The sequence below is a fragment of the Sagittula sp. S175 genome, from assembly GCF_049800975.1.
Taxonomy (GTDB): domain Bacteria; phylum Pseudomonadota; class Alphaproteobacteria; order Rhodobacterales; family Rhodobacteraceae; genus Sagittula.
In genome coordinates, this window is the sequence record NZ_JBNAGB010000025.1 from 1 (window position 1) to 55751 (window position 55751).

A 55751-nucleotide genomic window follows, 5' to 3' on the forward strand; every position below is an offset into this window, starting at 1 on the left:
TGTCGGCCGCGTTTGCCGGTCGGCGCAGCATCCCAGATCATCTCGGGATCGAACCAGATTGTCAGCGAGCCTCGACGCTTGAGCGCTTCATTATAGGCTGGCCAGTTCCTGGTCTTGTAGGTCGGGGGTGTGGGTCTGCTCATGTCGTCCAGCTACCACGCTGGATTCACGACATGAATCCCTCACAGGATTTGTGCAACAGAGCCGCACAGGGGGGAAAAGTCCGGCGCCGGCCAGTCCAGCCCCGCCGGTTTCACCAGGCTCGCCACCCTCCCTGCGGTCTGGCGAAACAGCAGCTTGTACAGGACCTTGCCGCGTTTCGGGAGCTTGTTGCGCAAAACCCTGCCGGGCAATGGACAGGCAGAATTGTACCGAAGCATCGGAGAACACCGTCGGACATCCGGGTCGACCGTCATGCGCCGCGCCGATCTTGTCTTTGTCGACCCAGATGGCAAAGACCCAGCTTGCGCAGCAACGCGTAGTAGTTTGACAAGTTCGTCGCACAATAGCGGGCGCGACCCGGCTTGCTCATGCGTCCCGTCAAACCACATCGATTAGTTATGCGAATGCTTCAACGGCCGAAATCTGCAACAGCGCAGTGGCGGAGACGAAGGGATTCGAACCCTCGAGACGGTTTCCCGCCTACTCCCTTAGCAGGGGAGCGCCTTCGACCACTCGGCCACGTCTCCGCTGATCCGTCTAACGGTCTAGCCCAAAGGAAACAAGGGTCTTTTGAAAACTTTGTGACGGCCTCTGCGGACACTCGCGACTCGTCGGTTTTTCTTGGAAATTTCGGCAACATATCAGGAAGATGGGGAGGTTTTGGCGAAAAATAGGTGCAATGCCCGATTCCAAAAATCCGGGAAACCTGCGCCCTCCCCGGCGTGCCAGCGTGCCGCCGACAGCACACCGGATCCTGAGCACGAAATGGAGCGAAAGCATTTTCGTGACAGTTGATACCATCTTTACCTCCTCCTCATCCTTAACAGGCTGCTGAAAAAAGGCCGCCGTGAGGAACGGTTTCCCTCTATGCAGATGCTTGGTGGGGTTGGATCATGGTCAGGCAGTTCTGATGGCGCCTTTCCCCGTCAGGCAGCAAGCAGTTTCGGCAGCCTGGCGAAGTTGCACGCGGCCATCGCCAGCGTGAACCGCGCGCGCACGCGCTCGATGCCGCGACACATGGTCTGCGCCATGCCACCGACGGTCTTGGCCCAGCCGGATGGCTCCTCGATCTTCTTTCGGCATCGCCGGGATTTGGCATAGCCGGGATGTCGGGTGGTCCTGCCCTCGATGGCGGAGTGTCGGGACTTCTGGGCGAAGTGTTGCGTGACCACCATCTCGCGCAGCTCGGCGACGAAATCGGCGCTGTCGTAGCCGCAGCAGCTGCCAAGGTCAGGCACCGGGGCGATCCCGGAGAGTGGCGATGCAGCATGTAGATGGCAGCGCGCCGCTCGGCGTGGCCGTCCGCCCGCGTCAGGTCGGCCTGGACGATCAGGCCGGAACGGTTCTCCATCAGGCAGGGCTTCGCCAGTTCGATGCTGCCAAAGCAACGCTTTTGCGGTCGCATCTCACCCATGAAATACAGCATGGCACCGGGCAACCTCTTGAACAGCTGGGCCTCGGGATCGGTCATCGACGGGTGGGTCGCATTCGAGCGTCGTTCGCCGCGGACGTCGACTTCGGCGTTGCGGCTGCGGTGCGTGGGGCGGGTCATCGGGTCGGGCTCGGCAGTGGACTGGTCAGAGGCGGATGTGGGCGGCGCATTGGTATCTGGTGGGTCGCCCGGATCGCCGTCCCCGTGGACATCGCCTTTTCCGTCGGCTGGAAACTCTTCATCGGCGCCCAGGCCTTCACCAGCGTGCCATCGACCGGGAGATACTCGTCAAATAGCAGCGGCGCCACCTTTCGATGGGCAGGATGGCGGCCATGATCTTGCGGCACATGTCCCTTGTCAGCAGCCGGTCACGCTTCTTCGTGAACACCGTCGGGATCCAGACGGCGTCGTCGATGCCCAAGCCTACAAACCAAAGGAACAGTAGGTTGTAGTCCATCTGTTCCTTCAACTGCCGCTCGGATCGGATGGAGTAGAGGATTTGCAATGGGCGGACTAGGATCACCAAGGGGATCGACCAACTGGCGGACGCACGCGAGGCGGCGTCGAGGACCAATGCACAGCGGCGTGGGCCCTGTACCATACCGCGGATCGGCCCTGCAATTGCAGGCGCGACCGCGGAGTTCGCACCGGACCTCGATACGTTCGCCAAAGGGCGCAGCCTCGCAGCCTCCTATTGGAAGCGAGCCCCCGGCGTGACGCCCGGCCTGATGTTGAAACAGCGAAGAATGTTTTCGAAGACGCGTCCGGGCGAACGAATGCCAGCTACAACAATCGCCGCCCTGATCGTGCTGTTGCAACGCCTGCCCCCCGGAGCAGTCTGTTTAGCGGCTCAATCTGTGCAGTGTCCGCCAGCTTGGGAACAGGAGTGCTCATTCCGGCTGACATATCTCGTTCCGCACGATGGCCTGCAGGGTACGCACCACCAGTCCCAGCACCAGCGACACCAGGACCGCAAGCAATACCAGCCCAAACCCCTCGTGCAGGGCCGATCCGGTCAGAGCAGCATAACGCAATGTGGCCAGCGTCAGGGCTGCGACAGGAAAGCTAAGCGCCCAGAAGGACAATGCGAATGGTATCCGGGCAAAACCCGGCGCTTGCACCACCACGAAGGCAGCAAACCAGACCGCGACATAGTACAGGATCCGCGCCAATGCGTCCAGTTGCCCACCGTTCAACTGCATCCATGCCAGAAAGCCAACGGCGGGCGGTGCGATCAGGATCACCAGGGTCGGCAGCAGCCGCGCCGGCAATGGATCGTGAAAGATCAACCGGTTGACCACCAAGGTCAGAAGCACCAACCAGAAGATGACGCCCACTGCGAAGAACATCCAAGATACTTCGACGAAACCCAGCGGAATACCTGCGACCGGGACAATGACGTTGCCCACCGCCGGGATGAACCATGCGGGCGAAATATGCATGGGCTGAAACGGTCTCCGCCCGATCCAGCCCGAGATCACCGCCAAAGTCAGTATCCCCTGCAAGGCTGTTCCCACTGCCCAGATCACCCCGGCGAGGACCGGTGACTCGGCTTGGGCAGCTGTTGCGATCAGCAGCAGCGAGATGGACACCGCAGGAAAGAAAGCCAGCCTGACCGGGTGATGCCATTCGGCCTTGACCGCCTGTGGATGCGCGACGGACCTCATCAGATAAACCACGGAAATTGCGACAAAATCCAGAATTGTGACAACAAGCGCTACGCGGCTGGCAATGTGCCCTACTGCAAAGCGCGTCTCGGCCAGATGCAACGCAAGGGTCAAACCCGCCAATCCCATGACTGTGGCAAAGAAGGTTACCGGAAAGTGCGCAAGGCGCGGCTCTGCGTCTGGCGCTGCGGCGTGCGGATGCGGCGTGGCGATGTCGGTCATAGAGGCTCTCCCGGCAAAGATATATCGCACATTCTGAATATCAAAAAAATTTCTAGCGTTGATATGGATCAATCCTGTGCATCCGCCCCACGAACAGGACGGTTTCTTTACGTTTTTTCGGCAAATTCCCCGCAGAACGAGGGACCGGATTGGCCACAGCGACCGAATTGCCGATCGACACGACCGCCACTGCCACGCAGATGGCGCAGGAGATGTTCGGCAATGGCATAACCTTGGTTTCGGCCAGCTATACCGGGGCCACCGGGGCCTCGGGCATCTATTCCGGCGGCGATGCCATCGCACCGGGGATCACGCCCTCGGACACCGGCGTAGTGCTCTCCACCGGCAAGGTGGTGGACCTGACCAATTCGTCGGGCACAGGTGACACCAACACCCGCGCAGACCTGTCCACCAACAACGCCACGGCGGGCGATGCGCAACTGACCGCCGTTTCGGGCATGCAGACCTACGACGCCGCCGTGCTGACCGCCGACTTCATCCCTGTGGGCAGCACGCTGACCATGCAGCTGGTATTCTCCTCGGACGAATACCTCGAATACGTCGGCGGCGGCTTCAACGATGCGGTGGGGGTCTGGGTCAACGGCGTGCAGGCCACGCTGACCATCGGCTCGGGCGAGATATCGATCGACACGATCAACCCCACCACAAACAAGAACCTCTACGTCGATAACGCCGCCACCGCCGACACCTACAACACAGAAATGGATGGCTTCACCGTCACACTCACGCTGAAGGCGCCTGTCAATCCCGGCGTCGTCAACACGATCAAGATCGGCATCGCCGATGGCGGCGACCAGTTCTACGATTCGAACCTGCTCATTGCCGGGAACTCGGTGCAGACCCAGCTGATCGCGGGCGACGACACGATCTCCATGCACCAGGGGCAGGACCCGACCGAATACGACCTGCTGGCCAACGACACCTCGCCCGCGGGCACGCTGAGCATCATCGAGATCAACAACCAGCCCGTCACCGCCGGGCAGCAGATCACGCTGAACACCGGCGAAGTGCTGGAACTCACCCCCACGGGCTTTGTCCTGATTAGCCCCGGCGCCAGCCCCGCCGACCATTTCTTTACCTACACGGTCATGGACGGCGCCGGGAACACCGATGTCGGCATTGTGCAGCTGACCACCACGCCCTGTTTTGCTGCCGGGACGCGCATCCTGACACCGCGCGGCGAGCGTGCGGTGGAAACCCTGCGCCCCGGCGACCTGGTGGTGACGCTCGACCACGGACCGCGTCCCCTGCTCTGGGTCGGGCAATCCGCCCGCAGCTGGCGAGGCCGCGATTCCCCCGTCGAAATCGCGCCCGGCACCCTTGGCGCCCTGCGCCCCACCCGGCTGTCCCCCCTGCACCGCGTCATGCTGCGTGACGCGCGGGCCGAGCTGCTTTTTGCCGCCCCCGGCGGCGAGGTGCTGCTGCGCGCCCGCGACCTGGTGAATCAGACCACCATCACCCGCCACGACCGTGGCGGCACGGTGCTCTACGTCCACCTCATGCTCGCCACGCATGAAATCCTCATCGCCAACGGCATCCTCACCGAAAGCTTCCAGCCTGGCCCGCAGGCACAGGCCAGCTTTGACCCCGCCGCCCGCGCGGCGCTCTCGCGGCTGATGCACCGCCCAGCCCTGCGCCACATGCCCGCCGCCCGGCCCACGCTGAGACCGCACGAGGCCGCGCTCTTGACCACAAACGCAAAAGAGCCGCGCCAGCCAATGCCCGCGCGGCCCCATGTCTGAAATCCCCTGAAATCCTCAGGTGTTGAACAGGAAGTGCAGAACATCGCCGTCCTGCACGATATAACCCTTGCCCTCGGCGCGCATCTTGCCCGCTTCCTTGGCCGGTCCCTCGCCGCCCAGACGCACGTAATCGTCATAGGCAATGGTCTCGGCCCGGATGAAGCCACGCTCGAAATCGCCGTGGATCACACCCGCCGCCTGCGGTGCCGCCGTGCCCTTGCGGATCGTCCAGGCGCGCGCTTCCTTCGGCCCGACCGTGAAATAGGTCTGCAAGCCCAGCAGCGCGTAACCGGCCTTGATGAGACGGTCGAGACCCGCCTCCTCAAGCCCCAGTTCGCCAAGGAATTCAGCCGCTTCCTCTGCATCCAGCTGCGAAATCTCTTCCTCGATCTTGGCCGAGATCACCACCGCCGAATTGCCCTGCGCCGCCGCCATCTCGAACACGCGCGCGGACAGCGCGTTGCCCTCGGCGGCCTCGCCCTCGTCCACGTTGCAGACATAGAGGATCGGTTTCGAGGTCAGCAGTTGCAGCATCTTCCACTGCTTGAGGTCGTCCTCGGCCACCTCGACCACGCGCGCGGGCTTGCCGTCTTCCAGCGCCGCCAGCGCCGCCTTCATCAGGCGCTCCTGCTGCACCGCTTCCTTGTCGCCACCGCGCACCTTGCGCACAATGTTCTGAAGCCGCTTTTCCAGCGATTCCATATCGGCGATAATAAGCTCGGTCTCGATGGTCTCGGCGTCCGCCACCGGATCGACACGGCCATCGACGTGGGTCACGTCATCATCTTCGAAGCAACGCAGCACATGGGCAATGGCGTCCGTCTCGCGGATGTTCGCGAGGAACTGGTTGCCAAGGCCCTCGCCCTTCGACGCGCCCTTCACCAGCCCGGCGATGTCGACAAAGGTCATGCGCGTCGGGATGATCTGCTTGGACCCGGCGATTTCCGCCAGCTTGTCCAGCCGCGCGTCCGGCACGCCCACGTCGCCCACGTTCGGCTCGATCGTGCAGAACGGAAAGTTCGCCGCCTGCGCCGCGGCGGTCTTCGTCAAAGCGTTGAACAGCGTCGACTTGCCCACGTTGGGCAGGCCCACGATTCCCATCCGAAATCCCATCGCGCACGCTCCTTGGTCACCGGCCTCATTTCAGGTTGCGGGCCTTCTAGGCACAGGCTCGCGCAAACACAAGCAAAGGCTTGACGATGCCGTTCGACCACAAATACGTTGACATCAACAAACCGGGAGCCGCGCGATGAAACTTAATCTTTATCTCACATTCGACGGCACCGCCGCCGAAGCCATGACTTTTTACCAATCCGTGTTGGGCGGAGACCTGACAATCCTGCGGTTCGGCGAGATGCCCGACAACTCGATGGTGCCCGAAGGCGCCGGTGATCGCGTCGCCAATGCCCAGTTGACGCTGGAGAATCTGACTCTCATGGCGTCCGACACCATGGGTGACAACAACATGGGGCATGTCTTTCAGGGTCACCATGGTTTCGACCTCCAGGTCGCGCTCGACGACGTCGACAAAGGGCGCGCGATCTTCGACGCTCTCTCCGAGGGTGGCGAAGTCCTGATGCCTTATGCTCCGACCTTCTGGGCAAAGAGCTTCGGCACGTTCCGGGACCGTTTCGGTGTTCCGTGGATGGTTAACGTGGACTGACGAAAAAGGGCGCCGCAGGGCGCCCTTAACATGTCCGCCTTAGCCAAAGCGGTTCGGAGCCGGATCCGGTTTCTTGGCGAACCAGACGATCAACACGATGAAGCCGATCAGCGGGACAAAGACCAGAAGATACCACCAGCCGGATTTGTTGATGTCATGCAACCGGCGAACCGCGACCGAGATGCCCGGCACCAGACAGCCCAGCGACACGATGGTGGAGAGGATCGGAAAGCCGATAACAGCGTCGATGGCCATGCCCACGATGTAGGCGATGATGTAGGCGAGGATCGCCTTCCAGTATTCGCCACGGTTCGAGCGCCCCTCGAAGTTGATGTAATTTTTGAAGAAACGGTTGACCGCTTCCTGAATGCTGACGTCTTCGTTGTAGTTGCCGCGCGCGGCCTGTCCCATTGTGGCGTCCATAATTGAACTCCTTGAAATATCCGTGTGACCATATGTGTTTAAGCACCAGACCCCGGAGGGCCTAGGCGACAGTTAATCATTAAGTACCCTGTACGATCAACGTATTAATCTGTGCTTATGGGTCAGGTTTACCCCGCCTCAGCCGCTGTGACCCACCGCTTGGAAAATCCGGACGCCCCGTCCCCAGAACCGCGCCATCAGCAGCCCGGCGGCAACCGTCAACCCCAGAACCAGCCCGAGCCAGACCCCGGCGGCCCCCATCCCGAAGGTGAAACCGATCACCAGTGCGGCAGGCATCCCCACGCCCCAGTAGGCCAAGGTCGCCATCCACATGGGCCAGTTGGTGTCATGCAGACCGCGCAGCAGCCCAAGGTGAATGACCTGCAGGGCGTCCATCAATTGAAACAAGGCCGCCAACAGCAACAGCACCCGCCCGACCTCGATGATCGCCTCCCGTTGCGGTTCGTCCGGTGCGATGAACGCGCCGAGCAGCAACTCCGGCACAAGCAGGAAGGCGAGGATCGACAGGCAGGCCACCGCCGTGCCCAGCGCCACAACCACCCGCGCACCACGGAACATATGCGCCTCGTCCCCACGCCCGAGCGCATTGCCCACCCGCACCGTGGCCGCGTTGGAGAAGCCCATCTGCAACATGAATGTGGCCGACGATATCTGCAGCACGACACCATGCGCCGCCAAGGGAATCGTCCCAAGCCAACCCATGAAGACCGAAGCCCCTGCAAACAATGACACTTCGGCCAAGGTCGTCAGACCAATCGGCAGGCCAAGTTGTAAGACCCGTCCGAACATCTCCCGATCCATGCGCCAGAACCGCGCAAAGAGCGTGTGCTGCGGAAGCTTGCGCATCGCGTAGGCTGTGATCAGCCCCAGCGACAGCAGCTGCACCAGCAGCGAGGCAAGGGCCGCACCACGAATCCCCATCTCCGGCAGCCCGAGCGCGCCGAAGACCAGCAAGTAGTTAAGGCCCGCATTCACCACAGCCGCGACCACCGTCACCCACAGGGCGACTCGTGTCAGTTCCAGCCCTGCAAGGTAGTTCTTCATCACCACCACCCCGAGCGCCGGGAACATCCCCCAGCCGACGATGCGCAAATATTCCTGAGCCATTTCTGCGGTTGAGGCTTCTTGCCCCATGGCCAGCAGGACCGGCTCTGCGAACCAGAACAATGGCAGCACAGCGGCTGCAAAAATCGCGGACCACCAGAGAGCCATCCGAGTTGCCCGACGGATCGCGACCTCGTCCTCGCGGGCGGCGAAGGTCGCGACCATAGGCAGGATCGCCCAGGCAAACCCCGATCCAAAGAGGAACAGAGTGAAGAAGAACGACGTCGCCAGCACCAGCGCCGCCAGTTCCGGCACACCGTACCAACCCACGATGATGGTGTCGGTCAGGCCGATGGCGAATTGCGCAAGATGGCCACCGACAAGCGGCAAGCCAAGACGCAGAACCGCGCGCAGGTGGTCGGGATATGTCATCACGGGGAAAGTCATGCTGCAGGATTAGGCATTCCGTTAACCCGCCACAACCCCGCGTCTTTCCGCCGACCACAACAACCCTGACGTGCAAATGGATCAGCACCGTGTTACGCTCGCCGCATGAAGATTTCACACAGACATTAACGCTTTATGGCCCAACCGATCGACACCACTTCGTTCTTCGCGGACACGCGGGCCTTCCTGTCGGAGCTGGCCGCACACAACACGCGTGACTGGTTCGCCGCCGAAAAGACACGCTACGACATGCAGTTGAAGCGGCCCGCCGAGCGCTTGATGACCGATGTCGCGCGGTGGCTGGCCGACAGCACCGGCGTCATGCCGGGTCGCAAACTGTTCCGACCGCACCGCGACGTGAGGTTCTCGGAGGACAAGACCCCGTACCACACCCATCTCCACATGCTGTGGTCGCTGCCCGATGGCCGCGCCTGGATGCTGGGGATCTCGCCCACATATGCCACGGCCGGAGCGGGGATCATGACCTTCACCGCGCGCCAGACCGACGTTTTCCGGGCCGAGGTGGACGGCCCTGAGGGCAATATCCTCGCGACACTTCTGGACGGCTGGCGCATCGATCCGCCCGCCCTGAAGCGCGTCCCGGCACCGTGGCCGCCAGATCACCCGCGCGAAAACCTGTTGCGCCGGAAGGGGTTGGTCGTCTGGGCCGACGATCTGGACGACGCCCTGAGCACCGACCCAGACGCCACGCTGCGCGACGTCTTCACCCGCGCGCAGCCTGTGATGGACTGGCTGGCACGGGTGGTCTGAGGCTCAGTCCGCCGTCACGCCGGACGCCTCTGCCGGGTGCGTCAGCCGCTTGTCAGGATGCAACGCCGTGCCGAGGATATGCTCGGAGCGATGGATCACGTGGCTGGCGCCGCCGACGATCAGCGGGTCGAGCTTGGCCACCAGCCGGTGATCCTTGTCCGGGTAGTCGATGGTCGACAGGAAGTGCCGCATACAGTTCAAACGGGCGCGCTTCTTGTCATTCGACTTGACGATGGTCCAAGGCGCGTCGGCGGTGTCCGTGTAGAAGAACATCGCCTCTTTCGCCTCGGTGTAGTCGTCCCACTTGTTCAGGCTGGCCTTGTCGATGGGCGACAGCTTCCACTGCTTCAGCGGATCGGTTTCACGGCTGCCGAAGCGCGCACGCTGCTCGTCCTGCGTGACCGAGAACCAGTACTTGTACAGCCGGATGCCCGACCGCACCAACATCCGTTCGAGATCCGGCGTCTGGCGCATGAATTCGAGATAATCGTTCGGCTCGCAAAAGCCCATCACCCGCTCGACGCCCGCACGGTTGTACCACGAACGGTCATAAAGGACGATCTCACCCGATGTCGGCAAGTGCTGGATATACCGTTGAAAATACCACTGGCCGCGCTCTTCGTCCGTGGGTTTGTTCAGGGCGACGACACGCGCATGGCGGGGATTCAGGTGCTCGGTGAAGCGTTTGATCGTGCCGCCCTTCCCGGCGGCATCGCGCCCCTCGAACAGCAGAACGAACTTCTGCCCGGTCTCCAGCCCCCACAGCTGCACCTTCAGCAGCTCAGCCTGCAACTTCGCCTTTTCCCGCTCGTAAGAGGCGCGCGTCAGCTTCTTGGTATAGGGGTATTCGCCAGTCTCGAAGGCATGGCGGATCTGGTCCGGCGTGGGGCTTGGATGGCGCGCGCGGGGAGGCTGCACAGGCGCGGTCGCGGCGGCGGGCTCGGCTGTAGACTCCGGCGCGGCTTCGAGCTGGTCGATGGACACCTCGGCAACCTCGTTCGGTGCGAGTGCAGGCGCATCAACGACGACTTCGGCGGGGATGGACTGATCTTTCATGGGGCCTCCTGTGCGGTATCGACAGGGAGTAGATCACGGTTCTGCGGAGCGCGCCTTGAGGTGTGTCAACGAACTGTCACATTAACCGGGATGACCGGAAGATTGCCGAGGCTGCCCCTCGCGAACCCTTCGTCAAAAACAATTTCAGGTTGAAAATTGTACCATACACATTCCATGCACAAACTATGCACAAACCATGCATACGATTTGCGCACGCGCGGCAAAGGTTAACGCCCCTTCGCCGCCGGAACGCGCCCCGCAATCGGGGCGCGCCGCTCTCGTCACACGTCGATCAGGACGTCGCGCCAGGAATGTTTGGGCGCGTAGCCCAGCAACCTCTTGGCCTTCTGATTGCAATAGAAGGTTTCGTTGCCCTGCATGTCGCGCTTCACCGGAACGTCCTGATAGAACCGCTCGCGCACCTCGGCGTTGGACAGCGCAACCGACAGGTCGTCATTTGAGACGTTGAACACCTCGTAGCCCAGCCCGTCGGTTTTCAGGCAACAGTCCACCATCTGCCCAAGATCACGCACGTCGATATAGGCAAAGATGTTGCGCCGTCGCAGCGCCGGATCGGCAACATAGGCCGGGAAGTTGGTGGCGTACTCATGCGGTTCGATCACGTTGTTGATCCGCAGACCGTAGATGTCCGCCCCCCAGCGCGCATGGAACGACCGCCCCGTCGCCTCGTTGCAGACCTTGGACATGGCGTAGGCGTCCTCGGGAACCGCGGGATGGTCCTCGTCCACCGGGACGTATTCGGGCTGGCGATGCCCGTCCGCGAAACAGACGCCATAGGTGGTTTCCGACGAGGCAAAGATCACCTTGCGGATGCCTGCCTTCAGCGCCGCTTCCATGATGTTGTACGTGCTGACGGTGTTGATCCGAAAGGTTTCGGTGTCCGGTTTTATCAGGATGCGCGGCACGGCGGCGAAATGCACCACGGCGTCGAATTGCGGCAGTCCCGTCCCCGGCTCCAGCTCTTCGAAATTCGCATAGCTCTGCATGGCGCTGAAAACCTGCCCCGCGTCGGTCAGATCGACGATCAGGTTGTCGACCCCCTCCGCTTCGAGCGGCACCAGATCGAGGTTCAGCACCTGATGCCCCTGCGCCACCAGGTAGGGCACCACGTGCCGCCCGGCCTTGCCCGCGCCTCCGGTGAACAGAATACGCATGTGAGTCCTCCCTTTACTTTCCATGCCAAGCAATGTCGGAGCCATTGATTTTCCCGGCCCGTTCCGGCAACAGACCTAGAACGTCTGACGGAGAGAACCATGACCCGTATCGAATCCAAGTTCGCCCAACTTCGCGCCGAAGGAAAGAAAGCCTTTGTCGCCTACATCATGGCGGGCGATCCGGACGTGGCGACATCGCTCGAGGTGATGAAGGGTCTGCCCGCCGCCGGCGTCGACGTGATCGAGCTGGGCCTGCCCTTTACCGATCCCATGGCCGATGGCGAGACCATCCAGCTGGCCGGCCAGCGCGCGCTCGAAGCCGGGATGACCCTGCAAAAGACGCTCGACATGATCGCGGCCTTCCGCGAGACGGACAACGAGACGCCGATCGTGCTGATGGGCTACTACAACCCGATCTACAATCGCGGCGTCGATACCTTCCTCGCGGATGCGAAGACTGCGGGCATCGATGGGCTGATCATCGTCGACCTGCCCCCCGAAGAAGACGAGGAGCTGTGCATCCCGGCGCAGAAGGCGGGCCTGAACTTCATCCGCCTTGCCACGCCGACCACTGACGACAAGCGCCTGCCGACGGTCATGCAGAACACCTCCGGCTTTGTGTATTACGTTTCGATCACCGGCATCACCGGCGCTGCCGCCGCGCAGGCCGCCGACGTGGGCCCCGAGGTCGCGCGCCTGAAGGCCGCCACCGACCTGCCGATCATCGTGGGCTTTGGCGTGCGCACGCCGGAAACCGCCCGCGACATCGCCGCCGTGGCCGATGGCACGGTGGTGGGCTCTGCCATTGTCTCGCAGATCGCGGCGGGCAAGCCCGTCCCCGAGATCCTTGGCTTCGTCAAATCGCTGGCGGACGGCGCCCACAGCGCTTGAAATCAGTTAGGGTTCTGCACAAAGGCCGGTCCGCCACGACCGGCCTTTGCCATGCCCGATAGCGCAGCGCTGCGCGTCCGGCTCAGGTCTGGTCCCCATCCAGCCTGCGCACCAGAAGCCGCGCCATGGTGGCCGCAAGTTCCTCGCGCCGCACCGGTTTGCTCACATGGGCGTCGATCCCCTGCGCAAGGTAACCGGTCACCTGATGCGTCATGGCATTGGCAGTCAGGGCGACGATAGGCACCGGCGCCAGCGTCCTGTCGCGCTCTGCCTCGCGGATGATGCGCGCGGCAGTCAGACCGTCCATGACCGGCATGTTCACGTCCATCAATATCATGTCGATCTCCCCACTTGCATGGCGCTGCACGGCCAGTTCTCCGGTCTCGACCATCTCCAGCCCCAGCCCGTAAGGCTTCAGCAACAGACGCAGGACTTGCTGGTTGGTCACGCTGTCCTCGGCGACCAGTATGTTCCACGGTCGCGCCCTCAGGATCGCCTCGGCCTCGAATCCGCTGGTACGTTCCCGCTGTCGAGCGTCGGTCGAGGCAGTGCGCAATGCCACGCTCGCTCGGAACACTGACCCGCCGCCGGGTGCATCCTCATACACCAGATCGCCGCCCAGCAACCGGCAGAAACGCCTCGAGATCACCAGCCCCAGGCCCGTCCCCCCATAGCGCCGCGTGATCGAGCTGTCGCCTTGGGTGAAGCTCTGGAACAGGCGCGGCTGGTGGTCGGGCGGCACCCCTGGACCGGTATCGCGCACCTCGATGTCCAGCATGTCGCCGCGCGGTCGCACGCTGGCACTGACGCGCCCCGCCTCTGTGAACTTGAAGGCATTGGCCAGAAGGTTGCAGATCACCTGCCGCAATCGGGTGGGATCGCTTACGATCATCGCCGGGCCCTCTGGGTCAATCCAAAGGTCGAACGCCAGTCCCCGCTGGACGGCAACATCAACGAAAAGCGCCCGTACATCCGCCAGCATCGCGGGCAGATCAAAGGCCCGCAACTCCACGTCCATCTTTCCTGCTTCGATCTTGGACAGGTCCAGCATGTCGTTGAGCAGATCCAGCAGGACATGCCCCGAAGACAGGATCACGCCCGCCATCTCGCATTGTTCCGTTGACAGGCCGCTTTCCCGCAACCCTGTGGCCATGCCCAGGATCGCATTCATCGGTGTGCGGATCTCGTGGCTGATGACGGCAAGGAAAGCACTCTTGGCCCGATTGGCTTCCTCTGCCTGAAGCTTCGCGCGCTCCAGTTCCTCTGTGCGGCGGGCGACCTCGCTTTCCAGTCGATCCGCCTGCCGCCGGAGTGCCTCGTTGGCCGCCCACAAGGCGCGGCTCTTTTCCTCCAGCAGGGCCTCTGCCTCTTCGCGCGCCCGCACCGCCCGCGCATACCGCCTACGCGAGACGCTGTCTTCGGGAACCGCTGGCGCGCCCTCCTCCATGGTCAACCGTCCAGGGCCACGTCAAACACCGCCTCACGGGCCGACACCCGCTGCACGCCCACTGTCACCGGCTGCCCGAAATGCCGCGCACAGGCGTGGATCAGCCCCTCGCAGAAATCCACCAGCGGCCGCTCCGACACGTACCGCATCCGCAACCGCCCGGCCCCAAGCCACTCCGTCTCGAACCGCGGCAGTTCCGCGTCGGGGTACAGCTTGCGCACCTCCACATGCACCTCCCCCTCGATCGCATCCAGCATCTCCAACACGTCCCGCTTGCCCTCGAAGAACTGCGGATACAACACCTCGAACCGCCCCAGCATCCAGCCACCGAACGCCTTCTGCAACGCCGCCACGCTCGTCCCCGTCCGCTCCGACAAGGCCCCCACGATCGCCATCAACTCCGAGCACGGATAATTCCCCACCCGGCTGTACGCGCCCCCGGACGCCAACTCCAACCCGTCCAGCACCTCGTCCAGCACCGCCTCCCCCACGACACCCTCCGCCATGGTCAGCAACTCCGTGAACACCACGCCTTTCATGCACGTCCTCCGACACACCCCCACCCCTCTTACCCGCAACCCGTGAACGACCCCTTTAAATCCCTTGCGCGCCCCACCCCGCATTGGTAACAACTCCTTACCAATTCCGCAGCCGGAGGCCCCCATGCCCGTCATCACCAACATCGACGACCTCAAGCGCATCCACCGCCGCCGCGTCCCCAAGATGTTCTACGACTACTGCGAATCCGGCTCCTGGTCCGAACAGACCTTCCGCGAGAACACCTCCGACTTCGACAAGATCTACCTCCGCCAGCGCGTCGCCATCGACATGGCCAACCGCTCCACGCGCACCCAGCTCATCGGCCAGGACGTCGCCATGCCCGTGGCCCTCGCCCCCGTCGGCCTCACCGGCATGCAATCCGCCGATGGCGAGATCAAAGCCGCAAAGGCAGCCGAGAAATTCGGCGTCCCCTACTGCCTCTCCACCATGTCCATCTGCTCGATCGAGGACGTGGCCGCCAACACCTCCAAACCTTTCTGGATGCAGGTCTACACCCTGAAGGACGACGACTACATGCAGCGCCTCTTTGCCCGCGCAAAGGACGCGAAATGCTCCGCCGCCGTCATCACCGTCGACCTGCAACTCCTCGGCCAACGCCACAAGGACCTGAAAAACGGCCTCTCCGCCCCGCCCAAATTCACCGTGAAATCCGTCGCCAACATGGCGACCAAAGTCCGCTGGGGCCTCGAGATGCTCCAGACCAAACGCCACTTCTTCGGCAACATCGTCGGCCACGCCCACGGCGTCACCGACCCCCGCTCCCTCACAACCTGGACGAACGAAAGCTTCGACCAATCCCTCAACTGGGACCGCATCCGCGAATTCCGCAGGATGTGGGACGGCCCCCTCATCATCAAGGGCATCATCGACCCCCGCGACGCTCTCGAGGCCTGTAACGTCGGCGCCGACGCCATCGTGGTCTCCAACCACGGAGGCCGCCAGCTCGACGGCGCCCTCTCCTCCATCCGCGCCTTGGAGCCGATCATGGACGCCGTCGGCGACAAGATCGAAGTCCACCTCGACAGCGGCATCCGCTCCGGCCAGGACGTGCTCAAAGCCGTCGCCATGGGCGCCAAGGGGGCTTGGATCGGCCGCGCCTACATCTACGGACTGGGCGCCATGGGCGAAGCCGGCGTCACCCGCGCCCTCGAAGTCATCCACAAGGAACTGGACATGTCCATGGCCCTCTGCGGCCACCGTGACGTGAACACGGTGGACCGGGATATTTTGATGGTGCCGAAGGGGTTTAGTGGGGAGTGGGGGTGATTCATGAACGCCCTCACAGACGGCGAAACCGGCAGGTTACGGCGACTCGGATACATCATTTTGAGCGAAAAAATACTTCGTGACTCGAGTGCACTGCTTGAACTTGCGATGCGACTTGGCAGGCCAAAGCCGTCAAGGTACGGAAAGCTCATAGATACTTTACACCCTACCGTCCCAGACTGCGCCGCTCCTAAATCACTGAGCGCGCGTCATGGACTGAATTCTCTACCTTTTCACACCGACGGCGCTCACTTTACAACTCCACCGCGTTATGTAATTCTGCGATTTGATGGCAACACATTGAATGTAGCCCCCACCCTGCTTCTGGATACAAATAGGTTCAATCTAGACTCTGACGAACGGCTCAAAATTTCGTCAGGTATTTTTCAAGTGAAGAATGGAAAGCATTCGTTCTACACAAAAATTACAGACGAGTCAGCAGAATGTTTTCGATGGGATGAAGAGTGCATGCGCCCCATTGACGAGCACGCCACAGACGCAAAGTCCACACTTACGAAACAGATAAATTCAACAAACGCAATTCGCATATTATGGTCACCTGACAAAACACTCATATTTGATAATTGGCGATTTCTTCACGCGCGGGCGAGCATTGAAGCGCATCATGACAGCAGAGCATTGACAAGGATAGCAATTTCATGATGGGACCAACGACACCCGCCCTCGATCCAAACGCACTGTATGCAAAATCCCAAGTATACATCAAGCGTGCGCTTATCAGACACTCCCAGAGTGAGGATGAAGAATATCAGTTGTGGGCGTCTCTATCACTCGAACTGCTAGGTAAATCAGCCCTAGCTACGATCCACCGGTCTTTGGTTTCAGATCCCACACATTTTGAATCATTATTTGCCGCGGTAGGCTTGAAAGCCTCAACCGACATAAAGACGATTACCGCCAAAACCCTTTTCCAAAGACTGCAAAAGATAATTCCCGCATTTGATGAGAAGGTTGAAAAATTTTGCAATCAAGTTTCATTTCGAAGAAACTCCGAACTGCACTCCGGAGAATCGCCATTTGCCGCGATCCAAAAAGGCAAATGGGAAGCCGAATTCTGGTACTCGGTAGAAGTCGTCCTACTGCACATGGGTAAGACGTTGGAGGATTGGCTAGGCACACACGATGCCAAAACGCCCGCCGAAATACTTGAGAAAGCAAGACACGCGAAGACCGACGCCATCGCCACCAGAATACAGCGCCGCAAAGATGAATTTTCCTTGAGAAAACGCAAGGATCAAGAATCGGCAATCGAAGAATCGCACGGACTAAGCGCCTGGGATTTTAAAAAGTTGTTACACAGGTACGAACAAGTTTGGGAACAACCGTGTCCGTCGTGTTCTGCCGATGCATTTATCGGGGGAAACCTAGTAGAAGAGGAAATCCTTGATCAGTACGGAGATGAATGGAGCGCTTGGGAAGCGGTCCATCAGTACTTCGTTGCCGAAGAGTTCGAGTGTAGGGTTTGCGGGCTGCAACTCGAAGGATATGACGAAATCAGTCTTGCAGGTATCGAAACGAGCCATGTTGAGTCGGCTGAGAGAGAGCTTGAATACGAGCCAGATTATGGAAATGACTGACTCATCACTCCTGTAGAAGGCCGTAGGCTGCGTGCTTCACATGCACCAACAACACTCGACGCCCGCGCAAATCTGCATCCGTGTTTCGTGCACCACCCACCTGTAAGCTGCCCGCCATTTGTGCGTGAAGCAAGCCGTAAGGTGCGTGCTCCGCACGCACCATCCCCCATACAAACCGCACGGCATCGGTGCGTGAAACCACGCACCCTACATCGCCCCCCCACCACTCGCCCAAACCTGACTCGGGGCCTCCCCCATCCACCAACCCAATTCCCCGGCCAACCCACCACCCTGCCCCCCCCTCACCACCCCCCCAAACCCACCGCCCGCACCCCTCACCCCTCTTCAACCTTTTCCCCTATTAACGTATTGAAAACACGACTCAGGTTTCGCCGCGAAACCTGTCGAGCTTTCACCCGGGGCCCCACCCCCCGAAATCCCCCAGGTTTCGCCGCGAAACCTCTTGTCTTTCCCCCCGATCCATCCTAAAGGCACGCCTTCATGCGGGGTGACAGCCTTGGAGGCACCCCCTTAATCATATGGAGAATCAACATGGCTGGTGAGATCCCTGATCTTCAGGCAATCGAACGGACGGGGACAGGCAAGGGCGCCGCTCGTCAGGCACGCCGCGACGGCATGGTGCCGGGCATCGTCTTCGGTGGCGAAAAAGAGCCGCTCCCGATCAATATGCCCTTCAACGTCCTCTTCAAGAAACTGAAGGACGGCCGCTTCAAGTCCACCCTGTGGAACCTGCAAGTCGAAGGCCACGAAGACGTCCGCGTCATCTGCCGCGACGTCCAGCGCGACATCGTCAAGGACCTGCCGACGCACATCGACTTCATGCGCCTGCGCCGCACCTCCCGGGTGAACCTGTTCATTCCGGTCGAGTTCATCAACCACGAAGCGGCCCCCGGCATCAAGAAGGGCGGCGTCCTGACCGTCGTTCGCGCCGAAGTCGAACTGAACGTGCTGGCCGGTGAGATTCCGGACCACATCACCGTCGACCTCTCCGGCCTCAAGATCGGTGACATCGTTCACATCAACGACGTCACCCTGCCGGAAGGCGTGAAGCCGACCGTGGACCGTAACTTTGTCATCGCCAACATCTCGGCCCCGTCGGGTCTGGCAGCATCGGCTGACGACGAAGAAGAAGAGGCAGCGGAGGCGTAATCCTCCCCTCTTTGAGCGTTACGAAGGCCCTCGCTCACGCGGGGGCCTTTTCCGTTTGGCGCGGGTGCCGTAGAAGGGTCGCGCGCGAACGGAGGGTGACATGCAGATATTCGTGGGCCTCGGCAATCCCGGCAGCAAATATGCCGGCAACCGGCACAACATCGGCTTCATGGCCCTCGACCGCATCGCCGAGGATCACGGTTTCGGCCCGTGGAAGGCGCGGTTCCAGGGGCAGTGCGCCGAGGGGCGGTTGGGTGGCGACAAGGTGCTGCTGCTGAAGCCCGAAACCTTCATGAACCTTTCCGGCCAGTCCGTCGGCGAGGCCATGCGTTTCTACAAGCTCGAGCCCGGCGACGTGACGGTTTTCCACGACGAACTGGACCTTGCGCCCGGCAAATGCCGCGTGAAGATGGGCGGCGGTCATGCCGGCCACAACGGACTGCGCTCGATCCACGCGCATATCGGCGAGGCCTACCGGCGCATCCGACTAGGCATCGGTCATCCGGGCCGCAAGGAATTGGTTGCGGCCTACGTGCTGCATGATTTTCACAAGGCCGATCAGGAGTGGCTGGACGATCTGCTGCGCGGATTGTCCGACGGCGCTCCGGCCCTGGCCGACGGCGACCAGTCCGGATTCCAGAACGCCGTTGCACTGCGCACCGCTCCACCGCGGTCATCCAAAACGCAGAAACCGGAGACTGTCGCCCCGCAAGCAGAGCCAGAGCTCGATGAGCGCAGTCCGATGCAACGCCTTGCGGACAAATTTCGCTGATGCTGCGCCGAATTGCATATGTGCTGGCGGCGCTGGCTGTCGGGATCGCCGCTATTGCGGCCTGGAAGCACGAGGACATCACCCGGCTGATGGCGGTCAACTCGTTGTTCGCCGAGGACAGGATTGTCAGCAACTTCAGTCACATGGACACGTTGTTCCACAGCGTTCCCATGCCAATGGACGCGAAACCCACGCCCCTGCCCGAGGGCGCTCAGATGGACCTGCCCGAGGGGTGGGAAGACTGGCTCCAGAGACGGGCGATCACGGGCATCGTCGTCTTGAAGCGCGGGCAGCGCGTCCATGAAAGCTATCATCTTGGAACCGGTCAAGAGGATGAACGCATCTCCTGGTCCATGGCCAAGTCCTATTTGTCTGGCCTTTTCGGCATTCTCGTCGCCGAAGGTCATGTGGACAACATCGACCGCCAAGTGACCGACTACGTGCCGTCGTTGAAGGGATCAGCCTACGACGGTGCCACGATCCGCAATGTGCTGCAGATGAGTTCAGGAGTGTCCTTCGACGAGGACTATCTCGACTTTTGGAGCGACATCAACAAGATGGGCCGTGTTTTGGCACTCGGCGGCTCGATGGATGCTTTTGCCGCAAACCTCGACGAGCGCGAGCGGGAACCTGGCGTCGAATGGCAGTATGTCTCGATCGACACGCATGTTCTGGGGATGGTTGCGCGCGCGGCGACGGGGCGGTCTCTGCCGGATCTGCTTGCGGAAAAGATTTTGCGGCCCTTGGGGACATATGGGACTCCGTACTATTTGTCAGATGGTTACGGTGTGGCCTTCGCCCTGGGCGGATTGAACCTGACGACACGGGACTACGCCCGCATGGGTGAGATGTTTCGCAATGACGGGGCGTTCCTGGGACGTCAGATCGTGCCTGCAGCCTGGGTTCGTGAAAGCACGCAGCCCTCGGCGCGCACAGCTCCGGGCAAGCTGCAATACGGCTATCAATGGTGGATCCCTGCGGACGGCCATGACGGGGAATTCATGGCGCGTGGGGTCTACGGGCAGTATGTTTATGTTGTCCGTCAAAGTGGAACAGTCGTCGCCATCAATGCCGCTGACAGGAACTTTCGCGAGGCCGGCGCCTTTGACGATGCCCTGAACATGATGCGCTTGATTGCCGGGAAGTGAGGACTGAGAGATGCAAAAAGAGCCGCAAATCAACGTGCTGGGAGAGCCTCTTCAGCCCTGCTCGACCGATCCCCTGACTGGTTTCTTTCGGGATGGTTCCTGCAACACCTGCGCCGAAGATCATGGCAGCCATACCGTCTGTGCCGTCATGACTGCGGAGTTCCTGGCCTATTCGAAATACGTCGGGAACGATCTCTCCACTCCGATGCCCGCTTACAGCTTCCCCGGATTAAAACCGGGCGATCATTGGTGCCTGTGTGCGGGGCGGTTCTTGCAGGCGCATGACGAGGGATGCGCTCCATTGGTCAACTTGCATGCGACGCACCAAAGCGCGCTGGATATTGTTCCGCTGGATGTGCTCAACCTTTACCAGACCAGCTAGGACTGCACAAAAGCCACCCATAATAGCCTCGACGGCTGATCTGGCTGACTGAAATTGCACAAAGCAAATCAATCCACCGTGTTATCCACAGATCAGGCCGCCTTTGTGTCGCCCTGTAGCGGTTGCTCCAGAAGATCCTCGATAAACACGCTCAGAAGCTGCGCGCGACCGGAGACTCCGGCCTTTCGATAGATGGCATTTGTTTGTGCCTTTACAGTGCCTTCTGATGTTTTCCTCAACACTCCGATCTCGGCCGTAGACAGCCCCTTGATCGAGAACATGGCGACATCGCGCTCGGCCGGACTGAGCCCCCATTCGGTAAAACGCTCTTCGATAACCTCCATGAAGGCCCCGGAAGCCAGGCGCAGACGCGATTCCGCATCCTGCTGCCGTCGCATAGCCTGCAGCATCAACGCAGCACTGCCGAGAACACCCAGCAAAAGTCCCGCAATCGCACCGATCTGGATGAGTTCCATCACGGTCCAGGAAACCGGGGTATATTGGATGCCCAACACCGAGGCCAGCACGTCAAGCAAAAGAAAACCGCCGCAGACCAGCTGCAGCAGCATCAGCAAGGCAAAGACAAACGGGAACTTCACTGGAGATGGTGTGCCTTTTCATGAACCCCTGAACGGAGGGTGAGGGTCAGTCTCGGTCTTTTCGATCATGAGACGAAGGCTCCGGGCCGTCCCTGTTGTCGCGCTCGGGCTTCTCGTCCGGGGGTGAAGATCGGTCTTTGTCTACTGATTTTTCCGGCTTTTCGGAGCGCTCCGCATGAGCTTGCCTGTCAGTCCGCTCGTCGGATCGGGCAACGTTGCGATCCTCACGACCCGGGGCAAGATCAGGCGCTGCTTTGCCATCATCTCCACCTCTCGACGTGGAGTAATCTCGCAGGATGGCACCCGTCGAGGGGTTGAGGACGACTTCACGCTCCACCCCACCGCGTGCAGCAGTGATACGCAAACGCCCCAGAAAGGTACGCTGAACCTCGATCCGGGAAAAGTTCTGTTGCTGCAGCTGATCCACAACCTGCTCAAGCGCGGTCTGCGCCGTTGCGGACTGCGCTGCTATTGAAAGCATGGTCGAGATCGCGAGAAAAACTTTCCGCACCGGCATTCCCCCTCTTTGCATCCGATGATCCGAAGGTCTCCGGCCTCAAGAGACACTACCACATCATGACTGGATTAGCACGGTGGTGCGCCGCAAACACTGTCGGACACCCGAAAGCTTGCCGCACGCGGAGCAGGTTTTGGGGACATTCACTTCGCGTCTCCAGGTCCCGACATGCGCACCACCGTACCTGTGCCAAGACTTGGTCGAAACTTTCAGTCCCCGCAATAAACTTTAGGGGAAAGGCCCTAAACTGAGGTTTAGGGCCTTTCTTTTCAGTATCTTATCACATCTCAAACCCGAGGTGTTTCGCCACGGTGAAGATGTCCTTGTCGCCGCGACCACACATGTTCATGCAGATGATGTGGTCCTTGGGCAGGTCCGGCGCGATCTTCATCACGTGAGCGAGCGCGTGCGAGGGCTCCAGCGCGGGGATGATTCCCTCGGTCTCGCAGCACAGCTGGAACGCTTCGAGCGCTTCCTTGTCGGTGATCGCCACGTATTGCGCGCGACCGACCTCGTGCAGCCAGGAATGTTCCGGTCCGATGCCGGGGTAATCGAGACCTGCGGAAATCGAGAACCCTTCGAGGATCTGCCCGTCGTCGTCCTGCAACAGGTAGGTGCGGTTGCCATGCAGCACGCCGGGACGCCCGCCGGTCAGCGAGGCGCAATGCTCCATCTTCTCGTTCACGCCCTTGCCGCCGGCCTCGACGCCGATGATGTTGACCTCCGGGTCGTCGAGGAACGGGTAGAACAGGCCCATGGCGTTGGAGCCACCGCCGATGGCGGCGATGATGGTGTCGGGCAGACGGCCCTCCTGCTCCATCATCTGCTCCTTGGCTTCCTTGCCGATGATCGACTGGAAATCGCGGACCATGGCCGGGTACGGGTGCGGGCCCGCTACCGTGCCGATGCAGTAGAAGGTGTCGCGCACGTTGGTCACCCAGTCGCGCAGCGCATCGTTCATGGCGTCCTTCAACGTGCCACGGCCAGAGGTCACGGGGACCACCTCGGCGCCCAGCAGCTTCATCCGGAAGACGTTGGGCTGCTGACGTTCGACGTCGTGCGCGCCCATGTAGACCACGCATTTCAGGCCGAACTTGGCGCAGACCGTCGCCGTCGCCACGCCGTGCTGGCCCGCGCCGGTCTCGGCGATGATGCGGGTCTTGCCCATGCGGCGGGCAAGGATGATCTGGCCCAGCACGTTGTTGATCTTGTGCGCGCCGGTGTGGTTCAGCTCGTCGCGCTTGAGGTAGATCTTGGCCCCGCCCAGACGTTCGGTCAGGCGCTCGGCGTAATACAGCGGCGAGGGACGGCCGACGTAATGCTTCCACAGCCAGTCCATCTCGGCCCAGAAAGTCTCGTCCGTCTTGGCCTTCTCGTATTCCTCTTCGAGCGAGAGGATGAGCGGCATCAGGGTTTCGGACACGAAGCGCCCGCCGAAGATGCCGAAACGACCCTTTTCATCGGGTCCGGTCATGAAGCTGTTCACGAGATCGTCCATTGCGCCTCTCCCTTTTCGTATCGGCCTTGCATAGGCCAGAAGCCCCGCCAAAGACCAGAGTGAATCAGGCCGCAGCCCGCTCCAGCGCCGGGTAGCGCAGGCCCAGCGTCACGCCGCGCGCCACGAAACTGATCAGCAGCGCCGCCCAGAGGCCATGGTTCCCCATCACAGGGATCAGCAGGTAGGCCGAGGCCGCATAGGCCAGGAAGGACAGTGCCATCATGTTGCGCATGTCATGGGTGCGCGTGGCCCCGATGAAGATGCCATCCAGCATCCAGGCCGCCAGCCCCACGACCGGCGCGGCCACCAGCCAGGGCAGGAACTGCCGCGCCATGGCCCGCACCTCGGGATCGGTGGCCATGAGGTCGATGATCCAGCCCCCCGCCAGGGCAAAGCCCAGCGCGAACAGCACGTTGCACGCCAGCCCCCAGCCACTGGTCAGCACGGCGGCGCGTCGCAACTGGCCCGAGGCGCGCGCGCCCAGCGCCTGCCCCACCAGCGCCTCGGCGGCAAAGGCAAAGCCGTCGAGGGCATAGGAGATGATGCCGAGGAACTGCAACAACACCTGGTTGGCGGCCAGCGTCACGGCACCGAACTGCCCGCCCATCAGCAGGAAGGAGGTGAAGATCGCCTGCAACATCAGCGAGCGCAGCATGATGTCGGTGTTCACCACGGCCATGTGCTTCAGCCGGACACGGTCGAAGACACGCGGCCAGTCGCGCCAGTCCGGCACGCGGAAGGCCGCCCGACACAGGAACAGCCCCATCAAAAGGCCGGACCATTCGGCGATGAAGGTGGCGATGGCGACACCGCTGACGCCCCAGCCGAGGCCCAGCACGAACAGCAGGTCCAGCCCGACGTTCACCCCGTTCATCCAGAGCTGCAGGATCAGCACATGCCGGGTGCGCTCTTGCGCGATGAGCCAGCCGTTGATGCCGTAGATGGCGATGGCGGCGGGGGCGGACCAGATGCGGATCTGCATGTAATCGCGCGCCAGACCCTCGACCACGGGACCGGAGGGCGACAGCGCAAAGGCGGCGGCAAACAGCAGCGATTGCAGCGCGATCAGCGCCAGCCCCCCGACAAAGCCGATCATCAGCGAGCGCGTCAGCAGCGCCGCCACCTCGGATCGGTCGCGCTGCCCCACGGCCTGCGCCGTCAGCCCGGCGGTGCCCATGCGCAGGAAGCCGAAGATCCAGTAGACCGAGGTCAGCACGATGGCACCGACGCCCACGGCGGCGATGGGCTCGGCCTCGGGGATCTGACCCACGACACCGGTATCGACGGCACCAAGGATCGGAATGGTCACATTGGCGAGAAGGATGGGAAAGGCGATCTTGAGCACCCGGGCGTGGGTGATCGGGGAATGTCCGGGCGCGTCCATGAAAATACCTTGCCTGCTCTTGAGCACAGATGAAGCCCGGCGCGCGGAAAGGTCAAGGAGGGGGCGCTGCCCCCGTCCCTACGGGACTCCCCCGAGGGTATTTGGAAAACCAAAGAAGCAGAAAGGCGCGCGTTGTGCTCTTCTTGGTCCAAATACCTCCGGGGGTGAGGCCACAGGCCGAGGGGGCAGCGCCCCCTTTGCCGCAGGCATTCAGCGCGCGCTTAGCGCGCGTCGGTCGGGCCGCGTCAGCGGGCCGAAACCTCCTTGACGTGGTGAGTCAACCGTTCTCGTCCCGGGGCATCAGAAAATGCGCCGTGGCTTGGGCAAAGGGTTTGTCGCGGTTGTCCTGCCAGGCTTCCGCCCGGACCGAGGCGTAGCGCCGCCCGGAGCGGGTGACGAAGGCGCGGGCATAGGCGTCGCGCGGCAGGCCCGACCGCAGGTAGTCGACGGTGAAGTCGATGGTCTTTGGCAGGCGCGGCAGTTTCCCGGCGGCCATTTCCTGCGCGTCGAGCTTGCCGGATTCGATGTCGGGCCAGAGCCAGGTCCAGTTGAGGGTAATCATCGCGGTGATTTCCAGGAAGGCCGCCGTGCAGCCGCCGTGGATCGCGGGCAGGAAAGGGTTGCCGATCAGCTCTTCGTGGAAGGGCAGCACGGCGGTCAGTTCATCGCCGCGCCGGTCGAACTGCACGCCGAGCCACTGGATGTAAGGAACGCCATGCACCAGCGCAGACAGCGCGGCGTCGCGGCGTTGTTTCACCACCTGGACGGGTTCGGGGGCCTTGCGCGCCATTCAGATGCCCTCCTTTGGTCCGGCGATCGTGTCGCGGTTGCCGGCCTCGACGGTGAAGGCGCCGGTGGCGGTGGCCACGGGGCGGTCGTCGTCGTCATCCAGCGCCGTGGCGCGGACAAAGGCGACGGAGCGCGTGATATGGTAACACTCGGCGCGGGCGCGGATGGTCTGGCCGGGGGTGGCGGGGCGCATGTAGTCGATGCGCAGGTTGATGGTTGCGGTGCCTGCGGGGGCGCGCGGATGGCTCATGACGGCGGCGCCGCCGCAGGTGTCCATGAGCGCCGAGACCGCGCCGCCGTGGATCACGCCGGTCTCGGGGTCGCCGATGAACCGGGTGTCATAGGGCATTTCGATCACGGCAACGCCGTCTCCGATCTCGGTGATCTTCATGCCCAGGGCGCGGGAATGCGGGATGGTTTCAATGAACTGCTTGGCGATGCGGCTCTTGTCGGCGGTCATGGTCTGTCCTGCTGCGATATGTGCAAACGGTGACATGCACGGAACGCGGGGTCAATTGACGCGGGGGCTGTTGTCCTTCGCGACGCGGCGGCATAGCTTGTCGCCGGGGACGAGAGCGAGGCGAAACGATGGAAGATGTGCGTCTGAGCTTCAAGGAGATGTGTGCGAAGTTCGATGTGACTCCGCGCACCTTGAGGTATTACGAGTATATCGAGCTGCTCACCCCCGAAAAGGAGGGCCGCTCGCGGTTCTATGGCCCGCGCGAAGTGGCGCGGATGACCCTGATCCTGCGTGGCCGCAAGTTCGGCTTCCAGCTGGAAGACATCCGGCAGTGGCTGCTGATCTACGAGAAGGAAGGCACTGCGGCGCAGATGCGGGCCTGGATCCAGATGGCAGACCGGCAGCTGGCCGAACTGGCGGAGCAGAAACAGCAGCTGGAGGACGCCATGGGCGAACTCAAAGCGCTTCGGGACGATACGGCGGCCTCGCTCGAATCGTGACCTGAACAGTACCTTCACAGTAACCAAAGCGGTTTGAGGATCGTTGACGGCAGGGTCTGGAATACCCTACCCGGCGCCCCCTGACCGTTTGTAACAAAATTCCAACAACCGACGGGTGGCCTTGCGGGAAGTTACGTAAGTTGCGAAGTGACGTAGCGTAGGAGTTACGTCAACGATTTTTCCCATTGTAGGAAGGGATCGGAGTTCGCACTTCCCGCGTCATCCTTGTGACACCAAAGGAAATGCGACGATGACAGAAGACCGATTGATGACGATCCGGGAGATGTGTGACGCCTACGAGGTGACCCCGCGCACCTTGCGTTTCTACGAACAGAAAGAGCTGCTTTCCCCCATCCGCGAGGGCCAGAAGCGTCTGTACACGAAACGCGAACGCGCCCGCCTCGTGCTGATCCTGCGCGGCAAGCGCTTTGGGTTCAGCCTGGAGGACATTCGCCAGCTCCTTGACCTGTATGCCGTGGGCGACCAGCAGCGCAGCCAGCTGGAAAAGGCCTACGAGATTGCCGAAACGCGCATGGCGGAGATGATCCGGCAGCGTGAGGAACTGGATGCCGCCATCGGCGAGCTGAAGGACCAGATGGAATGGGGCGCGAAGATGATCGCCTCGATGGAGAACAAGGCCGCGGCGGAATAACCACGCCGCGGACCTGACCGGGACGAGGGACCGGGAACGTTAACGGGAGAGAGAGCCATGCCGAGCTACACCGCACCTGTCAAAGACCAGATGTTCGTGCTGAATGACCTGCTGAAAGTGGGCGAAGCGGACATTCCGGGCTACGAGGACCTTGACCGCGAGACGCTGGAAGCGATCCTCGAGGAGTCGGGCAAGGTGGCCCGCGACGTGACCGCGCCGCTGAACGTGGTGGGCGACACCGAGGGCTGCGTGCTGGAAAACGGCGTGGTCCGTACTCCGAAGGGCTTCAAGGAAGCCTTCGATGCCGTGCGTGAAGGCGGCTGGACGGCGCTCGACTGCGACCCGGAATATGGCGGCCAGGGCCTGCCGTATGTGGTGGCGACCGCCGTGGGCGAGCAGTTCTCGGCAGCGAACATGGCGTTCAACATGTACCAGGGCCTGACCCACGGTGCCTACAGCGCCATCCATGCCCATGGCACGGACGACCAGAAACAGACCTACCTGCCGAAGATGGTCACATGCGAGTGGACCGGCACCATGAATCTGACGGAGCCGCATTGCGGCACCGACCTGGGCCTCATGCGCACCAAGGCCGAACCGCAGGCGGATGGCAGCTACAAGGTGACGGGTCAGAAGATCTTCATCTCGGCCGGCGATCACGACATGTCGGAGAACGTCATTCACCTCGTGCTGGCCAAGATCCCCGGCGGGCCCGAGGGCATCAAGGGCGTGTCGCTGTTCATCGTGCCGAAGTTCATCGTCGAGGACGGTCAGCCCGGCGCGCGCAACGCGGTCTCGGTCGGCAAGATCGAGGAGAAGATGGGCATCCATGGCAACTCGACCTGCGTCATGAACTATGACGGGGCGACCGGCTACCTGCTGGGCGAGGAACACAAGGGTATGCGCGCCATGTTCACCATGATGAACGAGGCGCGTCTGGGCGTGGGCCTGCAAGGCTACGCGCAGTCCGAAGTGGCCTACCAGAACGCGCTGGCCTATGCGAAAGACCGCCTGCAAGGTCGCGACGTGACCGGGGCCAAGAACCCCGACGGCCCCGCCGATCCGCTGATCGTGCACCCGGATATCCGCCGCAACCTGATGGATCAGAAGTCCTTCAACGAGGGCGCGCGGGCCTTTACCTACTGGGGCGCACAGATGATCGACCGCGCGCATCGCAACGACGATGCCAAGGCGATGGGGCTGATTTCGCTGCTGACCCCGGTCATCAAGGGCTTCCTGACCGACAAGGGTTTCGAGATGGCGACCGCCGCGCAGCAGGTCTACGGCGGCCACGGCTATATCGAGGAATGGGGCATGTCGCAGTTCGCCCGCGATGCCCGGATCGCCATGATCTACGAAGGCGCGAACGGCGTGCAGGCGCTGGACCTCGTGGGCCGCAAGCTGGCGCAGGACGGCGGCAAGCATGTGATGGCCTTCTTCGCCATGGTGACGGACTTCATAAAGGAGACCAAGGGCCGCTCCGACGCCTTTGACGCGGGTTTCCGTGAGCCGTTGAAGGCCGCGTCGAAGGATTTGCAGGCGGCGGGCATGTTTTTCATGCAGAACGGCATGAAAAACCCGAACGCGGCGCTGTCGGGGTCCTATGACTTCATGCACCTCTTCGGCCATGTCTGCCTTGGCCTGATGTGGGCAAAGATGGCGGTGGCCGCCGAGGACCGCCTTGCGGCGGGCGACGGCGATGCCGAGTTCCTGAACGCCAAGCTGGCGACGGGGCGCTACTACATGGCGCGGCAATTGCCGATGACCGCGACGCACCTGAAGCGCATCGAGAGCGGCGCCGATCCGGTCATGGCTCTGGACGCGGACCACTTCTGAGGGAATGGTGGGACGGTGGGTTACAGACCCACCCTACCCCGCCGCTCTTCCGACAGGGCGGTCATCCGCCCTGCGCCGAGGAGGTCCGTTATGCCTAAACGCTTTCGTCTGACGCGACGTTTTCCTGTGGCCATGACCGAGGATGGCTATCGTGGCCTCAAGCGCTTCGCCCATGAGGCGGGCTTGGACGAGGGCGAGGCCCTGTCCTTTCTGTTCGAACATTTCGACAGCGTGACCGATGCCGAAGCCTTGGGCCACCGGCTTCGGCTGTTCAATGCCGATCTGGACGAACGCAAGCGATGAGGGAGAAGGAAGCCCAATGAGCTGGATGACCGACGAACACGCCATGTTGGCCGAAATGACGCGCAAGTTCATCGAGACGGAATGGCAGCCGCTCTATGGCAAATGGCGCAAACAAGGCCAGATGGACCCGGAGACCTGGCAGCAGGCGGGGGAACTGGGCCTGTTGTGCCCCTCGGTGCCGGAGGAATTCGGCGGCGCAGGCGGCGATTTCGGCCACGAGGCGGTGATCCTGATGGAGGCATCGCGGGCGAACCTGGCGTCCTGGGGGCATGGCATCCACTCGGGGATCGTGGCGCATTATATTCTCGCCTATGGCACAGAGGAGCAGAAGGCCCGCTGGCTGCCAAAGATGGTGACGGGCGAACTGGTGGGCGCGTTGGCAATGACCGAACCTTCCGGCGGGTCCGACGTTCAGCGGTTGAAGACACGCGCCGTGAAGGAAGGCAATGCCTACAGGTTGTCCGGACAAAAGACCTTTATCACCAACGGGCAACACGCAAACCTGATCGTGGTGGCGGCCAAGACCGATCCGTCGCTCGGGTCCAAGGGCGTGTCGCTGATGGTGGTGGAGACCGAGGGGGCAGAGGGTTTTACACGCGGGCGCAATCTGGAGAAGATCGGCTGTCACGCGGCGGATACGTCGGAACTGTTCTTCGACAACGTGGAACTCCCGCCAGAGAACTTGCTGGGCGGCGAAGAAGGCCAGGGATTTTACCAGATGATGAAGCAGCTGCCTCAGGAACGGCTGATCATCGGATGCGGCGCGGTGGGCGCGATGGAAGGCGCGGTGGAACGCACCATTGCCTACTGCAAGGAACGCGAAGCCTTTGGCGGACCGCTGACCCAGTTTCAGAACACGCGGTTCAAACTGGCGGAATGCCAGACCAAGACCACCGTGGCGCGCGCCTTCCTAGACACCTGCATGGTAGAACACCTGCGCGGCGAGCTGACGGTGGCAAAGGCCGCCATGGCGAAGTACTGGCTGTCGGACACGCAGGGCGAAGTGCTGGACGAATGCGTGCAACTGCATGGTGGCTATGGGTTCATGCAGGAATACGCCGTGGCCGAGATGTGGGCGGACGCCCGCGTGCAGCGCATCTATGGCGGAACCAACGAGATCATGAAGGAACTGATCGCGCGCGATTTCTGACGGGGACGCGCGCGGCGAGGGCGCAAGTTGAGTATTTGCAAAAGCAGAGAAACAGGAAGGTCGCATTTCGGACCCCAAACCGGGGCTGCGCGCGACCTTCCTGCCGTTGCCCGGCCCTTCGGCTAGGATCGGGGCTTCTCCGCTTACGGTCATCGGCTCTCCAGCCTGTACCGTGATGTCACGATAGCGGGATTGACCTTAATCCCCCGTTACCTTCGTTGTGCCTTTGTGCTTCTTTGCTTTGAAAATACCTCCACGGGGGTCCGGGGGTGTGAAACCCCCGGTCCCGCACCGGACAACAAACGCGACGGGAGGACGGCGCGATGACCATGAAACTCTACTGCTTCGGTGAATCGGGGCATTCCTACAAGGCGGCCTTGGCATTGGAGCTGGCGGGGCTGGACTGGGAGGCGGTGAAAGTCGACTTCTTCAACGGCGAGACGCGCAGTCCGGAGTACAGGACGCAGGTCAACGAAATGGGGGAATGCCCGGTTCTGGTGGATGGCGATATTCGGCTCAGCCAGTCGGGCGTGATCCAGCACTATCTGGCGGACACCTACGGGCATTTCGGCGGCACCACGCCGGAGGAAAAGCGCGAAGTGTTGCGCTGGGTTCTGTGGGACAACCACAAGCTGTCGTCCTTTGTCGGCATGACGCGCTTCCTGATGAACTTCGTCCCCGAGGACAAGCGACCCGCCGAGGTGATCGCTTTCAACCAGGGGCGGCTAAAGGGTGCCTATGCGGTGCTTGACAAGCATCTGGACGGGCGCGACTGGATCGTGGGCGATGCCGTCACGAACGCCGACCTGACCTGTTGCGGCTACTTGTTCTACCCGGAGGAATTCGGGTTCGATCGCAAGCAGTGGCCGAATATCGACCGCTGGCTGTCGAACATCCAGGGTTTGAAGGGCTGGAAGGCGCCGTATGACCTGATGCCGGGCAGCCCGGCGGATCGGGCCTGACAGGGGCGCGGACGGGAGGGTTGGAAACGCCCGTTTTCCGGGTACAACTGGTCTCCGAGACGACTATCGAGGGGGTCATTTCGGAATGCTGTCCCGTTTCGCACTTGGTGCGATCCATGTCTACCAGCGTTGGCTGTCGCCGCACAAAGGCTGGCGCTGCGCCTATTCCGTTCAGCATGGCGGCACCGGGTGTTCCGGTTATGCCAAGCATGCCATTCGCGATGCGGGTCTGTTCGGCGCCTTGCCCGACATCCGGCAGCGGTTGCAGGATTGCAAGGCAGCGGCGATGGACCTGCGGGCCCAGCGGGAGGGTGACTCCGGCGAGGGTGCGGCGGCGCGGCGGCGACGGGCGCAGAAGCGCAACCGGTGGTACGATTGGTGTGATCCCGGCTGCTGCAGTTGCGGGCCATTGGACTGCGGCAGGGGCGGTGGCGACTGTGATGGCTGCGGCGGGTGCGATTGCAGTCCGTGACGCGTCTCCCCTGCCCTTTGAAATTTCGTGACGGAACGTCGTTGACCTGAAACGCCGCCACGTCATCCTTGAACCAGACCCCGTCCCGCGGCCAAGACTTGGGCAAGCGCGGGAGACGCGGACCAGAATGATCGAGAGGAACACCCCATGACCGAAGCCTATATCTACGACGCCCTGCGCACGCCGCGCGGCAAGGGCCGCAAGGACGGCGCGCTGCACGAGGTGACCAGCCTGCGGCTGTCGGCGCAGGTGCTGAACGCCGTGAAGGAGCGCAACGGGCTGGACGGCCACGCAGTCGAGGACGTGATCTGGGGCAACGTCACGCAGGTGATGGAACAGGGTGGCTGCCTGGCACGCTCGGCGGTGCTGGCGTCGGAGCTGGATGAATCCATTCCGGGTCTGGCGATCAACCGCTTCTGCGCCTCGGGCATGGAGGCGGTGAACCTGGCGGCCAATCAGGTGAAGGGCGGTGCGGGCATGGCCTATATCGCCGGTGGCGTCGAGATGATGGGCCGCGTGGCCATGGGCTCGGACGGGGCGGCGATTGCCTTGGACCCGTCGCTGGCCATGGAGAAGTATTTCGTCCCGCAGGGAATCTCGGCGGATATTATCGCGACGGAATACGGCTTCTCGCGCGATGATGCCGATGCGCTTGCGGTGGAATCGCAGCGCCGCGCGGCGGAGGCCTGGGCGGACAAGCGCTTCGAGAAGTCGGTCATTACCGTGCGCGATATCAACGGCTTGCCGATCCTCGATCATGACGAGTACATGCGTCCGGGCACCGACATGCAGACCTTGGGTGCGCTGAAGGCGTCGTTCAAGGACATGGGCGAGACGATGCCGGGCTTCGATGCCATCGCGTTGATGAAGTACCCGCATCTGGAGCGCATCAACCACATTCACCACGCGGGAAATTCCTCGGGGATCGTGGATGGCTCGGCTGCCGTGCTGATCGGCAACAAGGAGTTCGGCGAGAAATACGGGCTGAAGCCGCGGGCGCGCATTCGCGCGACCTGCAAGATCGGCACCGATCCGACCATCATGCTGACTGGACCGGTGCCTGCGACGGAGAAGATCCTGCGCGATGCGGGGATGAGCATTTCCGATATCGACCTCTTCGAGGTGAACGAGGCTTTTGCGAGCGTCGTTCTGCGGTTCATGCAGGCGTTCGACGTGGATTCGTCCAAGGTGAACGTGAACGGCGGATCCATTGCCATGGGGCACCCGCTGGGCGCGACGGGCGCGATTATCATCGGCACGCTGCTGGACGAGCTGGAGCGGTCTGGCAAGGGCACGGGTCTGGCGACATTGTGCATCGCGTCGGGCATGGGCGCTGCCACGATTATAGAGCGGGTCTGAGCATGACGGGCAGCGCCGACCTTGCGCGCGAAATCGCCACGCAATCGCTAAACGCGACCGGCCTTGCGCTGGCGCACGGCGATCACGCGGGGTTTGCGCGCTACGTCGGCCTGCCCTACTCGCTAGGCACCGAGGATGGCGCCACGATGATGGACACTCCCGAGGCCGTGCGAAACGTCTTTGACCGCGCGGTGGACAGTTACGCGACCTTCGGGATCACACGGCTGGACCGCACGGTTTCCGCGGCGCGTTTCATCGACCCTGACACCATTGCGGCGAGCCATATGACACAGCCCGTTTGCGGGACCGAGCCTTTGGATGTCCCTTATCCCAACCATGTCATCCTGCGTCGGCAGGCCAGTGACTGGAAGGTTGCGCATGGACAGCACGTCGTCGGCCACATGCAAGGCCATTCCCGCGTGATCCTCGGGGCGGCCATGCGCGACGCGCCGGACGACATGATCGATATCCTGCGCGACGTGGTGCACAGGTTCGGCAATGCCCAGCTGGAAGGCGATTTCAACGCCCTGCGGCGCTGTGTGAACCTGCCGTTCTTCCTGCATGGTCGCAACACGACCGAGATGGTCGAGACCGAGGTGCAGCTGCGCGCCGGGTTCGACCAGCGCATGACGCGCTTCAAGGTGCGCGGCATCAGTGATGTGGTGCGGCTGGTCAAGTCGGTCGCCCTTCTGGGACCGGGCCGGATGCACGGTGTCGTGCGCACGCATATCCTCAACGGTTCCACACTCGTGGTGCCGTCCTATACGACCGCGGTGACGCTGCTGTGTGGACCGGACGCCATCTGGCGCCTGTGTTCTGCCTGCAACCCGCACCGGCTTAATGAATTGCCCCACCGCCATACCTGAGGCATCGCCCGTCGCGCCGGGGACGCCCGGCGCACCGCCAACAGAAAGGACATCCCGAGATGCCCAAGATCGACCTCGACACGTTGCCGGAGCAGACCGGTTCAAGCTACCCTGCCCCGCATGACGCCGCCATGAAGGGCCGCAGTTCCCGACGGCTGGCCGTCGCGGGCGGGCTGACGCAGTTCGGCGCGAACCTCGTTCGGCTGGCACCGGGAGCGATGTCCTCGCTGCGCCACTGGCACGAGAAACAGGACGAGTTCGTCATGGTCACCGAAGGCACACTGGTGCTGGTGGAAGACGACGGCGAGACCGAGCTGCAAGCAGGCGACTGCGCCGCTTTCCCCGCTGGCAATCCGAACGGGCACCATCTTGTAAACCGCTCTGACGCAGACGGGGTGTTCCTGGTGATCGGCACCCATACGGAGACCGAGACCGGCTGGTATTCCGACCTCGACATGAAGATCGAGGTCAATCGCGGACAGATGACCTTCCTGCGCCGCGACGGATCGGCCCTGGACGGCACGCCCGCCGCGGCACAACCGCTCGAAGAACTCTTCGAAGCGATCAGTGCGAAGCTGACGCAGGCGTTGATCGGCGGCGAATACGAGTCGTACCGCGCTGTCTTTCATTCGCCGGCCAGTGTCTTTCCACGGCATGGCGACGGCTACATGCTGACCACCGAAGCTGAATTCCGCGAAGACTTCGATCTTTACCTTGCGGCGACGCGCGACAGTGGCATCGATCAGATCATCCGCAAGATCGTGCGCGTCACAGAGCTCGAACCGGACGCTTTCGTGGTCGAGGCGGAAGTGCATTTCCTCAAGGACGGTGCCGCGCTGGTCACGCCCTTCATCACCACCTTCCGGCTGGAGCGCCGCGCGGGCGAGTGGCGCATTGCGCGCATCATCAGCTCGCTGGGCCATATCACCTGGACCCGCGGCGAGGCCGGGATCGGCCAGGACATGAAATTCGAACTGGATTGAGGCGCGCGTGAACGCCGCCAACGAACGAGAGACGGAGAGAGAGATGACCGATTTTACCATGGACAAGGGCGCCGACGGCGTCGCCGTGATCACCTGGGACGTGCCCGGCAAGTCGATGAACGTTCTCAGCCTCGAAGGGCTGGAAGAGCTGGACCAACTGGTCACGGATGCCCTGGCAGACGAGGCGGTGAAGGGGATCGTCATCACCTCGGGCAAGGACAGTTTTGCCGGAGGGATGGATCTCAACATCATCGCCAAGATGAAGGACATGGCGGGCGATGACCCGGCGCGCGGGCTGTTCGACGGCGTGATGCGGATGCACGGCGTCTTGCGCAAGATCGAACGCGCCAACATGGACGCCAAGACCAACAAGGGTGGCAAGCCCATCGCCGCCGCCCTGCCCGGCACCGCGCTTGGCATCGGTCTGGAACTGCCGCTCTCGACGCATCGCATCTTTGCCGCCGACAACCCCAAGGCCAAGATCGGCCTGCCCGAGATCATGGTCGGCATCTTCCCCGGCGCAGGCGGCACTACGCGTCTCGTGCGCAAGATGGGCGCCATGATCGCCTCGCCCTTCCTGCTGGAGGGCAAGCTGTCCGACCCGAAGAAGGCCAAGGCTGCCGGGATCATCGACGAAGTGGTCGAGGACCCGCTGGCCGCCGCCAAGGACTGGGTCCTGAACGCCAAGGACGCCGACATCCTGAAGCCCTGGGATGCCAAGGGCTACAAGATGCCCGGCGGCGCGCCCTATCATCCGGCGGGATTCATGACCTTTGTCGGTGCTTCCGCGATGGTCAACGGCAAGACCAAGGGCGTTTACCCGGCGGCCAAGGCATTGCTGTCGGCCGTCTACGAAGGCGCGCTGGTGCCCTTCGACACCGCGCTGAAGATCGAGGCGCGCTGGTTCACCAACGTCCTGATGAACCCTTCGTCGGGCAACATGATCCGGTCGCTCTTCATCAACAAGGAAGCGCTGGAAAAGGGCGCCGTGCGTCCCGCAGACGTGCCGGACCAGCGGGTGAAGAAGATCGGCGTGCTGGGGGCTGGCATGATGGGCGCGGGCATCGCGCTGGTCAGCGCTCAGGCGGGCATCGAGGTGGTGCTGATCGACCAGAAACAGGAGGCCGCCGATCGCGGCAAGGCCTATACCGCCGACTACATGGACAAAGGGATTGCCCGCAAAAAGGCCACGCCCGAGAAGAAGGAAGAGGTTCTGTCGCGTATCACGGCGACCACCTCCTATGACTCGCTGGCCGATGCGGACCTGATCGTCGAAGCGGTCTTCGAGGATCCAAAGATCAAGGCCGAGGTGACCAAGGCCGTGGACGCGGTGACCAATGCGGACTGCATCTTTGCCACCAACACCTCGACCCTGCCGATTTCCGAGCTGGCCAAGGCATCGAAGAACCCCGAGCAGTTCATCGGCATCCACTTCTTCTCGCCGGTCGAGAAGATGATGCTGGTGGAGATCATCAAGGGCAAGGAAACCGGAGATCGCGCGGTGGCGAAGGCGCTGGATTTCACCCGCCAGATCCGCAAGACGCCGATCGTCGTGAACGACGCGCGCTTCTTCTACGCCAACCGCTGCATCATCCCCTACATCAACGAAGGCATTCGGATGGTGAAGGAGGGCGTGGCCCCTGCCCTGATCGAGAATGCCGCCAAGATGGTGGGCATGCCGCTGGGTCCGCTGCAACTGGTGGACGAGACGTCCATCGACCTCGGCGCCAAGATCGCCCGCGCGACCAAGGCCGGGATGGGAGATGCCTACCCGGATGGCGAGGTCGACGAGGTGATCTTCTGGATGGAGGCGCAGGGTCGGCTGGGGCGCAAGGCCAAGGCGGGCTTTTACGACTACGACGACAAGGGCAAGCGCAGTGGTCTGTCGTCAGAGGTCGCGGCGCAATACCCGCAGGCCGATGAACAGCCCTCGCTGATCGAAGTCCAGCACCGCCTGTTGTTCGTCCAGTGCCTCGAAGCCGTGCGCGCACTGGAGGAAGGCGTACTGATGGACATCCGCGAAGGTGACGTGGGCGCCATCCTCGGCTGGGGCTTTGCACCATGGTCCGGTGGTCCGCTCAGCTGGCTGGACATGATCGGTGCACCCTATGCCGCCGAGCGTTGCGACCAGCTTGAGGCGGCGCATGGCCCGCGCTTTCACTGCCCGGACCTGCTGCGCGACATGGCAGACAAGGACCAGAGCTTCTACGGGCGTTTCGGTCAGCAGGCTGACGCGGCCTGACATGGCAAACATGGATTGCAAGGGCCCCTTCGGGGGCCTTTGTCATGCCAGCTGACGATGCGCCGGGATGCCTGACGGCATGGCCAGCCGATCCTCCCGGGCTTTGGAAATGAACAAAGAAGCACCGGAACGCGGTCAGCAACACATGCACCGCCAGCGATCTCAACAATTTTCGTTACTCAGATCTTTGGGACGAACGCCCTCTTCAGGCAGGGATTATTGCTGCCGGTTTTCGACCCAACCTTATGTTTTCATGTCATATTTCAGTTTACCCCATGGTATCCATGTTCGACCTCTCCCCGCGGCAAGCCATGGCTCTCGAAGAGGAGCGACGTTTCCCTGAAACTCGGAACCGTTTGTTAAGACAGCGTGCGTATTCCTGCTTGGCGTCAGACGTGTCTCCCTTGTGCAGACACCGTGCCACGAAGGATGCAGTTCGCGATGCCAGACATATGTTTTCACGCTCTAGGACCGACGCGCGCCCGATCAGGTGAAGATCCGCTCGTCTCGTTCCTTTTGAATGCCCGAAAATCCCCGGTCACCGTTTCCGCCCGAGACGTCTCGCGACTGGATTCCCACCGGCTGCAACTCCTGCTCGTGGCACAGAAACAATGGCTGGTGGACGACGTGAATTTCGAAGTCACAGACATGTCACCGGTTTTTCGTGAAGGGCTCGAACGGCTTGGGCTCTCATCCGATCATTTCGACAGGGAGATGCCCCAATGACGACCAAGGTCCTGGCGATCGACGATTCCCGAACCATCCGCAATCTCTTGCGGGTTTCTCTGGAAGGCGCGGGATTTGAATTCCACTCCGCCTGCGACGGGCAGGAAGGAGTCGACATCTTTCCGGATGTCGACCCTGATGTTGTGATTACCGATATCAACATGCCGAAAATGGACGGTTTCGGCGTCATCGACACCCTGCGCAGCGGGCCGAACCGGACCAATGTCCCGATCCTCGTGCTGACAACCGAAAGTTCGGACGACCTGAAAGCCCGCGCACGCAATGCCGGGGCAACGGGCTGGATTGTGAAACCATTCGATGACGCGTCGCTGGTCTCTGTGCTGCGGCGTCTTACGGGGCATGTGGGCTGATGAGCGGCAATTCGATCAGAGATACCTTTTTCGAGGAATGCGAAGAGCTCCTCGAAGCCCTCGTAGAGGGTTTGGCCGGCCTCGAAGAGACGCCGGAAGACATGGAAGTGATCAACGCGGTGTTCCGCGCGGTCCACTCGATAAAAGGCGGAGCCGGGGCCTTTGGCCTCGACCGCCTGGTGGGTTTCGCCCACGCATTCGAGACGGTCATGGACAAGGTCCGCGACAAGGAACTGCAGATCGACGAGAAACTGATGTCGCTGTTCCACCGATCGGGTGACCAGCTATCGGATCTGGTCGCTGCGGCGCGGGACGACAGCCACCTCGACGAAGAGGCCGAAAGCGAGTTGATGAAGGAGCTTGAAAGCTACCTCGGCGGCGAGTCCGCTGCGGAGGAGTTCAGCTTCGACGCGCTGACGCTCGATTTCGAAGGACCGGCTGTAGATGTCCCCGCCGAGGCCACATCGGGTGGGGAGCGGACGTTCACCATCAAGTTCAAGCCAGCGCGGTCTCTTTACGAAAACGGCCATGAGCCGCTTTTGATCTTCGATGCGCTTGCCGAACTTGGGACTCTGTCGGTCTGGGCCGACCTCGGCAAACTGCCGGAATTCGATGCCTTCGATCCCAACGACGCCGTCATCGCGTGGACCCTCCAATTGGTGACCTCGGAAACCGAGACCACGCTGCATGAAGTGTTCGAATTCGTCGAAGGTCTCTGCGACCTCGATGTCAGCGTGGACGAAGCGGCAACGAATGATCCAATCGTGCCGGAAGTCTCTGCTCCGAAAGTCCGCGAAGTCGCAGTAATCCACGCAGATCACGACTCCGACGATGATCTGGATGACGAGCCATCGCCAGCTTCGACTGCGAAAGCACCTTCTTCGGCTGCGGCTGCTGCGAGCAAGGAAGCACGCGGCCCAAAGCCGACGCTGCGGGTGGATTTGGACCGGGTAGACAGGTTGATCAACACCGTCGGTGAGTTGATCATCAACCAAGCCATGATCTCGCAGCGTATCGAAGAACTTGATCTGCCGACGGTTGCACACCTGACGAACGAGCTGGAAGCTTACAAGCTCTTGGCGCGCGACATCCAGGAAGGTGTCATGGCAATTCGCGCTCAGCCGGTGAAACCGCTATTTCAGCGCATGTCGCGTATCGTTCGAGAAGCCTCTGATGCGACCGGCAAGAAAGCGAAACTGGTCACGGTCGGCGACTCGACCGAGGTCGACAAGACCGTCATCGAACGCTTGGCAGACCCGCTGACACACATGGTACGGAACGCCGTCGATCATGGTCTTGAAAAGCCAGAAGTGCGCGACGTGGCTGGCAAGGACCCGATAGGGACCATCCGGCTTTCCGCAGCTCATCGATCCGGCAGCGTGTTTATCGAAATCTCCGATGACGGTGCGGGTTTGAACCGTGAGCGCATTCTTGAAAAGGCGATCGAGAAAAACCTTGTAGCTCCGGACGCAGAACTTTCCGATCCGGAAATCGATAACTTGCTGTTCCTTCCGGGATTTTCAACAGCGGGCCAGGTTTCCGCACTGTCTGGGCGCGGCGTCGGCATGGACGTCGTCAAAAACGCCGTGCAGGCCTTGGGCGGAAGGGTGTCAATTGCTTCTACCCAAGGTAAGGGCACGACCTTCACCATCGTCCTACCACTTACCCTGGCTGTAATGGACGGATTTGTTATTTCCGTAGCGGATCAAACCATGGTGATCCCAATCTCATCCATCTTGGAAACGATCCGGCCCAACCCAAAGGACATCCATCTTGTTGGCACTGACAGCGAAGTTGTCAGTGTGCGGGGATCATACGTTCCTATTGTGGATGTTGCGGCGAGCCTTGGCCTGCCAAACCAGGAAGACATAAGCGGCGCGGGAATTCTTCTCCTGGTCAGCACCGAAATGCAGGGGCTTACGGCTTTGCGCGTGACGGCGATCCACGATCAGAGACAAGTGGTGATCAAGAGCCTGGAAAGCAACTACGCTGCAATTCCAGGAGTATCCGCAGCCACCATTCTGGGAGATGGTAAGATCGCTCTGATCCTTGACCCGGAAGAAATCATAAAACTCGGCCATTCCTCAGGGCCAGATCTCTTTGCACAGCACACCAGAATGGAGCTTCGACATGTCTGAAACAGCTGAAGTCCGCGCCGATACCCAATTCGAGTTCATTACCTTTTCGGCGGGTGGGCAAAACTATTGCCTCGAAATCACGCAAATCCGGGAGATCCGTAGATGGACTCCGGTCACTGCACTTCCGCATACGCCTGCGGATGTTCTTGGCGTCATGAACCTCCGTGGCGCAGTTATTCCGATCTTCGACCTTTCCGCACGGTTTGGCCTTGGCAAAACCCCCGCAAACGAGCGGAACGTGGTAATCGTGGCAGCGGTCGATGGTACGACAATCGGGTTATTGGTTGAATCCGTTTCGGAGATTCTTTCCGTTGAAAAAAGCGCAATCCAAGAAACGCCGGACATCAAGTCTGAGGCAACGCGCCACAGCATACTCGGAATGATCTCCGTCGACGACACTATGGTACGCGTCGTAAACCTGGAAGCTGTTCTGGATGCGGGAAAGGGCGTCGCCTTATGACAACCTCCGATGTGAGCCATACCACAAAGGACATTCCTTTCAGCGACTCCGATTTTCGCGCGATTGCAGAGCTTGCGCAATCCGCATTCGGGCTCAATCTGGCTGAAAGCAAGAAGCCTCTCGTTTATTCACGCTTGTCCAAGCGATTGAAGGCTCGCGCGATCTCTACGTTTCCTGAATATTTAGATTTGCTTAATCGACAGGATGAGAGGGACGAACGGTTAGAACTTATTTCGGCATTGACGACGAACGTCACAAGTTTCTTTCGGGAGAAGCATCATTTCGAAACGCTACGGAACGATGCACTACCCCAGATGCAAGCCAATATCGGGAGCGGGAAACGCGGCAGAATATGGTCAGCGGGATGCTCTTCCGGGCAGGAAGCCTACTCAATTGCCATGACTGTCCTTGAAACCATTCCGGACGCAGGACGCAAGAACATCAAAATTCTGGCAACCGATATCGATCCGAAGATAGTTGAACGCGCCAAGCTCGGAGAATATCCAAATGAAGAGCTAACAGGCATTCCGGAACAGATGCGAAAGAAATGGACTGAGAGCAAGAGCGAGACAAATTTCTCCATGTCCGATGCGCCAAGAAATCTTATCACCTTTGCTGAACTGAATCTCATGACCGAATGGCCATTCAAGGGACCTTTCGATGTCATATTTTGCAGGAACGTCGCGATCTACTTCAACCAGGAAACCCAGCAACGCCTATGGGATCGCTTTCGCGAAATGCTTACTCCTGGAGGGTACCTTTTCATTGGGCATTCCGAAAGAGTGACAGGCCCAGCCGCCCAGAGCCTTAATGGTATCGGCATCACCAGCTATCAAAAATTCGAGTCCGGCGGGCGACTCGCGTCTTAACAGGAGAATGAAATGAGCTTGAAAGATTCGCTTCGGATCATGGTCGTCGATGATATGGCGACAAGCCGTGGGCTCATTACCCAGGCGCTAGATGACATCGGGATAAAAAACTACATCACCGAGAACGACGGCCGACGTGCACTGGAAAGGCTTGGCTCCAACCCCGTCCATCTCGTACTTTCGGATTACAATATGCCGGGTCTTGACGGTCTAGGCCTTTTGAAAGCTGTGCGCAGCCACGGTGCCACACAAAAGATGGGTTTCATTCTTGTCACCGGGCGTCCCACACCTGAAATCGTGGCGGAGGCAAAGAAACTCGGCCTGAACAATATGATCAAGAAGCCGTTTACCTCGGATTCCATGAAACAATGCATTGAAAGCGTCGTGGGACGCCTGTGATGCCGAATGCCGCAAACTGCCTGCCCTTGAAGCTGGCGGCCGAAAGGGTGGCTGGAGAACTGGAGGGGCTGTACGGGCGTCTCGAGCGCCTTGAGTACGGCTTGGACATGGTTTTTGTCCACACGACGGAGGCGATGGATGGCCAGACGATAACTATGCTCCAAGAACTCGATATGTTGCGTCAATCGCTCGGCGCTCTGGCGGATTTCCTGGTCCATTTGGCTCGAGATACTGACGACATAGGCCAAGTGGACGTCCTGCCGGCGTTGAAGGCCGTTCCCCTACGGGACATGGCGGTCCGTTTGGAAGGCAAGGAAAAGAGCGGCCCGGTTTCAGGCCACGCCGAATTATTCTGAGCGCGAAGCCTGTCCCTCGCGATGGAATGCAATGATCGCAGTGATGCCAGAGGTGTCGGAATGCCAGCCCATAGTATCGTTATCGCGACTCCGGACAGCGCTCAGCGAAGCAGGCTCGTCCGGATCGTCGGGCACCACCCGGACTTCAAGGTCGTTGCCTGCACGGGCGATCTCATGAACACCTACAATGAGGTTGAGGCTCAACTTCCACGCGCCGTTCTGATTGCGGATTGCTTGGCTGAATTACCCGAGTTCGAGGTAATGCATGCGCTGTTTTCCACGCTGGATATCCGCTGGCTGGTCGTCAAAGCGTCCATCTCCACTTTGCGCCCGGGTCCCCCCAAATACATCTTGAGCCGATCCAGCGCCGATCTTTTCACAATCGCGGCGGACGCTCCTGAAGAGGACATCCTGCGCCAGTTGCTCAGCCTTACGCGAACCGTCGCTTCGCGCGTCCCGGCTGCGAGCAAGACCTTCGCACCCAATATTTTTTCCTCGCGTCCGCCCGCCATGCGGAGCGAAGCAAAAGAAGATGCGGTTCTGACGCCCGCTATCGGCCATACGACGTCTCAGGACCAGGTGATACTGATCGGTTCCAGTACCGGTGGCGTCGATGCCCTGCTGAGTATCCTGTCACATTTTCCGTCTGATTGTCCGCCAACGTTGATCGTTCAGCACACTGGTGCCGGATTCGGCGAAAGCCTGGTCGGCCTGCTCGACCGCCAGTGCCGTGCGCGGGTGGAACTCGCTTCCGAGACGTCCGTGCTGCGCACCGGCGTGGTAACCATCGGTGCAGGAACCCGACGTCACTTGGTCATGCGGGACTGCCGCGACCGGACCTGCGGCCTTGACCACGATAAACCGGTTTCAGGACATGTGCCTTCCGTCGATATGCTCTTTCACTCCGCGATTCCGATGGCAGGCAAAGTTGTGGCCGCCCTGCTCACAGGTATGGGCCGTGATGGCGCGGAAGGGTTGAAGGCATTGCGCGATGCGGGTGCCTTCACCATCGCACAGGACGAGCAAAGCTCTGTCGTCTACGGAATGCCACGCGCGGCTGCTGAAATGGATGCCGCACAGAAGGTTCTGCCACTTGATCGGATCGGGCCAGTGTTGCTGCAGACCGCGACGAGTAAACTGCCAAGAAGCAGGGAGATGTTGAGATGAACGCAATGCCTGAAAAGCTGACCAACGTTATCCAGGGGGATTACGTCATCTCGGAATCGGAGGTGGAGGTTCTGACCACTGTGTTGGGATCCTGCATTGCCGTTTGTCTCTATGATGCGACGCGCAAAATCGGCGGAATGAACCATTTTCTCTTGCCCAGTCGCGATGGAGCTGAGGGGGCCAATGTCCGCTACGGCGCCTATGCGATGGAACTCCTCATCAACGGGCTCTTGAAACGCGGGGCGGATCGGCGACGTCTGGAAGCCAAGATGTTCGGCGGGGCCAGCATGATGGGCAATCTCCGTGACATTGGTGCGTCCAACGCTGCTTTCGCCAAGGATTTCCTTTCCATGGAGGATATTCCCTGCGTAGCGGAAAGCACAGGCGGCACGTCCGCGCGACGTATCCGGTTCTGGCCGACAAGCGGACGGGTCAGACAGCTTCTGGTGAGCGGCGACGTCGAGCCCATGCCCGTGGAGAAACCCGCCCTGCCCAAGCGTCCCGCGAAAGCTGACGATATCGTCCTGTTCTGACGAAAAAGACCGCAGTTCAACCGCCTTCGCAAAGAAAAAAGGTTCACCTTGGACAAACGCTGCGCGCAAATGCGGCCTTGCCTCTGGCAGTAGGAAAGGACAACTGACGAGACAGCCGGAACAGGAGGGATCGGGTGAACTGCCTCAGGTAGCGACTGCGATTCCCCTCCAGAAGAGGATGTCTGTCATGCAGTCGCAGGAACTCCCCTATACCAGAGATCTGGTTTTGATCGGAGGGGGGCACACCCATGCCTTGGTTCTGAAACGCTGGGGCATGCAGCCCCTGCCCGGCACGCGGCTGACCGTCATAAATCCGGAACCGACAGCCCCCTACTCCGGCATGCTGCCTGGCCATCTCGCTGGTCACTACAGCCGCGAGGCTCTGGACATCGATCTTGTGAAACTGGCGCGTTTTGCGGGCGCGCGAGTTTTGGTGGACCGCGCCGTTGATCTCGACCCGCTGGACCGCACCGTAACATTGGCCTCCGGGCCGCGTATCGCTTTCGACGTGGCCTCCATCGACATCGGTATCACCAGCGAAATGCCTGCTCTTCCCGGCTTTGCCGAGCATGGTGTGCCAGCCAAACCCTTGGGTGTCTTTGCCTCAAAATGGCGAGACTTTCTTGAAAAGCAGGACCCGGCCTCGGTTGCCGTCCTCGGCGGTGGCGTCGCCGGTGTCGAGATTGCCATGGCCTTCGCCCACGCGCTGACAGCCCGAAACCGGCCCGCGCAGGTGCATCTCATCGAGCGCGATACCGTGCTGAGCGGCCTGCCCCACCGGACCGCCAACAAATTGCGGCAAGCGCTGACCGCCCAAGGCGTCACCATCCACGAGCGACGCGACGTCGTTTCGATCACGGCTGAGGGTGTTCAGACGGCCAATGGACTGATCCGCGCCGATTTCACATGCGGTGCCGCGGGTGCCCGCCCGCAGGATTGGCTGACCGGAACCGGCCTTGCCCTGCACAATGGCTTCATCGAGGTCAGCCAGACGCTGGAAACCTCGACCCCCGGAATTTTCGCCGTTGGCGATTGCGCACACATGGTGGCCGAGCCGCGCCCCAAGGCCGGGGTTTACGCCGTTCGCCAGGCTCCGATCCTCTTTGACAACCTCCGAGCCCGTCTTGGAGGGCGCCCACCGTCGAAACAGTACAAGCCGCAGTCGGACTACCTGAAACTGATTTCACTTGGCGCAAAATCCGCACTTGGCGATCGCTTTGGCCTGACATTCGCCGGGCCTTGGGTCTGGCGCTGGAAAAACCACATCGACCAGACGTTCATGCAGAAATTTCGCGACCTGCCTGTCATGGCCAGACGAGAGATCCCCAAGGAGCATACAGAGGGACTCGACACGTATCTGCGCGGAAAACCACTGTGCGGAGGCTGCGGGGCGAAAGTCGGTCAGCCAGCGCTGCTGGCGGCACTTCAGGCCAGCTCTGGCAAGGCCGACGCTTTGCCAGGCGACGATGCCGCCGTCTTTGCCTTGGGTGGCATCCAAACCGTGCTGAGCACGGACCACCTGCGGGAGATGGTTCGCGACCCTGTCGCTATGACAAAAATCGCTGCAAATCATGCGCTTGGCGACATCTGGGCCATGGGAGGCCAGCCCCGTGCCGCCACGGCGAACATCATAATACAGGAGATGTCGGGCCGCATCGCCGCCCGTGTCCTGCAGGAAATCATGACCGCCGCGCAGGAAGTCATGGCTCACGCCGGGGCAGAGATCGTCGGGGGGCACAGCTCGCAGGGGGCCGAGATGACCATCGGCTTTACCATCCTCGGGACCTGCGAACGGGCGCCGATCACGTTGCACGGCGCCCGCCCGGGCGACCGGCTTGTGTTGACCAAACCTGTTGGCTCAGGCCTGATCATGGCCGCCGAGATGCAGGGCAAGGCGCAGGGCGATTGGGTGACAGAGGCCATACGCCTGATGATGATGTCCCAGCGTGAGGCCTCCGGTATCCTGCGCGACGCCCATGCCATGACCGACGTGACCGGCTTTGGCCTGCTTGGCCATCTTTACAACATCTGTGTGAATTCCGGCACCGGCGCGACCCTGTCCCTGCAGGCCGTTCCGCTGATGGAGGGGGCGCTCGATTTGGCCGAAACCGGGCTGCGCGCCTCGCTTCACGATCAAAACCGCATGGTCATGCCTGAACTGCCGCAAACAGCGCGTCATGACCTGCTGTTCGATCCGCAGACCGCCGGCGGGCTTCTGGCCGCAGTCCCGCATGGCTCGAATGCCCTCCAGCGCCTGATTGACGCCGGCTTCCCAGCCGTCGAGATCGGCGAGATCACGGACCAGTCGGGTCAGATTTCGGTTACGTGAAGCCCGCTCACTCGCTCGGCAATCCGGTCGGCGAGCCTGTCCAACGCAGCCTCATCCAATCCTGACGTCTCGAACCGCTCGACAACGGTCGGGTCGATGGTTTTCATCGCCTTGCGATACGCCGGATCGTAATGGTCCTCCGCCAGAGACTGGCAAAGCCGCAGGACTTCTCCTGCGCGGCTCAGATCACACCAGGCATCCACCAACTCATGCCCGCGATGGTAGCGCAGCGGCCCGAGCTTTCCCGCCAGAGCCTCGGAATCCGCGAGGATGTCCGCATAAGCCTCTGACAGGTAACGAGAACGCGCTTCCAACGGCGCAGCCACCTCCACCCATGGCGCGACCTTCATCGCGTCCCAAAGCGCAGGCGGCAGATTGATCTCGCCAATCTTGCTGCTCTCGGCTTCGACAACGACCGGCCGCGCCGGATCGAGCGCCAGCAGCGCCTGTGCCAAGGCGGTCTCGAATCCTTTCTGCGCAGGCTGCCCTCCCGGCATTTCGCCCAGAAGCGAGCCGCGATGGCGCGCCAGACCTTCGAGGTCCAGAACCTGCACGCCCCGTGCGGCGAGCAGCGGCAGCAGCGCGGTCTTCGCCGTGCCGGTATATCCGCCCAGCTGCACAAGCCGGTGTGGCAGCGACTCATCGTAAAGATAGTTCTTCACCAGACGTCGAAACGTCCGATACCCGCCCTGCACCAGCTCCGACCGCCAGCCGATCTCCTTCAGCATCCACGCGAAGGTGCCGGACCGTTGACCACCGCGCCAGCAATAGACCAGAGGCCGCCAGGCCCCTTCGTGCTGCGCCAGCGGACCGGCCACATGGCGTGCGGCATTCTGGAAGACCAGCGCCGCCCCCAGCTTGCGTGCCTTGAAAGGGCTTTCCTGCTTGTACATCGTCCCGACGCGGGCCCGCTCTTCATTGTCGAGCACGGGCAGGTTGATGGCGCCGGGAATGTGATCCTCGGCAAATTCTGCGGGGCTGCGTACATCAATCACGGTGTCAAACCCGTGGTCGAGCAGGTCAGCAATGCTTTTCGGAGCGAGTGTCATGGGCTGTCCAATACCCTGATGCGGGCGCCGTTGGAAGTATCTGCGAAGGATGTGAAAAAACCTGCGAATTCCCTCTGGACACCGCCCTGAGGCTCGGCTATTCCGCCCCCACCCGAGAGGCAGCGCCTCTCACCCAGTGCCCGGGTAGCTCAGGGGTAGAGCAGTGGATTGAAAATCCTCGTGTCGGTGGTTCGATTCCGCCCCCGGGCACCACTTCCAAGGCGACAGATCTGGAAATGGTACGCTTTCAAGCGCTTAATCGCCCTTGTCCATCGCGCAGTTTCAGCGCGGTGAATGCCCCGGCGGACCGGGGCATTCGCGTGTCACCCCAATTCAGGCGCCACCGGGACGATGATCCGGCCCCTGACCTTGCCGTCGATGAAATTTGGAGCGGTCTCGATCACCTTGTCCATCGGGACTTCGACAGAGAGGTCAGCGAGCCGTGTCATGTTCAGCTCGGATGCGAGTCGCGACCATGCTTCACGGCGGCGCGGCGCGGGGCACATGACGCTGTCGACACCCGCCAAGGTCACGCCTCGCAGGATGAATGGCGCCACGGAGGTCGGCAGGTCCATACCGGCCGCCAGCCCGCAGGCCGCTACGGTGCCGCCGTAGCGGATCATGGACAGCAGGTTGGCCAGCACCGTGCTGCCTGCCACGTCCACGCCGCCTGCCCAGCGCTCCTTGTTCAGCGCCCGGACCTTGCCGGACAGCTCTTCGCGATCGACAATCGATGCAGCCCCGAGCCCCTTCAGATACTCCGCTTCCGACGCGCGCCCCGTGACTGCGGCCACGTCATACCCGCGCGCCGACAGCAACAGTGTCGCAACCGACCCCACGCCGCCCGCTGCGCCCGTCACCGCGATCTCGCCCATGTCGGGCGTCAGTCCGTGCGCCTCCAAAGCCATGACGCAAAGCATCGCCGTATATCCTGCCGTTCCGATCTCCATCGCCTGCCGCATCGAGATGCCCTCGGGCAGTGGCACCAGCCAGTCGCCTTTGACGCGCGCCGTGCGGGCCAGCCCGCCCCAATGCACTTCGCCCACGCCCCAGCCGTTCAGCACAACCTTGTCACCGGGCGCGTAGTCGGGATGCGCGCTTTCGGTGACCACGCCGGCGAAGTCGATGCCCGGCACCATCGGGAACTTGCGCACCACCGGCGCCTTGCCCGTGATTGCCAGTGCGTCCTTGTAGTTCAGCGTGGACCAGGCCACGTCCACGCGCAGGTCGCCCTCGGGCAGCATGTCATCAGAGACTTGCGTCAGAGACACGCTCTGGGCGTCGTCGGTCTTGTCGATCAGGATTGCGTCGAACATCAGTTCCTCCGGTTGTCAGACGATAAGTTCAAAGAAAGTCTTGGTGAATCCCTGGAGCGGCTGCGGACTGCGTTCCATCTTCGCGCGCAGCACGGCGCCTTCCCAGCCTGTCCAGAACAGCACCGCGAGGGCATCGGGATCAGCCCCCGGTCGCAAGCCACCGGAGTCGGCGGCCTGCGACAGAACGCGCGCGGTCCGCGCCTGCCAGTCTTCCAGCACCGCGACAAGCCGCGCGCGAAACGGTTCCGGCAGCGCCCCCATCTCCTGCCCGAGGTTTCCCACCAGGCAACCCCGGACAAAACCATGCCGCGCCATGCCCTTTTCCGCATCGACGCAAAAGGCGCGCAGCCGGTCCAGCGGAGGCAACGCGGTGTCGCCGAAAAAGCGATCCAGACGGGCGACGAAATAAGCGTGATACGCGTCGATCAGGGCCGCACCGAAATCGGCCTTCGATCCGAAGTGGTGGTAGAAACTGCCCTTGGGCACGGCTGCGGCCTTCAGGATTTCGTCCACCCCGGTGGCGCCATAGCCCCGTTCCGTCAGGTGCTCCAGCCCGGCGCGCAGCAACCGCTGCCGCGTCTCCGAAAGATCGGGCGCGATACGGGGGCGGCCTCGGCGGCCAGACGATTCAGGGGCCTTCTGAGTCATGCGTATTTTGTAGACCAATCCGTCCAATAAAGTCGAGTCGCAATTCGGCCTGCGAAATCCCCAAGAAATTTGCGTCCAATTTATCTTTAATTAAGCGCCTCACGTGCAGTCTCCGCCGGAAACGTTCGGTTGAGATTTGTTGATATGACACGCCTTCTCCTTGTGACCGGCCTCCTGCTCCTGACCACCGGATTGCCTCGGGCACAGGACCTGACCTACCAGCCGATCAATCCCAGCTTTGGCGGCAGCGCGTTGAATTCCACGCATCTTCAAGGGCTTGCCACCGCACAACGAAATGCGACCGCGTGGGATTACGAACCGCCTGCCGCAAGGGCGACAAGCCAGCCAACGGCCCGCTCTCAGACCGATCTGTTTGTCAGCCAGTTGCAAAGCCGACTGATGTCCACGGTCTCGACCCAAGTGGTCGAAGCCATGTTCGGCGAGAACCCGCAGGATCAGGGGTCCGTTACTTTCGGGACGACATCCATCGACTTCTACCGGGATTCCGGGGCGATCAACCTGACGATTATCGATTCCCTCGACGGCTCGGTGACAGAAATTTCCGTCCCCCTGCTCGTCGCGAACTGAGGCACACCTGTGACCTGCCGCCCCCTCCTCGCCTGCCTCGTGTCGATTTTGCTTGCGGCATGCACTCTGAACGATGCGCGGATGCCGGACAGCCCGATGCCCGCGGCCCTGGGCGAGATGACGCTGCAGAACCGCGCACTGCGGGCCGTTCCCATGCCCGAGAAGCGTGTCACCGTGGCGATTTACGACCTTCCAGACCAGACCGGACAATACAAGGAAAGCAGCACGTCGCAGAACCTCAGCCGCGCGGTGTCCCAAGGCGGCGCGGCCATTCTGGTCAAGGCGCTCCAGGACGCAGGTGAAAAGCGCTGGTTCTCTGTTCTGGACCGTTCGGCGCTGGACAATTTGCTGCGCGAACGCCAGATCGTCACCGAGATGCGCCGCATCTACCGGGGCGAGGACCAGATCGACGCCTCGGTGCTCGGGCCGCTGTCCGCGTCGGGACTGCTGATCGAAGGCGCCATTATCGGCTATGATTCCAACACGATGACAGGGGGTTACGGCGCCCGTTACCTTGGGATCGGCGGCGACCGGAAATGGAAGCTCGACGTGGTCACCGTGACGCTGCGCCTGCTTGCGACCGAAACCGGTGAAGTCCTTGCCAGCGTCGTCGTGCGCAAGCCCATCGCCTCGGCGTCCACCCGTGGGTCGATCTTCACCTATGTTGCCATGGACGAGATACTGGAGGCCGAGCTGGGTCAGGCCAGCAACGAACCGCGCCAGATCGCGCTGGAACAGGCCGTCGAGAAGGCCGTCATGGCCCTGATCGCCGAGGGGGCCATGTCCGGCGCCTGGGCCTTTGCGGACCGCGACGCGGGGGATGCCTGGCTCGCCGCCTATCTGCGCTCCAAGTTCGACGGCGATGTGTCGCGCATGGCCGCCGAGCCGTTGCAAGTCACCCGCCCCGGCGTTTTGACCGTCCGCCCGACCGTACCGCGCCGTCCGCCACCAGCCCCGCGGATGCAGGTGCGACAGTTGCCTCCCGCCGCCACCCAGCCCGGGCCCCAGCCAACGGCCCGGCGCCTGCCGCCGCCGAACGGACCTCAAGGGCAAGAGGTGCTTGGCTGACCCGTACTGCGAACTGTCCTGATTTCTTTATCGAAAGCGCGGGCGTTTACCGCCCCTCCACCCGACTGTGGCAGACTTCGGCGAAACTGGAGGCGCGCGTGGATCGCAGATTTATCCTTTTGCTCTGGCTGTGGCCGGGAATTGCCTTTGCGGACGGCAACCGCATCTCCCTTTTGCAAGTCGCGCCGCTGACTGCCGGAAACAGCCTCTTCTCCGATCAGGGTGCGGCGCAGGACAGCCTCGTCCACGGTTTGTCACCCGGTCTCGACGCGAACCCGGCGCTTCAGGTCGGACAACTCAACGCGGCGCACATCACCCAGAGCGGCTCCCGATCCGAGGTTCGGCTGTCACAGATGGGGAGTGCCGGCATCGACGCAGAAGGCTTGCGCAACCATGCAACGATCCTGACCCCCGGCGCGGACCAACTGGCCATTCTCGACCAGCGCGGCACAGACAATGTGGGCCGCGTCCTGCTCGGGCGCGGCAGCAGCCTGTCAGGCGAGCTGTACCAATCCGGCGAGGCCCTGCGCGGAGAGGTCCTTGTGCAGGGCCACGGCAGTCGCGGCGTCCTCGTGCAGGCCGGCACCGGCATTGATGGCGCGCTTCACGTCAACGGTGCTGGCGCGGATGTCAGCTACACGATGATCGGCCGCGGTATGGCCGGCTCGGTCCCGGCCACTGTCATGACCAATATCGGTGGTGGGCAGATCACGATCCGGCAAACGCGATGAGCCGACGCATCTGGCTCATGTCCTGCGCGTTTCTCGCCTGTGCCAGCGCGACGCACGCCCAGCACAACGACGTCATCACCGCGCTCTCCGGCACGTGGTACAGCTTTGAGCCGAGCCGCGGCCTGTCCGGGGCCTGCGCCATCCAGCTCTATGCGGAACCGGCGTCGCCGCCAGAGTTCAAGGCCGAGACGAAAGAGTGCAGATCCCCTCTGGGCCAGGTGAACGGCTGGCGGTTCTCGGATGGCATGATCCGTCTGACCGCCAGCGGTGTCGAGATCGCCGCGCTCGGCGGCCACCAGCTGCGCATGAGCGGAGAGGATTCTGCCGGGACGCCGCTGGTGCTCGACCGCCCCGAAGGGGACCAGAATGCCCGCGCCATCAAGGCTGCCATCGGGGCCTATCGTTGCCTGTTCCTTGGCTATACGGACCAATGCGCTGCGCCAACCGACACCCGGTTTCCGCCTGTCTCTGACGTGGCGCGGATCACCACGCTGGTCGCCTTGAACCTTCGCAGCCAACCGCGCGCCGATGCCTCGGTGATCGCCCAGCTGCCGCCCGGTACGGTCGCGTCGACGGACCTTTGCCTTGTGACCGCAGACGGGCCGTGGTGCCGTGTGCAGCTGGGCGAGGTCTCTGGCTGGCTTGCGCGCACGGCCCTGCGGCAAGGCGAATGGCCCATCCTGACCTACAGGATCACCCCCGCCTCACCCGACGGGGGCCATCCCAAAGGATGACCCCCAACCCCGCGCACGCCGAAATCGCGCGGAGTTATGGCGAGCAGCGGCTTACTGGATGATACCGACGCTGTTGTAGGCTCCCTCCACCGCGACATTGGCGACGTTGAAGCTGCTGCCCTGCGACACGGCCACCTGGTTGAAATCACCGTTCAGCGACAGCTGCGCCGAGTTCAGATCCCCCATCTGGCTCACGGCAAAGGCATTGCCCGTGCCGCCGGGGAACACCTGTCCGACCTCGACGCGCAGGCTGTTGTCATATCCCGATTGCATCAGGGCGCCCCCCGTCAACCCTGCCATCCCGGCCACGTCTCCCGCGGCACCGCTCATCATCATCGGGGTCAGGTCCCATCCGGCGACGCCGCTCGCCGCATTTGTGTTCTCCGCAAAGATGTTGACCGCGAGCGTATTGGTGCCCCCGGTCTGCATCGCGTGGACCAGGTTGCCGCCCATGCCGCCATCCACCTCCAGGTCGATGCGTTGATCGTAGCCCATCTGCACCACGTTCACCTGGTTGTTGCCGGAACGCACGAAACCCCAAGCCGCGTTGCCCTCCTGCTCCTGAACCACGTCGATATCGTTGAACGTGCCCTGCACTTCGACGCTGATCTCGTTGCGGTCGCCGAACTGGCTCGCCCACATCTGGTTGTCGTCCGCGCCCGCTGGCAGGTAGAAAGCGCCGTAGTTGCCGCTTCCGCCCGTCGCGAACATGCGCATTCCGACGTTGTTGCGACTGCCGTTGCTGTGAATGCCAAGGATGTTGTTCCCGCCTGTGCCCTCGTAGGACAGGGCCATCTGGTTGTCGTCGCCGTAGATCGACCAGTAGAACATACTCGCCGTTCCGGCCTGATACGACGCGAACTGGTTGCGGTTGCCACCGATCGAGAAATCGGCGTTCTGGCCGCTGCCGGACTGGACGATCATCCCCCCGACGGCCCCGGTCATCATGGCATCGCCGGTCAGCGGCGCGCCGCCGTTGTCACTGCCCTCCAGCGTAAAGCCGAAGTTGTTGTTGGTCCCGTCCTGCTGGATGGCTTCGACGGAGTTGCCCATGACCTCGACCCGCTCCTGAATGGTAAAGCGGTTGCCCTGCCCGTTCTGGGACGCCGTTGCGATGGTGTTGTTGTCGCCGCGCTGAATCAGGGTCATCTCGTTCATGTCGCCGGTCTGCTGGACCGAGCCGATCACGTTGCCAAAACCGATCTGCGTCAACGTCAGCTGGTTGGTGTTGCCACTCTGTGCCACTCCCGAACCCGCGTCCCCGACCCAGTTGCCGGTCCCCTGAGACTGGTCGATCAGCACCTGGTTGCCCTCGCCGGACTGCTGCAGGGTGATCTGGTTTTCGGCGGCCAGCGACGGCACCCCGACCCCGAGGGCGATGGCGGTCGTGATCATGAAGGCATTGCGTTGTGTCATGGAGACTCTCTCGATTGCTACCCGGCCCCTCCTCCGCCGCACACGGCACAACCCGTGCGGTGCACCTGGCGTGGGGCGCCGCAGAGGTGCCATGACGCGACTTGCGCCCGGGTAAAGAAAGCCGATTGAGAGTCCCTCAAATGCCCGCCGGATTTGCCGCAAAATCCGTGCAGTTTCCGGGCGCCCGGAAAACCCCGCAAATTCTGTGCCCAAGGCCAGAACGAGCTTCGGATCTGCGTCTCAAAACGTCTAGAAAGCGCGCGACTTCAGGACCCGCGCAAAATTCCGGCAATCCAGCCCGCGCTCACCTCTGCCACCTCTGTCAAAAGCGCGTGCTGCGTCTGCCCCGTGACCCGCTTGCGCGGCACCAGATCGTGGTCACCATCGTCCAGCCAATGCATGCGGATCCTGTCTGACAATGTATAGTCCGCCACCTCGGCACGCGTACCGAAAGGGTCTCGGGTGCCTTGACAGATCAGCATCGGCGCGCGGGTCTGTGCCAGATGGGCCGTGCGCAGTTTCTCCGGCTTGCCCTGCGGATGGAACGGATAGCCGAGGCACAGAACCCCCGCGATCCGCCCGCCGTCCCACAGGTCATCGGCCACCATGCTCGCCACGCGCCCGCCCATGGACTTGCCACCGATCACCAGCGGACGCTCAGAGCCAAGAGCCTGAATCACCTCGATATATTCGTCGCAGAGCAGCTCCACTTTGGGCGGCGGCCGCTTTGGCCCGCCAGTACGGCGCGCGGCCATGTAGGCAAATTCGAACCGTGCCACGCGCAGTCCCTGCGCCCCGAGGCCCTGCGCCACGATATTGAGAAAATCCATATCCATGGGAGCACCGGCACCATGGGCCAGCAGGACCATCGCGGCTGCGTCCTCGGGCCCGTCAAAGATGAACTCCATGGGAATGCTCCTACCCCGTTGTCACCATACCTGCCGCGATCCAGTCATCGAATTGAGCCAGCACAGCCTCGGCAAAGCCCGCATCATTTATATGCGCATCAAGGTCTGTCAGCGTGACATTATCCGGACAACAGTGTCGCACTTCTTCCACGAACGCCTTCAGCCCCTCGGCGTCATGCAGCGGACCGCCGGGTCTGTCCCATTCGTTGCCGCCCTGCACCGGCAGAAGGAAAGCCGTCGCCCCACGTGCCGTTGCCAGTTTCCGACACATCTCGCGCGCCATCTCGCGGCG

The 55751-nt window shown here is 61.9% G+C and carries 55 protein-coding genes, 2 tRNA genes and 3 pseudogenes (1 of these 60 running past the window's edge); 36 read left to right on the top strand and 24 right to left on the bottom strand.

From position 1 onward, the window contains the following. The 5 genes and pseudogenes from ACP16H_RS22050 to ACP16H_RS22070 form a co-directional block, all read right to left on the bottom strand. A pseudogene (locus tag ACP16H_RS22050) lies at positions 1–143 on the bottom strand (IS5/IS1182 family transposase); the annotation flags it as partial. 63 nt (positions 144–206) lie between these two features. Beyond that, positions 207–532, bottom strand: a pseudogene (locus ACP16H_RS22055) (transposase); the annotation flags it as partial. 67 nt (positions 533–599) lie between these two features. After that, positions 600–689: transfer RNA gene (locus ACP16H_RS22060), tRNA-Ser, on the bottom strand. 399 nt (positions 690–1088) lie between these two features. Next, positions 1089–2099, bottom strand: a pseudogene (locus tag ACP16H_RS22065) (transposase); the annotation flags it as partial. Positions 2100–2484: 385 nt separating this feature from the next. Next, a complete protein-coding gene (locus ACP16H_RS22070) occupies positions 2485–3483 on the bottom strand; it encodes an SLAC1 anion channel family protein (RefSeq protein ID WP_425074391.1) in 999 nt (332 codons plus the stop codon). A gap of 149 nt (positions 3484–3632) precedes the next feature. Between ACP16H_RS22070 and ACP16H_RS22075 the strand changes: the two genes are divergently transcribed. After that, positions 3633–5246 carry a choice-of-anchor L domain-containing protein gene (locus tag ACP16H_RS22075; protein WP_425074392.1) on the top strand — a complete coding sequence of 538 codons (1614 nt, stop codon included), beginning with the start codon at positions 3633–3635 and terminating at the stop codon, positions 5244–5246. A gap of 15 nt (positions 5247–5261) precedes the next feature. Here the strand turns inward: ACP16H_RS22075 and ychF are convergent, their stop codons facing one another. Further along, positions 5262–6359 (bottom strand): redox-regulated ATPase YchF, encoded by a 1098-nt coding sequence (gene ychF, locus ACP16H_RS22080; RefSeq protein WP_425074393.1) that lies wholly within the window; start codon positions 6357–6359, stop codon positions 5262–5264. A 136-nt stretch (positions 6360–6495) separates the two neighbouring features. Here ychF and ACP16H_RS22085 point away from each other — a divergent pair, with 136 nt between their 5' ends. After that, entirely contained in the window at positions 6496–6909 is a 414-nt protein-coding gene (locus ACP16H_RS22085; protein ID WP_425074394.1) for a VOC family protein, read from the top strand. A 39-nt stretch (positions 6910–6948) separates the two neighbouring features. On the opposite strand, the gene ACP16H_RS22090 is transcribed toward ACP16H_RS22085, so the two are convergent. Together ACP16H_RS22090 and ACP16H_RS22095 are read right to left on the bottom strand one after the other, a co-directional pair. Then, positions 6949–7332, bottom strand: a complete 384-nt coding sequence (locus ACP16H_RS22090; RefSeq protein WP_425074395.1) for a DUF805 domain-containing protein — start codon at positions 7330–7332, stop codon at positions 6949–6951. A 138-nt stretch (positions 7333–7470) separates the two neighbouring features. Further along, entirely contained in the window at positions 7471–8829 is a 1359-nt protein-coding gene (locus tag ACP16H_RS22095) for an MATE family efflux transporter (protein ID WP_425074467.1), read from the bottom strand. A 150-nt stretch (positions 8830–8979) separates the two neighbouring features. On the opposite strand from ACP16H_RS22095, the gene ACP16H_RS22100 reads away from it, so the two are divergent. Beyond that, positions 8980–9615, top strand: a complete 636-nt coding sequence (locus tag ACP16H_RS22100) for a TIGR02453 family protein (RefSeq protein ID WP_425074396.1) — start codon at positions 8980–8982, stop codon at positions 9613–9615. Between the two features lie 3 nt (positions 9616–9618). Here the strand turns inward: ACP16H_RS22100 and ppk2 are convergent, their stop codons facing one another. Then, positions 9619–10671 carry a polyphosphate kinase 2 gene (gene ppk2, locus ACP16H_RS22105; RefSeq protein ID WP_425074397.1) on the bottom strand — a complete coding sequence of 351 codons (1053 nt, stop codon included), beginning with the start codon at positions 10669–10671 and terminating at the stop codon, positions 9619–9621. A gap of 281 nt (positions 10672–10952) precedes the next feature. Continuing rightward, a complete protein-coding gene (locus tag ACP16H_RS22110) occupies positions 10953–11846 on the bottom strand; it encodes an NAD-dependent epimerase/dehydratase family protein (RefSeq protein WP_425074398.1) in 894 nt (297 codons plus the stop codon). Between the two features lie 99 nt (positions 11847–11945). On the opposite strand from ACP16H_RS22110, the gene trpA reads away from it, so the two are divergent. Next, on the top strand, positions 11946–12737 hold the full coding sequence (gene trpA, locus ACP16H_RS22115) for a tryptophan synthase subunit alpha (RefSeq protein WP_425074399.1): 792 nt from the start codon (positions 11946–11948) through the stop codon (positions 12735–12737). 82 nt (positions 12738–12819) lie between these two features. On the opposite strand, the gene ACP16H_RS22120 is transcribed toward trpA, so the two are convergent. Together ACP16H_RS22120 and ACP16H_RS22125 are read right to left on the bottom strand one after the other, a co-directional pair. Next, positions 12820–14184, bottom strand: coding sequence for an ATP-binding protein (locus ACP16H_RS22120; protein ID WP_425074400.1), 1365 nt, complete (start codon positions 14182–14184; stop codon positions 12820–12822). A gap of 2 nt (positions 14185–14186) precedes the next feature. Next, a complete protein-coding gene (locus ACP16H_RS22125) occupies positions 14187–14723 on the bottom strand; it encodes a heme NO-binding domain-containing protein (RefSeq protein WP_425074401.1) in 537 nt (178 codons plus the stop codon). A 124-nt stretch (positions 14724–14847) separates the two neighbouring features. Here ACP16H_RS22125 and ACP16H_RS22130 point away from each other — a divergent pair, with 124 nt between their 5' ends. The 6 genes from ACP16H_RS22130 (at position 14848) to ACP16H_RS22155 (ending at position 21081) form a co-directional block, all read left to right on the top strand. Continuing rightward, complete coding sequence (locus ACP16H_RS22130) at positions 14848–16011, top strand: alpha-hydroxy acid oxidase (protein ID WP_425074402.1); 1164 nt, start codon at positions 14848–14850, stop codon at positions 16009–16011. Positions 16012–16670: 659 nt separating this feature from the next. Further along, positions 16671–17609 (top strand): hypothetical protein, encoded by a 939-nt coding sequence (locus ACP16H_RS22135; protein ID WP_425074403.1) that lies wholly within the window; start codon positions 16671–16673, stop codon positions 17607–17609. A 552-nt stretch (positions 17610–18161) separates the two neighbouring features. Beyond that, positions 18162–18779: a 50S ribosomal protein L25/general stress protein Ctc gene (locus ACP16H_RS22140; RefSeq protein ID WP_425074404.1), complete on the top strand. Its 618-nt coding sequence runs from the start codon at positions 18162–18164 to the stop codon at positions 18777–18779. Positions 18780–18879: 100 nt separating this feature from the next. After that, complete coding sequence (pth, locus tag ACP16H_RS22145) at positions 18880–19551, top strand: aminoacyl-tRNA hydrolase (RefSeq protein WP_425074405.1); 672 nt, start codon at positions 18880–18882, stop codon at positions 19549–19551. Further along, a complete protein-coding gene (locus tag ACP16H_RS22150; RefSeq protein WP_425074406.1) occupies positions 19551–20699 on the top strand; it encodes a serine hydrolase domain-containing protein in 1149 nt (382 codons plus the stop codon). Before pth ends, ACP16H_RS22150 begins: the two co-directional genes overlap by 1 nt. Positions 20700–20709: 10 nt before the next feature. Then, the gene (locus ACP16H_RS22155) at positions 20710–21081 is read left to right on the top strand and encodes a DUF2237 family protein (protein WP_425074407.1); all 372 of its coding nucleotides are present in this window, start codon (positions 20710–20712) and stop codon (positions 21079–21081) included. A gap of 92 nt (positions 21082–21173) precedes the next feature. On the opposite strand, the gene ACP16H_RS22160 is transcribed toward ACP16H_RS22155, so the two are convergent. From ACP16H_RS22160 to ACP16H_RS22185, 6 genes are all read right to left on the bottom strand, one after another. Next, a complete protein-coding gene (locus ACP16H_RS22160; protein WP_425074408.1) occupies positions 21174–21680 on the bottom strand; it encodes a helix-turn-helix transcriptional regulator in 507 nt (168 codons plus the stop codon). Between the two features lie 46 nt (positions 21681–21726). Beyond that, entirely contained in the window at positions 21727–22197 is a 471-nt protein-coding gene (locus ACP16H_RS22165) for a hypothetical protein (RefSeq protein ID WP_425074409.1), read from the bottom strand. A gap of 280 nt (positions 22198–22477) precedes the next feature. Further along, positions 22478–23695 carry a tryptophan synthase subunit beta gene (gene trpB / locus ACP16H_RS22170; protein ID WP_425074410.1) on the bottom strand — a complete coding sequence of 406 codons (1218 nt, stop codon included), beginning with the start codon at positions 23693–23695 and terminating at the stop codon, positions 22478–22480. 64 nt (positions 23696–23759) lie between these two features. Continuing rightward, positions 23760–25079 (bottom strand): MATE family efflux transporter, encoded by a 1320-nt coding sequence (locus ACP16H_RS22175; protein WP_425074411.1) that lies wholly within the window; start codon positions 25077–25079, stop codon positions 23760–23762. A 277-nt stretch (positions 25080–25356) separates the two neighbouring features. After that, positions 25357–25869 carry a PaaI family thioesterase gene (locus ACP16H_RS22180; protein ID WP_425074412.1) on the bottom strand — a complete coding sequence of 171 codons (513 nt, stop codon included), beginning with the start codon at positions 25867–25869 and terminating at the stop codon, positions 25357–25359. Further along, the gene (locus ACP16H_RS22185) at positions 25870–26328 is read right to left on the bottom strand and encodes a PaaI family thioesterase (RefSeq protein ID WP_425074413.1); all 459 of its coding nucleotides are present in this window, start codon (positions 26326–26328) and stop codon (positions 25870–25872) included. It abuts the gene before it with no gap. 128 nt (positions 26329–26456) lie between these two features. Here ACP16H_RS22185 and ACP16H_RS22190 point away from each other — a divergent pair, with 128 nt between their 5' ends. The 21 genes from ACP16H_RS22190 (at position 26457) to selD (ending at position 47001) form a co-directional block, all read left to right on the top strand. Beyond that, positions 26457–26828, top strand: coding sequence for a MerR family transcriptional regulator (locus tag ACP16H_RS22190; RefSeq protein WP_425074414.1), 372 nt, complete (start codon positions 26457–26459; stop codon positions 26826–26828). A gap of 250 nt (positions 26829–27078) precedes the next feature. Beyond that, positions 27079–27480 carry a MerR family transcriptional regulator gene (locus tag ACP16H_RS22195; RefSeq protein ID WP_425074415.1) on the top strand — a complete coding sequence of 134 codons (402 nt, stop codon included), beginning with the start codon at positions 27079–27081 and terminating at the stop codon, positions 27478–27480. A gap of 57 nt (positions 27481–27537) precedes the next feature. Beyond that, entirely contained in the window at positions 27538–29316 is a 1779-nt protein-coding gene (locus tag ACP16H_RS22200; RefSeq protein WP_425074416.1) for an acyl-CoA dehydrogenase C-terminal domain-containing protein, read from the top strand. Positions 29317–29406: 90 nt separating this feature from the next. Continuing rightward, the gene (locus ACP16H_RS22205; RefSeq protein WP_425074417.1) at positions 29407–29619 is read left to right on the top strand and encodes a hypothetical protein; all 213 of its coding nucleotides are present in this window, start codon (positions 29407–29409) and stop codon (positions 29617–29619) included. A gap of 16 nt (positions 29620–29635) precedes the next feature. Then, positions 29636–30769, top strand: a complete 1134-nt coding sequence (locus ACP16H_RS22210; RefSeq protein WP_425074418.1) for an acyl-CoA dehydrogenase family protein — start codon at positions 29636–29638, stop codon at positions 30767–30769. A gap of 323 nt (positions 30770–31092) precedes the next feature. Next, positions 31093–31731 (top strand): glutathione S-transferase family protein, encoded by a 639-nt coding sequence (locus tag ACP16H_RS22215; RefSeq protein ID WP_425074419.1) that lies wholly within the window; start codon positions 31093–31095, stop codon positions 31729–31731. 85 nt (positions 31732–31816) lie between these two features. Continuing rightward, positions 31817–32203, top strand: coding sequence for a membrane protein insertion efficiency factor YidD (gene yidD / locus ACP16H_RS22220; protein WP_425074420.1), 387 nt, complete (start codon positions 31817–31819; stop codon positions 32201–32203). 147 nt (positions 32204–32350) lie between these two features. Beyond that, complete coding sequence (locus tag ACP16H_RS22225) at positions 32351–33562, top strand: acetyl-CoA C-acetyltransferase (protein WP_425074421.1); 1212 nt, start codon at positions 32351–32353, stop codon at positions 33560–33562. A gap of 2 nt (positions 33563–33564) precedes the next feature. Continuing rightward, positions 33565–34428, top strand: coding sequence for a hypothetical protein (locus ACP16H_RS22230; protein ID WP_425074422.1), 864 nt, complete (start codon positions 33565–33567; stop codon positions 34426–34428). Between the two features lie 59 nt (positions 34429–34487). Beyond that, on the top strand, positions 34488–35411 hold the full coding sequence (locus ACP16H_RS22235) for a cupin domain-containing protein (protein ID WP_425074423.1): 924 nt from the start codon (positions 34488–34490) through the stop codon (positions 35409–35411). Positions 35412–35454: 43 nt separating this feature from the next. Further along, positions 35455–37653 (top strand): 3-hydroxyacyl-CoA dehydrogenase NAD-binding domain-containing protein, encoded by a 2199-nt coding sequence (locus ACP16H_RS22240; protein ID WP_425074424.1) that lies wholly within the window; start codon positions 35455–35457, stop codon positions 37651–37653. A gap of 441 nt (positions 37654–38094) precedes the next feature. Beyond that, entirely contained in the window at positions 38095–38379 is a 285-nt protein-coding gene (locus ACP16H_RS22245) for an STAS domain-containing protein (RefSeq protein WP_425074468.1), read from the top strand. Then, the gene (locus ACP16H_RS22250; RefSeq protein ID WP_425074425.1) at positions 38376–38750 is read left to right on the top strand and encodes a response regulator; all 375 of its coding nucleotides are present in this window, start codon (positions 38376–38378) and stop codon (positions 38748–38750) included. The genes ACP16H_RS22245 and ACP16H_RS22250 overlap by 4 nt, the downstream gene beginning before the upstream one ends. Then, positions 38750–40888, top strand: coding sequence for a chemotaxis protein CheA (locus ACP16H_RS22255; protein ID WP_425074426.1), 2139 nt, complete (start codon positions 38750–38752; stop codon positions 40886–40888). The genes ACP16H_RS22250 and ACP16H_RS22255 overlap by 1 nt, the downstream gene beginning before the upstream one ends. Then, positions 40881–41348, top strand: a complete 468-nt coding sequence (locus ACP16H_RS22260; protein ID WP_425074427.1) for a chemotaxis protein CheW — start codon at positions 40881–40883, stop codon at positions 41346–41348. Before ACP16H_RS22255 ends, ACP16H_RS22260 begins: the two co-directional genes overlap by 8 nt. Continuing rightward, positions 41345–42217, top strand: coding sequence for a CheR family methyltransferase (locus ACP16H_RS22265; RefSeq protein ID WP_425074428.1), 873 nt, complete (start codon positions 41345–41347; stop codon positions 42215–42217). Before ACP16H_RS22260 ends, ACP16H_RS22265 begins: the two co-directional genes overlap by 4 nt. Positions 42218–42229: 12 nt before the next feature. Then, on the top strand, positions 42230–42616 hold the full coding sequence (locus ACP16H_RS22270; protein WP_425074429.1) for a response regulator: 387 nt from the start codon (positions 42230–42232) through the stop codon (positions 42614–42616). Then, the gene (locus tag ACP16H_RS22275; RefSeq protein ID WP_425074430.1) at positions 42616–42972 is read left to right on the top strand and encodes a chemotaxis protein; all 357 of its coding nucleotides are present in this window, start codon (positions 42616–42618) and stop codon (positions 42970–42972) included. The genes ACP16H_RS22270 and ACP16H_RS22275 overlap by 1 nt, the downstream gene beginning before the upstream one ends. A 174-nt stretch (positions 42973–43146) precedes the next feature. Then, the gene (locus ACP16H_RS22280; protein WP_425074431.1) at positions 43147–44139 is read left to right on the top strand and encodes a CheB methylesterase domain-containing protein; all 993 of its coding nucleotides are present in this window, start codon (positions 43147–43149) and stop codon (positions 44137–44139) included. Further along, the gene (locus tag ACP16H_RS22285) at positions 44136–44672 is read left to right on the top strand and encodes a chemotaxis protein CheD (RefSeq protein WP_425074432.1); all 537 of its coding nucleotides are present in this window, start codon (positions 44136–44138) and stop codon (positions 44670–44672) included. The genes ACP16H_RS22280 and ACP16H_RS22285 overlap by 4 nt, the downstream gene beginning before the upstream one ends. A gap of 187 nt (positions 44673–44859) precedes the next feature. Continuing rightward, a complete protein-coding gene (gene selD / locus ACP16H_RS22290; RefSeq protein ID WP_425074433.1) occupies positions 44860–47001 on the top strand; it encodes a selenide, water dikinase SelD in 2142 nt (713 codons plus the stop codon). Here selD and mnmH read toward each other — a convergent pair. After that, on the bottom strand, positions 46983–48050 hold the full coding sequence (gene mnmH / locus ACP16H_RS22295) for a tRNA 2-selenouridine(34) synthase MnmH (RefSeq protein WP_425074434.1): 1068 nt from the start codon (positions 48048–48050) through the stop codon (positions 46983–46985). The genes selD and mnmH overlap by 19 nt on opposite strands. A gap of 138 nt (positions 48051–48188) precedes the next feature. Here mnmH and ACP16H_RS22300 point away from each other — a divergent pair. Further along, positions 48189–48263 (top strand) — tRNA-Phe (locus tag ACP16H_RS22300). A 110-nt stretch (positions 48264–48373) separates the two neighbouring features. Here the strand turns inward: ACP16H_RS22300 and ACP16H_RS22305 are convergent. Both ACP16H_RS22305 and ACP16H_RS22310 read right to left on the bottom strand, forming a co-directional pair. Beyond that, positions 48374–49366 carry an MDR family oxidoreductase gene (locus ACP16H_RS22305; protein ID WP_425074435.1) on the bottom strand — a complete coding sequence of 331 codons (993 nt, stop codon included), beginning with the start codon at positions 49364–49366 and terminating at the stop codon, positions 48374–48376. 15 nt (positions 49367–49381) lie between these two features. After that, positions 49382–50014, bottom strand: coding sequence for a TetR/AcrR family transcriptional regulator (locus ACP16H_RS22310; protein ID WP_425074436.1), 633 nt, complete (start codon positions 50012–50014; stop codon positions 49382–49384). Between the two features lie 144 nt (positions 50015–50158). Here ACP16H_RS22310 and ACP16H_RS22315 point away from each other — a divergent pair, with 144 nt between their 5' ends. The 4 genes from ACP16H_RS22315 (at position 50159) to ACP16H_RS22330 (ending at position 53135) form a co-directional block, all read left to right on the top strand. Continuing rightward, on the top strand, positions 50159–50602 hold the full coding sequence (locus tag ACP16H_RS22315) for a curli assembly protein CsgF (RefSeq protein ID WP_425074437.1): 444 nt from the start codon (positions 50159–50161) through the stop codon (positions 50600–50602). A 96-nt stretch (positions 50603–50698) separates the two neighbouring features. Further along, positions 50699–51670 carry a CsgG/HfaB family protein gene (locus ACP16H_RS22320; RefSeq protein WP_425074438.1) on the top strand — a complete coding sequence of 324 codons (972 nt, stop codon included), beginning with the start codon at positions 50699–50701 and terminating at the stop codon, positions 51668–51670. A 98-nt stretch (positions 51671–51768) separates the two neighbouring features. Continuing rightward, positions 51769–52401 carry a hypothetical protein gene (locus tag ACP16H_RS22325; protein WP_425074439.1) on the top strand — a complete coding sequence of 211 codons (633 nt, stop codon included), beginning with the start codon at positions 51769–51771 and terminating at the stop codon, positions 52399–52401. Next, on the top strand, positions 52398–53135 hold the full coding sequence (locus ACP16H_RS22330) for an SH3 domain-containing protein (RefSeq protein ID WP_425074440.1): 738 nt from the start codon (positions 52398–52400) through the stop codon (positions 53133–53135). The genes ACP16H_RS22325 and ACP16H_RS22330 overlap by 4 nt, the downstream gene beginning before the upstream one ends. A gap of 51 nt (positions 53136–53186) precedes the next feature. Here the strand turns inward: ACP16H_RS22330 and ACP16H_RS22335 are convergent, their stop codons facing one another. The 3 genes from ACP16H_RS22335 to ACP16H_RS22345 all read right to left on the bottom strand — a co-directional run. Then, positions 53187–54551 (bottom strand): hypothetical protein, encoded by a 1365-nt coding sequence (locus tag ACP16H_RS22335; RefSeq protein ID WP_425074441.1) that lies wholly within the window; start codon positions 54549–54551, stop codon positions 53187–53189. 266 nt (positions 54552–54817) lie between these two features. Next, the gene (locus tag ACP16H_RS22340; protein WP_425074442.1) at positions 54818–55459 is read right to left on the bottom strand and encodes an alpha/beta family hydrolase; all 642 of its coding nucleotides are present in this window, start codon (positions 55457–55459) and stop codon (positions 54818–54820) included. Positions 55460–55469: 10 nt separating this feature from the next. Beyond that, a protein-coding gene (locus ACP16H_RS22345) for a Tm-1-like ATP-binding domain-containing protein (protein ID WP_425074443.1) crosses the window boundary here: on the bottom strand, positions 55470–55751 show its 3' end. Its footprint extends 954 nt past the window's final position; the window shows 282 of its 1236 coding nt (coding positions 955–1236); the start codon falls outside the window, past its right edge — the gene reads right to left on this strand; its stop codon occupies positions 55470–55472.

Bases quoted from the DNA above. Each gene is read 5' to 3' on its own strand.
- ACP16H_RS22070 (WP_425074391.1), bottom strand. From the start codon at position 3,483: ATGACCGACATCGCCACGCCGCATCCGCACGCCGCAGCGCCAGACGCA.
- ychF (WP_425074393.1), bottom strand. From the start codon at position 6,359: ATGGGATTTCGGATGGGAATCGTGGGCCTGCCCAACGTGGGCAAGTCG.
- ACP16H_RS22085 (WP_425074394.1), top strand. From the start codon at position 6,496: ATGAAACTTAATCTTTATCTCACATTCGACGGCACCGCCGCCGAAGCC.
- ACP16H_RS22090 (WP_425074395.1), bottom strand. From the start codon at position 7,332: ATGGACGCCACAATGGGACAGGCCGCGCGCGGCAACTACAACGAAGAC.
- ACP16H_RS22095 (WP_425074467.1), bottom strand. From the start codon at position 8,829: ATGACATATCCCGACCACCTGCGCGCGGTTCTGCGTCTTGGCTTGCCG.
- ACP16H_RS22100 (WP_425074396.1), top strand. From the start codon at position 8,980: ATGGCCCAACCGATCGACACCACTTCGTTCTTCGCGGACACGCGGGCC.
- ppk2 (WP_425074397.1), bottom strand. From the start codon at position 10,671: ATGAAAGATCAGTCCATCCCCGCCGAAGTCGTCGTTGATGCGCCTGCA.
- ACP16H_RS22110 (WP_425074398.1), bottom strand. From the start codon at position 11,846: ATGCGTATTCTGTTCACCGGAGGCGCGGGCAAGGCCGGGCGGCACGTG.
- trpA (WP_425074399.1), top strand. From the start codon at position 11,946: ATGACCCGTATCGAATCCAAGTTCGCCCAACTTCGCGCCGAAGGAAAG.
- ACP16H_RS22120 (WP_425074400.1), bottom strand. From the start codon at position 14,184: ATGGAGGAGGGCGCGCCAGCGGTTCCCGAAGACAGCGTCTCGCGTAGG.
- ACP16H_RS22125 (WP_425074401.1), bottom strand. From the start codon at position 14,723: ATGAAAGGCGTGGTGTTCACGGAGTTGCTGACCATGGCGGAGGGTGTC.
- ACP16H_RS22130 (WP_425074402.1), top strand. From the start codon at position 14,848: ATGCCCGTCATCACCAACATCGACGACCTCAAGCGCATCCACCGCCGC.
- ACP16H_RS22135 (WP_425074403.1), top strand. From the start codon at position 16,671: ATGATGGGACCAACGACACCCGCCCTCGATCCAAACGCACTGTATGCA.
- ACP16H_RS22140 (WP_425074404.1), top strand. From the start codon at position 18,162: ATGGCTGGTGAGATCCCTGATCTTCAGGCAATCGAACGGACGGGGACA.
- pth (WP_425074405.1), top strand. From the start codon at position 18,880: ATGCAGATATTCGTGGGCCTCGGCAATCCCGGCAGCAAATATGCCGGC.
- ACP16H_RS22150 (WP_425074406.1), top strand. From the start codon at position 19,551: ATGCTGCGCCGAATTGCATATGTGCTGGCGGCGCTGGCTGTCGGGATC.
- ACP16H_RS22155 (WP_425074407.1), top strand. From the start codon at position 20,710: ATGCAAAAAGAGCCGCAAATCAACGTGCTGGGAGAGCCTCTTCAGCCC.
- ACP16H_RS22165 (WP_425074409.1), bottom strand. From the start codon at position 22,197: ATGCCGGTGCGGAAAGTTTTTCTCGCGATCTCGACCATGCTTTCAATA.
- trpB (WP_425074410.1), bottom strand. From the start codon at position 23,695: ATGGACGATCTCGTGAACAGCTTCATGACCGGACCCGATGAAAAGGGT.
- ACP16H_RS22175 (WP_425074411.1), bottom strand. From the start codon at position 25,079: ATGGACGCGCCCGGACATTCCCCGATCACCCACGCCCGGGTGCTCAAG.
- ACP16H_RS22180 (WP_425074412.1), bottom strand. From the start codon at position 25,869: ATGGCGCGCAAGGCCCCCGAACCCGTCCAGGTGGTGAAACAACGCCGC.
- ACP16H_RS22185 (WP_425074413.1), bottom strand. From the start codon at position 26,328: ATGACCGCCGACAAGAGCCGCATCGCCAAGCAGTTCATTGAAACCATC.
- ACP16H_RS22190 (WP_425074414.1), top strand. From the start codon at position 26,457: ATGGAAGATGTGCGTCTGAGCTTCAAGGAGATGTGTGCGAAGTTCGAT.
- ACP16H_RS22195 (WP_425074415.1), top strand. From the start codon at position 27,079: ATGACAGAAGACCGATTGATGACGATCCGGGAGATGTGTGACGCCTAC.
- ACP16H_RS22200 (WP_425074416.1), top strand. From the start codon at position 27,538: ATGCCGAGCTACACCGCACCTGTCAAAGACCAGATGTTCGTGCTGAAT.
- ACP16H_RS22205 (WP_425074417.1), top strand. From the start codon at position 29,407: ATGCCTAAACGCTTTCGTCTGACGCGACGTTTTCCTGTGGCCATGACC.
- ACP16H_RS22210 (WP_425074418.1), top strand. From the start codon at position 29,636: ATGAGCTGGATGACCGACGAACACGCCATGTTGGCCGAAATGACGCGC.
- ACP16H_RS22215 (WP_425074419.1), top strand. From the start codon at position 31,093: ATGACCATGAAACTCTACTGCTTCGGTGAATCGGGGCATTCCTACAAG.
- yidD (WP_425074420.1), top strand. From the start codon at position 31,817: ATGCTGTCCCGTTTCGCACTTGGTGCGATCCATGTCTACCAGCGTTGG.
- ACP16H_RS22225 (WP_425074421.1), top strand. From the start codon at position 32,351: ATGACCGAAGCCTATATCTACGACGCCCTGCGCACGCCGCGCGGCAAG.
- ACP16H_RS22230 (WP_425074422.1), top strand. From the start codon at position 33,565: ATGACGGGCAGCGCCGACCTTGCGCGCGAAATCGCCACGCAATCGCTA.
- ACP16H_RS22235 (WP_425074423.1), top strand. From the start codon at position 34,488: ATGCCCAAGATCGACCTCGACACGTTGCCGGAGCAGACCGGTTCAAGC.
- ACP16H_RS22240 (WP_425074424.1), top strand. From the start codon at position 35,455: ATGACCGATTTTACCATGGACAAGGGCGCCGACGGCGTCGCCGTGATC.
- ACP16H_RS22245 (WP_425074468.1), top strand. From the start codon at position 38,095: ATGCCAGACATATGTTTTCACGCTCTAGGACCGACGCGCGCCCGATCA.
- ACP16H_RS22250 (WP_425074425.1), top strand. From the start codon at position 38,376: ATGACGACCAAGGTCCTGGCGATCGACGATTCCCGAACCATCCGCAAT.
- ACP16H_RS22255 (WP_425074426.1), top strand. From the start codon at position 38,750: ATGAGCGGCAATTCGATCAGAGATACCTTTTTCGAGGAATGCGAAGAG.
- ACP16H_RS22260 (WP_425074427.1), top strand. From the start codon at position 40,881: ATGTCTGAAACAGCTGAAGTCCGCGCCGATACCCAATTCGAGTTCATT.
- ACP16H_RS22265 (WP_425074428.1), top strand. From the start codon at position 41,345: ATGACAACCTCCGATGTGAGCCATACCACAAAGGACATTCCTTTCAGC.
- ACP16H_RS22270 (WP_425074429.1), top strand. From the start codon at position 42,230: ATGAGCTTGAAAGATTCGCTTCGGATCATGGTCGTCGATGATATGGCG.
- ACP16H_RS22275 (WP_425074430.1), top strand. From the start codon at position 42,616: ATGCCGAATGCCGCAAACTGCCTGCCCTTGAAGCTGGCGGCCGAAAGG.
- ACP16H_RS22280 (WP_425074431.1), top strand. From the start codon at position 43,147: ATGAACACCTACAATGAGGTTGAGGCTCAACTTCCACGCGCCGTTCTG.
- ACP16H_RS22285 (WP_425074432.1), top strand. From the start codon at position 44,136: ATGAACGCAATGCCTGAAAAGCTGACCAACGTTATCCAGGGGGATTAC.
- selD (WP_425074433.1), top strand. From the start codon at position 44,860: ATGCAGTCGCAGGAACTCCCCTATACCAGAGATCTGGTTTTGATCGGA.
- mnmH (WP_425074434.1), bottom strand. From the start codon at position 48,050: ATGACACTCGCTCCGAAAAGCATTGCTGACCTGCTCGACCACGGGTTT.
- ACP16H_RS22305 (WP_425074435.1), bottom strand. From the start codon at position 49,366: ATGTTCGACGCAATCCTGATCGACAAGACCGACGACGCCCAGAGCGTG.
- ACP16H_RS22310 (WP_425074436.1), bottom strand. From the start codon at position 50,014: ATGACTCAGAAGGCCCCTGAATCGTCTGGCCGCCGAGGCCGCCCCCGT.
- ACP16H_RS22315 (WP_425074437.1), top strand. From the start codon at position 50,159: ATGACACGCCTTCTCCTTGTGACCGGCCTCCTGCTCCTGACCACCGGA.
- ACP16H_RS22320 (WP_425074438.1), top strand. From the start codon at position 50,699: ATGCCCGCGGCCCTGGGCGAGATGACGCTGCAGAACCGCGCACTGCGG.
- ACP16H_RS22330 (WP_425074440.1), top strand. From the start codon at position 52,398: ATGAGCCGACGCATCTGGCTCATGTCCTGCGCGTTTCTCGCCTGTGCC.
- ACP16H_RS22335 (WP_425074441.1), bottom strand. From the start codon at position 54,551: ATGACACAACGCAATGCCTTCATGATCACGACCGCCATCGCCCTCGGG.
- ACP16H_RS22340 (WP_425074442.1), bottom strand. From the start codon at position 55,459: ATGGAGTTCATCTTTGACGGGCCCGAGGACGCAGCCGCGATGGTCCTG.